The 55,472-nt window shown below is 47.7% G+C and carries 70 protein-coding genes and 1 other annotated feature; of the genes, 2 read left to right on the top strand and 68 right to left on the bottom strand.

The window, feature by feature from the left end:
• Positions 1-134: 134 nt before the first annotated feature.
• The 34 genes from rpsI to rpsJ all read right to left on the bottom strand — a co-directional run bounded on the left by rpsI (position 135) and on the right by rpsJ (position 17,571).
• Positions 135-527 (bottom strand): 30S ribosomal protein S9, encoded by a 393-nt coding sequence (gene rpsI / locus ACESLK_RS21090; RefSeq protein ID WP_373231678.1) that lies wholly within the window; start codon positions 525-527, stop codon positions 135-137.
• An 18-nt stretch (positions 528-545) separates the two neighbouring features.
• On the bottom strand, positions 546-983 hold the full coding sequence (gene rplM, locus ACESLK_RS21085) for a 50S ribosomal protein L13 (RefSeq protein ID WP_373231677.1): 438 nt from the start codon (positions 981-983) through the stop codon (positions 546-548).
• A 230-nt stretch (positions 984-1,213) separates the two neighbouring features.
• A complete protein-coding gene (gene truA / locus ACESLK_RS21080; RefSeq protein WP_373231676.1) occupies positions 1,214-2,071 on the bottom strand; it encodes a tRNA pseudouridine(38-40) synthase TruA in 858 nt (285 codons plus the stop codon).
• A 76-nt stretch (positions 2,072-2,147) separates the two neighbouring features.
• Positions 2,148-2,513, bottom strand: coding sequence for a 50S ribosomal protein L17 (gene rplQ, locus ACESLK_RS21075; RefSeq protein ID WP_373231675.1), 366 nt, complete (start codon positions 2,511-2,513; stop codon positions 2,148-2,150).
• Positions 2,514-2,603: 90 nt separating this feature from the next.
• A complete protein-coding gene (locus ACESLK_RS21070) occupies positions 2,604-3,548 on the bottom strand; it encodes a DNA-directed RNA polymerase subunit alpha (RefSeq protein ID WP_373231674.1) in 945 nt (314 codons plus the stop codon).
• Positions 3,549-3,714: 166 nt separating this feature from the next.
• The gene (rpsK, locus tag ACESLK_RS21065) at positions 3,715-4,113 is read right to left on the bottom strand and encodes a 30S ribosomal protein S11 (protein WP_373231673.1); all 399 of its coding nucleotides are present in this window, start codon (positions 4,111-4,113) and stop codon (positions 3,715-3,717) included.
• Positions 4,114-4,131: 18 nt separating this feature from the next.
• Entirely contained in the window at positions 4,132-4,500 is a 369-nt protein-coding gene (rpsM, locus tag ACESLK_RS21060; RefSeq protein WP_373231672.1) for a 30S ribosomal protein S13, read from the bottom strand.
• 22 nt (positions 4,501-4,522) lie between these two features.
• Complete coding sequence (gene rpmJ, locus ACESLK_RS21055; protein ID WP_003333770.1) at positions 4,523-4,636, bottom strand: 50S ribosomal protein L36; 114 nt, start codon at positions 4,634-4,636, stop codon at positions 4,523-4,525.
• Between the two features lie 135 nt (positions 4,637-4,771).
• Entirely contained in the window at positions 4,772-4,987 is a 216-nt protein-coding gene (infA, locus tag ACESLK_RS21050; RefSeq protein ID WP_116065578.1) for a translation initiation factor IF-1, read from the bottom strand.
• Positions 4,988-4,989: 2 nt separating this feature from the next.
• The gene (locus ACESLK_RS21045) at positions 4,990-5,346 is read right to left on the bottom strand and encodes a hypothetical protein (protein WP_373231671.1); all 357 of its coding nucleotides are present in this window, start codon (positions 5,344-5,346) and stop codon (positions 4,990-4,992) included.
• Between the two features lie 15 nt (positions 5,347-5,361).
• Entirely contained in the window at positions 5,362-6,108 is a 747-nt protein-coding gene (gene map / locus ACESLK_RS21040; RefSeq protein ID WP_373231669.1) for a type I methionyl aminopeptidase, read from the bottom strand.
• Positions 6,109-6,114: 6 nt separating this feature from the next.
• Positions 6,115-6,759: an adenylate kinase gene (locus ACESLK_RS21035; RefSeq protein ID WP_373231668.1), complete on the bottom strand. Its 645-nt coding sequence runs from the start codon at positions 6,757-6,759 to the stop codon at positions 6,115-6,117.
• Between the two features lie 27 nt (positions 6,760-6,786).
• Positions 6,787-8,085, bottom strand: a complete 1,299-nt coding sequence (gene secY / locus ACESLK_RS21030; protein WP_373231667.1) for a preprotein translocase subunit SecY — start codon at positions 8,083-8,085, stop codon at positions 6,787-6,789.
• Positions 8,085-8,528 carry a 50S ribosomal protein L15 gene (gene rplO, locus ACESLK_RS21025; RefSeq protein WP_373231666.1) on the bottom strand — a complete coding sequence of 148 codons (444 nt, stop codon included), beginning with the start codon at positions 8,526-8,528 and terminating at the stop codon, positions 8,085-8,087. The genes secY and rplO overlap by 1 nt, the downstream gene beginning before the upstream one ends.
• Before the next feature lie 38 nt (positions 8,529-8,566).
• Complete coding sequence (gene rpmD, locus ACESLK_RS21020) at positions 8,567-8,746, bottom strand: 50S ribosomal protein L30 (RefSeq protein WP_373231665.1); 180 nt, start codon at positions 8,744-8,746, stop codon at positions 8,567-8,569.
• 12 nt (positions 8,747-8,758) lie between these two features.
• Positions 8,759-9,256 (bottom strand): 30S ribosomal protein S5, encoded by a 498-nt coding sequence (gene rpsE, locus ACESLK_RS21015; RefSeq protein WP_373231664.1) that lies wholly within the window; start codon positions 9,254-9,256, stop codon positions 8,759-8,761.
• 29 nt (positions 9,257-9,285) lie between these two features.
• Positions 9,286-9,651, bottom strand: coding sequence for a 50S ribosomal protein L18 (gene rplR, locus ACESLK_RS21010; RefSeq protein WP_373231663.1), 366 nt, complete (start codon positions 9,649-9,651; stop codon positions 9,286-9,288).
• 63 nt (positions 9,652-9,714) lie between these two features.
• The gene (gene rplF / locus ACESLK_RS21005; RefSeq protein WP_373231662.1) at positions 9,715-10,257 is read right to left on the bottom strand and encodes a 50S ribosomal protein L6; all 543 of its coding nucleotides are present in this window, start codon (positions 10,255-10,257) and stop codon (positions 9,715-9,717) included.
• Positions 10,258-10,287: 30 nt separating this feature from the next.
• Complete coding sequence (gene rpsH, locus ACESLK_RS21000; RefSeq protein ID WP_373231661.1) at positions 10,288-10,686, bottom strand: 30S ribosomal protein S8; 399 nt, start codon at positions 10,684-10,686, stop codon at positions 10,288-10,290.
• 30 nt (positions 10,687-10,716) lie between these two features.
• Positions 10,717-10,902: a type Z 30S ribosomal protein S14 gene (locus ACESLK_RS20995; protein WP_373231660.1), complete on the bottom strand. Its 186-nt coding sequence runs from the start codon at positions 10,900-10,902 to the stop codon at positions 10,717-10,719.
• A gap of 50 nt (positions 10,903-10,952) precedes the next feature.
• Positions 10,953-11,495 carry a 50S ribosomal protein L5 gene (gene rplE / locus ACESLK_RS20990; protein ID WP_373231659.1) on the bottom strand — a complete coding sequence of 181 codons (543 nt, stop codon included), beginning with the start codon at positions 11,493-11,495 and terminating at the stop codon, positions 10,953-10,955.
• A 35-nt stretch (positions 11,496-11,530) separates the two neighbouring features.
• The gene (rplX, locus tag ACESLK_RS20985) at positions 11,531-11,884 is read right to left on the bottom strand and encodes a 50S ribosomal protein L24 (RefSeq protein ID WP_373231658.1); all 354 of its coding nucleotides are present in this window, start codon (positions 11,882-11,884) and stop codon (positions 11,531-11,533) included.
• 45 nt (positions 11,885-11,929) lie between these two features.
• Positions 11,930-12,298, bottom strand: coding sequence for a 50S ribosomal protein L14 (rplN, locus tag ACESLK_RS20980; protein ID WP_373231657.1), 369 nt, complete (start codon positions 12,296-12,298; stop codon positions 11,930-11,932).
• A gap of 34 nt (positions 12,299-12,332) precedes the next feature.
• Positions 12,333-12,599: a 30S ribosomal protein S17 gene (gene rpsQ / locus ACESLK_RS20975; protein WP_373231656.1), complete on the bottom strand. Its 267-nt coding sequence runs from the start codon at positions 12,597-12,599 to the stop codon at positions 12,333-12,335.
• 45 nt (positions 12,600-12,644) lie between these two features.
• The gene (gene rpmC / locus ACESLK_RS20970; protein WP_115995318.1) at positions 12,645-12,842 is read right to left on the bottom strand and encodes a 50S ribosomal protein L29; all 198 of its coding nucleotides are present in this window, start codon (positions 12,840-12,842) and stop codon (positions 12,645-12,647) included.
• Positions 12,829-13,266, bottom strand: a complete 438-nt coding sequence (gene rplP, locus ACESLK_RS20965; RefSeq protein WP_130615174.1) for a 50S ribosomal protein L16 — start codon at positions 13,264-13,266, stop codon at positions 12,829-12,831. Before rplP ends, rpmC begins: the two co-directional genes overlap by 14 nt.
• 2 nt (positions 13,267-13,268) lie before the next feature.
• Positions 13,269-13,934: a 30S ribosomal protein S3 gene (gene rpsC, locus ACESLK_RS20960; RefSeq protein ID WP_373231655.1), complete on the bottom strand. Its 666-nt coding sequence runs from the start codon at positions 13,932-13,934 to the stop codon at positions 13,269-13,271.
• Positions 13,935-13,947: 13 nt separating this feature from the next.
• The gene (rplV, locus tag ACESLK_RS20955) at positions 13,948-14,286 is read right to left on the bottom strand and encodes a 50S ribosomal protein L22 (protein WP_169281348.1); all 339 of its coding nucleotides are present in this window, start codon (positions 14,284-14,286) and stop codon (positions 13,948-13,950) included.
• Between the two features lie 148 nt (positions 14,287-14,434).
• On the bottom strand, positions 14,435-14,716 hold the full coding sequence (gene rpsS / locus ACESLK_RS20950; RefSeq protein WP_373231654.1) for a 30S ribosomal protein S19: 282 nt from the start codon (positions 14,714-14,716) through the stop codon (positions 14,435-14,437).
• 63 nt (positions 14,717-14,779) lie between these two features.
• Complete coding sequence (rplB, locus tag ACESLK_RS20945; protein ID WP_373231653.1) at positions 14,780-15,610, bottom strand: 50S ribosomal protein L2; 831 nt, start codon at positions 15,608-15,610, stop codon at positions 14,780-14,782.
• Between the two features lie 29 nt (positions 15,611-15,639).
• On the bottom strand, positions 15,640-15,933 hold the full coding sequence (gene rplW, locus ACESLK_RS20940; RefSeq protein WP_373231652.1) for a 50S ribosomal protein L23: 294 nt from the start codon (positions 15,931-15,933) through the stop codon (positions 15,640-15,642).
• On the bottom strand, positions 15,933-16,556 hold the full coding sequence (rplD, locus tag ACESLK_RS20935) for a 50S ribosomal protein L4 (RefSeq protein ID WP_373231651.1): 624 nt from the start codon (positions 16,554-16,556) through the stop codon (positions 15,933-15,935). Before rplD ends, rplW begins: the two co-directional genes overlap by 1 nt.
• Before the next feature lie 31 nt (positions 16,557-16,587).
• The gene (gene rplC, locus ACESLK_RS20930; RefSeq protein ID WP_373231650.1) at positions 16,588-17,214 is read right to left on the bottom strand and encodes a 50S ribosomal protein L3; all 627 of its coding nucleotides are present in this window, start codon (positions 17,212-17,214) and stop codon (positions 16,588-16,590) included.
• A gap of 48 nt (positions 17,215-17,262) precedes the next feature.
• On the bottom strand, positions 17,263-17,571 hold the full coding sequence (gene rpsJ / locus ACESLK_RS20925) for a 30S ribosomal protein S10 (RefSeq protein ID WP_130615191.1): 309 nt from the start codon (positions 17,569-17,571) through the stop codon (positions 17,263-17,265).
• Positions 17,572-17,810: 239 nt separating this feature from the next.
• On the opposite strand from rpsJ, the gene ACESLK_RS20920 reads away from it, so the two are divergent.
• Positions 17,811-18,398, top strand: coding sequence for a YitT family protein (locus ACESLK_RS20920; protein WP_373231692.1), 588 nt, complete (start codon positions 17,811-17,813; stop codon positions 18,396-18,398).
• Positions 18,399-18,472: 74 nt separating this feature from the next.
• On the opposite strand, the gene tuf is transcribed toward ACESLK_RS20920, so the two are convergent.
• The 26 genes from tuf to ACESLK_RS20790 all read right to left on the bottom strand — a co-directional run bounded on the left by tuf (position 18,473) and on the right by ACESLK_RS20790 (position 44,973).
• Complete coding sequence (tuf, locus tag ACESLK_RS20915; protein WP_373231649.1) at positions 18,473-19,663, bottom strand: elongation factor Tu; 1,191 nt, start codon at positions 19,661-19,663, stop codon at positions 18,473-18,475.
• 85 nt (positions 19,664-19,748) lie between these two features.
• Entirely contained in the window at positions 19,749-21,833 is a 2,085-nt protein-coding gene (gene fusA / locus ACESLK_RS20910) for an elongation factor G (RefSeq protein ID WP_373231648.1), read from the bottom strand.
• A 38-nt stretch (positions 21,834-21,871) separates the two neighbouring features.
• Positions 21,872-22,342 (bottom strand): 30S ribosomal protein S7, encoded by a 471-nt coding sequence (rpsG, locus tag ACESLK_RS20905; RefSeq protein WP_373231647.1) that lies wholly within the window; start codon positions 22,340-22,342, stop codon positions 21,872-21,874.
• 61 nt (positions 22,343-22,403) lie between these two features.
• Positions 22,404-22,826, bottom strand: coding sequence for a 30S ribosomal protein S12 (gene rpsL / locus ACESLK_RS20900; RefSeq protein WP_373231646.1), 423 nt, complete (start codon positions 22,824-22,826; stop codon positions 22,404-22,406).
• Between the two features lie 174 nt (positions 22,827-23,000).
• A complete protein-coding gene (locus ACESLK_RS20895; protein ID WP_373231645.1) occupies positions 23,001-23,255 on the bottom strand; it encodes a ribosomal L7Ae/L30e/S12e/Gadd45 family protein in 255 nt (84 codons plus the stop codon).
• A 163-nt stretch (positions 23,256-23,418) separates the two neighbouring features.
• On the bottom strand, positions 23,419-27,042 hold the full coding sequence (gene rpoC / locus ACESLK_RS20890) for a DNA-directed RNA polymerase subunit beta' (protein ID WP_373231644.1): 3,624 nt from the start codon (positions 27,040-27,042) through the stop codon (positions 23,419-23,421).
• 207 nt (positions 27,043-27,249) lie between these two features.
• The gene (gene rpoB, locus ACESLK_RS20885; protein WP_373231643.1) at positions 27,250-30,795 is read right to left on the bottom strand and encodes a DNA-directed RNA polymerase subunit beta; all 3,546 of its coding nucleotides are present in this window, start codon (positions 30,793-30,795) and stop codon (positions 27,250-27,252) included.
• Positions 30,796-31,039: 244 nt separating this feature from the next.
• Positions 31,040-31,651 carry a class I SAM-dependent methyltransferase gene (locus tag ACESLK_RS20880; RefSeq protein WP_373231642.1) on the bottom strand — a complete coding sequence of 204 codons (612 nt, stop codon included), beginning with the start codon at positions 31,649-31,651 and terminating at the stop codon, positions 31,040-31,042.
• Between the two features lie 108 nt (positions 31,652-31,759).
• Complete coding sequence (gene rplL / locus ACESLK_RS20875) at positions 31,760-32,122, bottom strand: 50S ribosomal protein L7/L12 (RefSeq protein WP_373231641.1); 363 nt, start codon at positions 32,120-32,122, stop codon at positions 31,760-31,762.
• 57 nt (positions 32,123-32,179) lie between these two features.
• On the bottom strand, positions 32,180-32,680 hold the full coding sequence (gene rplJ, locus ACESLK_RS20870; RefSeq protein ID WP_373231640.1) for a 50S ribosomal protein L10: 501 nt from the start codon (positions 32,678-32,680) through the stop codon (positions 32,180-32,182).
• Positions 32,681-32,735: 55 nt separating this feature from the next.
• Positions 32,736-32,946: a sequence feature (ribosomal protein L10 leader region), on the bottom strand.
• A 107-nt stretch (positions 32,947-33,053) separates the two neighbouring features.
• Positions 33,054-33,746 (bottom strand): 50S ribosomal protein L1, encoded by a 693-nt coding sequence (gene rplA, locus ACESLK_RS20865; RefSeq protein WP_373231639.1) that lies wholly within the window; start codon positions 33,744-33,746, stop codon positions 33,054-33,056.
• A gap of 100 nt (positions 33,747-33,846) precedes the next feature.
• Positions 33,847-34,272, bottom strand: a complete 426-nt coding sequence (gene rplK / locus ACESLK_RS20860) for a 50S ribosomal protein L11 (protein ID WP_373231638.1) — start codon at positions 34,270-34,272, stop codon at positions 33,847-33,849.
• An 89-nt stretch (positions 34,273-34,361) separates the two neighbouring features.
• A complete protein-coding gene (gene nusG / locus ACESLK_RS20855) occupies positions 34,362-34,895 on the bottom strand; it encodes a transcription termination/antitermination protein NusG (RefSeq protein WP_373231636.1) in 534 nt (177 codons plus the stop codon).
• A 25-nt stretch (positions 34,896-34,920) separates the two neighbouring features.
• On the bottom strand, positions 34,921-35,130 hold the full coding sequence (secE, locus tag ACESLK_RS20850; protein WP_373231635.1) for a preprotein translocase subunit SecE: 210 nt from the start codon (positions 35,128-35,130) through the stop codon (positions 34,921-34,923).
• 18 nt (positions 35,131-35,148) lie between these two features.
• Positions 35,149-35,298: a 50S ribosomal protein L33 gene (rpmG, locus tag ACESLK_RS20845; RefSeq protein ID WP_120979940.1), complete on the bottom strand. Its 150-nt coding sequence runs from the start codon at positions 35,296-35,298 to the stop codon at positions 35,149-35,151.
• A 429-nt stretch (positions 35,299-35,727) separates the two neighbouring features.
• Complete coding sequence (gene sigH, locus ACESLK_RS20840; RefSeq protein ID WP_373231634.1) at positions 35,728-36,378, bottom strand: RNA polymerase sporulation sigma factor SigH; 651 nt, start codon at positions 36,376-36,378, stop codon at positions 35,728-35,730.
• Positions 36,379-36,529: 151 nt separating this feature from the next.
• On the bottom strand, positions 36,530-37,060 hold the full coding sequence (locus tag ACESLK_RS20835; RefSeq protein WP_373231633.1) for an NYN domain-containing protein: 531 nt from the start codon (positions 37,058-37,060) through the stop codon (positions 36,530-36,532).
• A complete protein-coding gene (rlmB, locus tag ACESLK_RS20830) occupies positions 37,047-38,000 on the bottom strand; it encodes a 23S rRNA (guanosine(2251)-2'-O)-methyltransferase RlmB (RefSeq protein ID WP_373231632.1) in 954 nt (317 codons plus the stop codon). The genes ACESLK_RS20835 and rlmB overlap by 14 nt, the downstream gene beginning before the upstream one ends.
• 19 nt (positions 38,001-38,019) lie before the next feature.
• Positions 38,020-38,472, bottom strand: a complete 453-nt coding sequence (locus ACESLK_RS20825) for a Mini-ribonuclease 3 (protein ID WP_373231631.1) — start codon at positions 38,470-38,472, stop codon at positions 38,020-38,022.
• The gene (gene cysS / locus ACESLK_RS20820) at positions 38,469-39,881 is read right to left on the bottom strand and encodes a cysteine--tRNA ligase (protein WP_373231630.1); all 1,413 of its coding nucleotides are present in this window, start codon (positions 39,879-39,881) and stop codon (positions 38,469-38,471) included. The genes ACESLK_RS20825 and cysS overlap by 4 nt, the downstream gene beginning before the upstream one ends.
• A complete protein-coding gene (cysE, locus tag ACESLK_RS20815; RefSeq protein ID WP_373231629.1) occupies positions 39,878-40,588 on the bottom strand; it encodes a serine O-acetyltransferase in 711 nt (236 codons plus the stop codon). The genes cysS and cysE overlap by 4 nt, the downstream gene beginning before the upstream one ends.
• Before the next feature lie 172 nt (positions 40,589-40,760).
• On the bottom strand, positions 40,761-40,892 hold the full coding sequence (locus ACESLK_RS20810; protein WP_373231628.1) for a hypothetical protein: 132 nt from the start codon (positions 40,890-40,892) through the stop codon (positions 40,761-40,763).
• A gap of 146 nt (positions 40,893-41,038) precedes the next feature.
• Positions 41,039-42,496, bottom strand: coding sequence for a glutamate--tRNA ligase (gene gltX / locus ACESLK_RS20805; RefSeq protein ID WP_373231627.1), 1,458 nt, complete (start codon positions 42,494-42,496; stop codon positions 41,039-41,041).
• A 69-nt stretch (positions 42,497-42,565) separates the two neighbouring features.
• Positions 42,566-43,057: a 2-C-methyl-D-erythritol 2,4-cyclodiphosphate synthase gene (ispF, locus tag ACESLK_RS20800; RefSeq protein WP_373231626.1), complete on the bottom strand. Its 492-nt coding sequence runs from the start codon at positions 43,055-43,057 to the stop codon at positions 42,566-42,568.
• The gene (gene ispD / locus ACESLK_RS20795; protein WP_373231625.1) at positions 43,054-43,752 is read right to left on the bottom strand and encodes a 2-C-methyl-D-erythritol 4-phosphate cytidylyltransferase; all 699 of its coding nucleotides are present in this window, start codon (positions 43,750-43,752) and stop codon (positions 43,054-43,056) included. Before ispD ends, ispF begins: the two co-directional genes overlap by 4 nt.
• 129 nt (positions 43,753-43,881) lie before the next feature.
• The gene (locus tag ACESLK_RS20790; RefSeq protein ID WP_373231624.1) at positions 43,882-44,973 is read right to left on the bottom strand and encodes a PIN/TRAM domain-containing protein; all 1,092 of its coding nucleotides are present in this window, start codon (positions 44,971-44,973) and stop codon (positions 43,882-43,884) included.
• Between the two features lie 190 nt (positions 44,974-45,163).
• On the opposite strand from ACESLK_RS20790, the gene ACESLK_RS20785 reads away from it, so the two are divergent.
• Complete coding sequence (locus tag ACESLK_RS20785) at positions 45,164-45,559, top strand: nucleoside triphosphate pyrophosphohydrolase family protein (RefSeq protein ID WP_373231691.1); 396 nt, start codon at positions 45,164-45,166, stop codon at positions 45,557-45,559.
• 137 nt (positions 45,560-45,696) lie between these two features.
• Here ACESLK_RS20785 and pssA read toward each other — a convergent pair whose 3' ends face one another.
• From pssA to ACESLK_RS20745, 8 genes are all read right to left on the bottom strand, one after another.
• The gene (pssA, locus tag ACESLK_RS20780; RefSeq protein ID WP_373231623.1) at positions 45,697-46,437 is read right to left on the bottom strand and encodes a CDP-diacylglycerol--serine O-phosphatidyltransferase; all 741 of its coding nucleotides are present in this window, start codon (positions 46,435-46,437) and stop codon (positions 45,697-45,699) included.
• A 90-nt stretch (positions 46,438-46,527) separates the two neighbouring features.
• Complete coding sequence (disA, locus tag ACESLK_RS20775; protein WP_373231622.1) at positions 46,528-47,637, bottom strand: DNA integrity scanning diadenylate cyclase DisA; 1,110 nt, start codon at positions 47,635-47,637, stop codon at positions 46,528-46,530.
• A 13-nt stretch (positions 47,638-47,650) separates the two neighbouring features.
• On the bottom strand, positions 47,651-49,018 hold the full coding sequence (gene radA, locus ACESLK_RS20770) for a DNA repair protein RadA (protein WP_373231621.1): 1,368 nt from the start codon (positions 49,016-49,018) through the stop codon (positions 47,651-47,653).
• A 232-nt stretch (positions 49,019-49,250) separates the two neighbouring features.
• Positions 49,251-51,713: an ATP-dependent Clp protease ATP-binding subunit gene (locus tag ACESLK_RS20765; RefSeq protein WP_373231620.1), complete on the bottom strand. Its 2,463-nt coding sequence runs from the start codon at positions 51,711-51,713 to the stop codon at positions 49,251-49,253.
• A gap of 36 nt (positions 51,714-51,749) precedes the next feature.
• Positions 51,750-52,814, bottom strand: coding sequence for a protein arginine kinase (gene mcsB / locus ACESLK_RS20760; protein WP_373231619.1), 1,065 nt, complete (start codon positions 52,812-52,814; stop codon positions 51,750-51,752).
• A gap of 16 nt (positions 52,815-52,830) precedes the next feature.
• Complete coding sequence (mcsA, locus tag ACESLK_RS20755; protein ID WP_373231618.1) at positions 52,831-53,343, bottom strand: protein-arginine kinase activator protein McsA; 513 nt, start codon at positions 53,341-53,343, stop codon at positions 52,831-52,833.
• A gap of 29 nt (positions 53,344-53,372) precedes the next feature.
• Positions 53,373-53,834, bottom strand: a complete 462-nt coding sequence (locus tag ACESLK_RS20750) for a CtsR family transcriptional regulator (RefSeq protein WP_373231617.1) — start codon at positions 53,832-53,834, stop codon at positions 53,373-53,375.
• 286 nt (positions 53,835-54,120) lie between these two features.
• Positions 54,121-55,026: an NAD-dependent epimerase/dehydratase family protein gene (locus ACESLK_RS20745; protein ID WP_373231616.1), complete on the bottom strand. Its 906-nt coding sequence runs from the start codon at positions 55,024-55,026 to the stop codon at positions 54,121-54,123.
• Positions 55,027-55,472 lie beyond the last annotated feature (446 nt).

Here is a 55,472-nt window from a genome sequence, read left to right as displayed (position 1 = left end):
GCCTACAGATAAGAATGTTCAACGCAAACTTAACTATCCCATTCTATTCCAGAGTACATTTCTACACATAAAAAAGTGCCTTTCCCACCATTATAAAGGAATGGGAGAAAGGCACCGTGTGAAGTTCGATAATATTAACGTTTAGAGAATTGGGGAGCACGGCGAGCCGCTTTCAACCCGTATTTCTTACGTTCCTTCATACGCGGGTCACGAGTAAGGAATCCAGCCTTCTTAAGTGCAGGACGCAATTCAGGGTCTGCTTTAAGAAGTGCACGAGAAATCCCGTGACGGATAGCGCCGGCTTGACCGGAAGTTCCGCCGCCATGAGCCAAAATAAGTATATCGTATTTGCTTACAGTTTCAGTCAGGTTTAAAGGCTGTTTAACAATCAGCTTCAACGTTTCAAGGTCGAAGTAGTCGTTAATTTCACGTTTATTGATCACGATGCGGCCTTCACCCGGCACGAGTCGAACCCGCGCTACGGAGTGCTTGCGGCGACCCGTTCCTAAATATTGCACTTGAGCCATTCGAAAGTCCTCCTTTTATTATCCGCGAAGTTCGTAAACTTCAGGTTGTTGGGCTTGATGTGGATGTTCAGTTCCTGCATAAACTTTCAACTTTCCTTGAAGCGCGCTGCCAAGCTTGTTCTTTGGAAGCATTCCGTATACAGCCAATTCAATAATGCGATGAGGCTTTTTGTTGATCATCTCAGCTGCAGTCGTAGTCTTCAAACCACCTGGGTAGTGAGAATGAGTGTAGTATTTCTTTTGTTGCATTTTCTTACCAGTAAGAACAATCTTCTCCGCATTGATGACAATAACGAAATCACCAGTATCGATATGTGGAGTGAATTCTGGTTTGTGCTTACCGCGAAGCAATGCAGCAGCTTCACTAGCCAAACGACCAAGTGTTTTTCCTTCGGCATCGATCAGGTGCCATTTACGTTCAACTTCAAGCGGCTTAGCCATATAAGTGGTACGCATGAAACATCCTCCTTCGGGGTTACTTCCCTGCTTTTATGTGTTACGTCGATTACCATCTGAAGTAGCTTTTATTTATAAATTAAGGTTGTATCCGTTGGATAATGACTGGTTGAGAATCCCTGTCACTAAACACACAGAAAAAGTGTCATTCTCCACTGGGGCCGTGGGTAGCCGTGAAGAAAGCACAAAATTTATTGTACATGAAATCTAGAATTTATGCAAGTAATTTTTTATTGAGAATGACCACTGCTTATTATTTTTCCATACTCGTCGTCATAATCGACTTGCCATAGGGTAAGTCCTTGCGGGACAGCAGTTGGACCTGCCTTCGCTCGATTCTGAGAGGCAAGTATCGATGTCATATCCGAAGAAGCTATTTTACCCTCACCTACCTGTATAAGCGTACCCGCAATGATGCGCACCATGTTATATAGAAAACCAGATCCGGTTATATAAAGATGGATAACTCCACGCTGTTTTCCGGGATACCAGAGTTGGTCTCTGTCTAGTACAGCTTGTGAATCGGGAAATAGGTGAGCCGTATTGCACTTTGCCTCAATATCCAGCCTGACATCCAGTATCGTGCGAACATGACTCGGCTTCGTTGATTGGGGTGCAGTGAATGAAGAAAAGTCATGCTCTCCGAGCAAATGATTGAGAGCTTTGCGCATAGCATCAAAATCAAGCGGGGTCGGATGATGAAACTCATAACGCCTGCGAAATAAATCTGGATTTCGGTTGCAATTGATCGTATAGCGATACGTTTTACTAATAGCCTTGCGCCGAGCATGAAAGTGATCCGGCATTTCAACCATACCTTGAACTACAATGTCGTTAGGAAGTCTTGTATTCAGTGCCAGCATCCAGCGTTCTATCGGAATTCTCGAGGTGCTGCTGAAGTTAGCAACTTGGCCTCTCGCATGGACACCTGCGTCGGTCCGTCCAGAACCCGTCAGGCGAACGCGTTCACCTGATAACACAAATATCGCATCCTGTATTTTATCCTGAATCGTATTCCCGCTAGGCTGACTCTGAAAACCATAATAATTCGTCCCGTCATAGCTGACAATAAGACCAATATTACGCATCATTTCACCTCCTAAAGGCGTACAAAAAAAGGATGATCCGAATACTGGATTCGGTCCATCCTTCTTTGCTCCGTTCTTACGCGCGATCAACAAGCTCGAGATATACCATCGGAGCTGAATCTCCGCGACGGGGTCCGAGCTTCAAAATGCGTGTATATCCACCAGGACGCTCCGCATAACGCGGTGCCAACTCGGAGAATAGTTTTTGGATGGCATCTTGATCGCCATCAAGGCTCTCACGACGCACGAATGCCGCAACCTGACGACGCGCGTGCAGGTCGCCGCGTTTAGCGAGAGTAATTAACTTCTCGGCAATGGAGCGCACTTCCTTAGCTTTCGCTTCAGTCGTTTGAATGCGCTCGTACAGGAACAGGTCGGTAACCAAATCACGGAAAAGTGCTTTCCGCGAGCTGGAATCGCGACTCAGTTTTTGATAGGCCATCGTATTTCCCTCCTTCTCTTGCGCGACTGTAGCAGTGCCAACAGCAACTGTACTAGATCGTCACAAAGATGCTATAAATCAATTACGATGCTACTCCTCGAACTTCAGACCCAATCCAAGCTCTTCAAGCTTCTCTTGAACTTCTTCTAAAGACTTGCGGCCTAGATTTCGGACCTTCATCATGTCTTCTTCGGATTTCGTAATAAGCTCTTGAACAGTATTGATGCCCGCACGTTTGAGGCAGTTATAGGAGCGAACAGAAAGATCTAGCTCTTCGATAGTCATCTCGAGCACTTTTTCCTTCTTGTCCTCTTCCTTTTCCTTCATCGTTTCGGTATCTTTGGCTTCATCCGTGAGACCCACGAATAAGGATAAGTGATCAGTCAGGATCTTCGCACCCAAGCTAACCGCTTCTTCAGGTCTGATACTGCCATCGGTCCAAACTTCAAGCGTAAGCTTGTCATAGTTCGTTACTTGACCAACGCGGGTATTCTCAACTTGATAATTAACGCGGGTTATAGGTGTATAGATCGAATCGATTGGAATAACACCAATCGGTTGATCATCCTTCTTGTTACGATCTGACGGAACGTAACCACGTCCAATTCTAGCAAAGATACGCATGTGTAAACGCGCACCAGAAGCCAGAGTTGCGATGTGCAAATCCGGGTTAAGGATTTCAACGTCGCTGTCCGCACGGATATCTCCGGCAGTTATGACGCCATCACCTTCCGCATCGATCTCAAGCACTTTCTCCTCATCGGAGTGTATCTTTAGAGAAAGACGTTTCAAGTTAAGGATGATTTGTGTTACATCCTCAATTACACCTGGAATCGTGGAAAATTCATGAAGTACTCCGTCAATTTGTACGGATACAACAGCTGCGCCCGGCAGGGACGACAACAGAATGCGACGAAGCGAGTTACCCAATGTCATCCCGTAGCCGCGCTCAAGCGGTTCTACGACAAACCGGCCATATCTCTTATCATCTTGAATTTCCACAGAATCGATTTTCGGCTTTTCAATCACTATCATAACCAAAACCTCCTTCAAACGTCGCTGACGTTGCCGTTTGTTCACCCAAACTAAATGGTTCAGCCTTTACAAGGCGAAATGTTTATGGGGTAAACCATGTAGTATGCCTAACCGTTACAACCATTATTCTCAAGTTGTTCTTGTTTGATACCACATTACAACGTTGCTATACGCGACGGCGCTTCGGAGGACGGCATCCGTTATGCGGGATTGGAGTAACGTCGCGGATCATGCTGACTTCAAGACCTGCGGCTTGCAACGAACGAATCGCGGCTTCGCGGCCTGCGCCAGGACCTTTAACTGAGACTTCAACCAGACGCATTCCGTGTTCCATCGCAGCGCGAGCTGCAGATTCAGCTGCCATTTGAGCAGCGAAAGGCGTGCTTTTACGGGAGCCTTTAAAGCCAAGGTTACCTGAGCTCGCCCAGGAGATCGCGTTTCCGTGCGGATCTGTAATCGTTACAATTGTATTGTTAAACGTGGAACGGATATGTGCTACACCCGTATCAATGTTTTTCCGATCACGACGCTTGGTGCGGACGACTTTCTTGCCTTTTTGTGCCATGTTTGTTATCCCCCCTTATTACTTCTTCTTGTTCGCTACTGTACGGCGTGGACCTTTGCGCGTACGGGCGTTCGTTTTCGAACGTTGACCGCGAACCGGCAGGCCGCGGCGGTGACGGATGCCTCGATAGCAGCCGATTTCAATCAGCCGTTTGATGTTTAGTGCAATTTCACGACGTAAGTCGCCCTCAACCTTTTGTTCCTTGTCGATCGTTTCACGAAGACGAGCTAACTCATCTTCCGTCAGATCACGAACGCGAGTGTTAGGGTTGATCCCAGTGGACGTTAGAATTCTCTGGGAAGTTGGCTTACCAATCCCGAAGATGTACGTCAGGGCTATTTCCACGCGTTTGTCACGTGGAAGGTCAACACCAGATAAACGTGCCATGTGTAGGAGCACCTCCTCTTATTTAGCCTTGTTTTTGTTTATGTTTCGGATTCTCACAGATAACCATCACGTTGCCTTTGCGGCGAATGACTTTGCATTTCTCGCAAATCGGTTTGACCGAAGGTCTCACCTTCATGATAATACCCTCCTTAAAGTGCGATCGAACTTACTCGGCTTTGGCGTCGCGGTTCGGTCGTCACGAGTGCGAACGAACTTGCGCGTTATTTACTTTGCGGTTCGACCGTCACGCGCTTCGGTAGACCGGACGAGCTTATTTGCGGTAGGTGATACGGCCCCGCGTCAGATCATAAGGTGACAGTTGAATAACAACCTTGTCCCCCGTTAGAATCCGTATGAAATGCATCCGAAGCTTGCCGGAAACATGCGCTAGGATTTGATGTCCATTCTCAAGCTCTACTTTGAACATTGCGTTCGGTAGCGGCTCAACGACCGTTCCTTCCACCTCGATGACGTCCTCTTTGGCCACCGTCATTCTCCTTTCTCTACAGCATGCATTTCGAGTGCAATCGATGGCGCGGAGTTTTGCTCTCGCTCATCGATCGTTACGAGCCGTTGTTCGATTTGTCCGATAGCATACCGGAGTTTCGCGTTGGTCACGCGTCCGGTATCGCGAAGGCTATTCGCGACTTCCTCGCTTCGGGTCCCGATCGGTTCGAGATGCAGCACGTTTTTGCGTTTAGGCCGATCGAACCGGCGTTTATCGCCGTCAGCCACGAGCGCGAATCGCTCATCAACGAGGGCGATTACGATTACTAATTGCCCTTCATCTCTTCCACGCCGGCTTCTCACGATGTCTCCGGGTTCCAACTTAACGTTTACCGTCATAACATTCACCTAGCTTTACGCACGGGTTAGGATTTCAAACCCGTCTTCGGTTACGGCAATCGTATGCTCGAAATGCGCGCACAGCGATCCGTCCACGGTGACGACTGTCCAATTGTCGGACAAAGTCTTCACGTAACGTTCTCCCACGACGACCATCGGTTCGATCGCGAGTGTCATTCCTGGTTTCAACCGCGGTCCGCGGTCGGGAACGCCATAATTCGGAATTTGCGGTTCCTCGTGAAGATCAGCACCTATGCCATGTCCGACATATTCTCTGACCACCGAGAAGCCCGCCTCTTCGATCACTTTCTGAATGCCATGGGATACGGTATACAGCCTCACTTCTGGACCAACTAACTCGAGACCCGCATAAAGCGATGCTTCCGTCACATCCAGCAAGCGTTGTGCTTCATCGGAAATTTTCCCGACACCGTAGGTCCAGGCGGAATCGCCGTGATAACCTTGATACTGTGCGCCAATATCGATGCTGATGATATCGCCTTCTATGAGCTTCCTTGTACCGGGGAACCCATGAACAAGCTCCTCGTTAATGGATGCACATATACTCGACGGAAAACCGTTGTAGCCTTTGAAAGAGGGGACAGCGCCTTGGCTTCGGATGAATTTATCGGCTATCCGATCTAATTCAGCAGTCGTAACACCAGGAACAACCGCCTGTTTCATCAGACGGTGCGTCTCTGCAACGATCCGACCCGCATCACGCATCAAGTTAATTTCATTTTCAGACTTGCATACGATCATGGCTGATTACCCTCTGAGAAGGGAAGCGATATCGGTTGTAACCTCATCGATTTCCTTCTCCCCGTCTACTTCGCGGAGCGATCCTTTGTCGCCGTAATACGTCAGAAGCGGAGCCGTTTTGCTAGTATATTCATCAAGACGGGTTCCCACTTTTTCTTCGGTATCATCGGAACGCTGATACAGCTCTCCCCCGTCTTTATCACAGATACCTTCCTGTTTAGGCGGGTTAAAAATAATATGATACGTTGTGCCGCAAGATTTACATATCCGTCTTCCCGTAAGTCGAGCGAGCAAGAAGCTGCGATCTACTCTCAGATTAACGACATGATCAATCTTACGACCCATTTCGGCTAACATACCGTCAAGTGCTTCAGCTTGTGCGAGCGTCCTTGGAAACCCGTCCAACAGAAACCCGTTGGCGCAATCGGCTTCAGCAAGTCGATCTCTTACAATCCCATTCGTCACTTCGTCTGGAACTAGCAGGCCTTGGTCAACGTACTCCTTGGCCTTGATTCCAAGTGGTGTGCCTTGCTTCATGGCTAAACGAAACGCATCACCGGTTGAGATGTGCGGAATGCCAAACTTCTCGACAATCCGTTCTGCCTGCGTTCCTTTACCGGCGCCAGGAGGCCCCATAAACAAGATGTTCATTGCTGTTCCTCCTGTCCGTCTCATTCATTACTTATTGATGAAACCTTTGTAGTGGCGTTTGATCAACTGGCTCTCGATTTGTTTCATGGTTTCAAGTGCAACCCCGATTACGATCAAGAGAGAAGTACCACCCAGTTGAACGGACTGCGGTAATCCAGCCAATGATCCGAAGAACACAGGAATTACGGAAATGACCGCCAAGAAAATCGCGCCCGCTAATGTAATTCGAGTGATTACCCGCATTAAGAAGCCTTCTGTCGGTTTACCCGGGCGAATGCCTGGAATATAACCGCCGTTTTTCTTCATATTGTCCGCCAATTGCTGCGGATTAAATTGAACGAAAGTGTAGAAGAAAGTAAATCCTATGATCAACAGAATGTACAATACCATGCCTAGAGGCTTGTCATAGTACATATGTTCAATGATCCATTGCGCCCAGGTTTGGTTAGCCCAAAATTGTGCGATCGTGATCGGGAACATCAGTAGTGATACTGCGAAGATTACCGGAATTACGCCTGCACCATTCACTTTAAGAGGAATATGAGTGGATTGGCCTCCATACATTTTTTGCCCAACAACCCGTTTAGCATACTGTACCGGGATTTTACGTACACCTTGCTGGATGAAGATAACACCAATGATAATCAGAATGACTACCACTAGAATGATTACCATCTTAACGACATTAAGGAACAATTGATCCGCGTTAGTGAATTGATCAGCGTAGATATCGCGAGCATGCTTAGGAATGGATGCAACGATCGCTGCGAAGATCAAGATCGAGATACCGTTGCCGATACCCTTTTCATTGATTTGCTCTCCAAGCCACATGAGAAACGCGGTACCAGCTGTCAAAACAATAGCAATCATAAGATATGTTGCTGTACTAGGATCAATGACCATATCGAAATTGTACATCCGGTTAAAGCCGATAGCCGTAGCAAATGCTTGGATAAGCCCCAGAACTATTGTCCCGTAACGTGTTATCTGTGCGAGCTTACGTTTACCATTCTCGCCTTCCTTCTGCCATTCGGAAAACTTCGGAATGACATCCATGGAGAGCAATTGAACGATAATCGAAGCTGTAATGTACGGTGTAATCCCCAGAGCAAAAATGGAGAAGTTGAACAATGCACCGCCAGAGAAGGTGTTCAGAAGGCCGAACAGGTCTGTGCCCTGTTGGTCGGCCATCGTTAGAACGTCCTTATTAATGTTCGGAACCGGAATAAAGGAACCGACCCGATAAACAAACAGGATGAAAAGGGTGAACAGGATCCTCTTGCGAAGGTCCTCGACTTTCCAAATGTTAGTGACGGTCGCGAACATTAAATCACCTCGGTTGAACCGCCGGCGGCCTGAATTTTTTCTGTTGCAGACTGAGAGAACTTATGAGCTTTAACAGTCAGCTTCACGTTCAGATCACCATTGCCCAGAATCTTTATTCCATCTTTAGGGTTTTTGAGAATGCCCTCGTTAAGCAGCAAATCCGGTGTCACTTCTGTACCAGCTTCAAAACGGTTCAGCTGATCCAGATTGACAATCGCGTAGACAGTAGCAAAACGGTCATTGTTAAATCCGCGTTTCGGAACTCGACGGTAAAGTGGGTTTTGTCCACCCTCGAAACCGGGACGAACACCGCCGCCAGAACGAGCATTTTGCCCTTTATGACCGCGACCGGCAGTTTTGCCGAGTCCGCTACCAGCACCGCGTCCTCTCCGCTTAGGGGAGAACGTTGAGCCTTCGTTCGGAGATAGCTCATGCAATTTCATCGTACGTCGCACCTCCTTGAGAGTTATGCTTTATATACTTAAACTTCTTTAACTTCAACCAAATGATTGATCGTGTTAATCATGCCGCGAGTTGCGACATTATCTTCTCTTACTACTGACGAATGCATCTTGCGGAGGCCCAGAGATTTCACCGTTTGGCGTTGATTCTCAGGACGGCCAATCAAGCTGCGAACGAGGGTAATTTGAAGCTGTGCCATTTGTTTCCCTCCTTAACGGAATAGCTCTGCTACGGTTTTACCGCGCAGTTTCGCTACGTCTTCGGCGCGTTTGAGGCGGGATAAACCTTCCAACGTCGCATTGACCATGTTAATGGAGTTGGAGGAACCCAGCGATTTCGTCAAAATATCGCCGACTCCGGCCAGTTCGAGCACCGCGCGGACAGGACCGCCCGCGATAACACCCGTACCTTCAGATGCCGGTTTCAGCAACACTTTGCCGGCGCCGAAATGTCCCGTAACGGCGTGCGGTATGGTTGTGCCAACCAGTGGTACGAAAACGAGATTCTTTTTGGCGTCATCGACGCCCTTACGGATTGCGTCTGGAACTTCTGAAGCTTTACCGATTCCAGCGCCAACCCAGCCTTTGCCGTCACCGACAACGACGAGTGCGCTGAAACTAAAGCGACGTCCGCCTTTGACGACTTTGGAGACTCGATTGATTTGAACCATCTTTTCGGTTAGTTCCAATGTATTCGGATCTACACGCAAGTCGTTTACCTCCTTGTGTCAAAAATGAATTAAAACTGTAAGCCAGCTTCGCGTGCTGCGTCAGCCAGCGCTTGGATACGTCCATGATACAGATAACCGCCACGATCAAACACGACAGCTTCGTATCCTTTCTCTTTTGCGCGTTTAGCGATGAGCTCGCCTACTTTACGTGCAGACTCAACGTTACCGCCATTCCCGACTTCGGTTAGTTCTTTATCAATCGTAGATGCAGCTGCCAGCGTTACGCCTTTAACGTCATCAATCAATTGAGCATAGATATGCTTTGAAGAACGAAACACGGATAGACGAGGACGCTCGTTTGTCCCGGTGATCTTCTTACGTACCCGAAGGTGACGTTTCAGACGGGCTTTGTTCTTGTCGCTCTTTGTAATCATTCGAAAGGTACACTCCCTTCATGTTGCATCTAGGCAGCTTCTAACCACCCGCAACTTACTTCATTACTTCTTCTTACCTGCTTTACCTTCTTTACGGATAATGCGTTCGCCTTCATACTTGATCCCTTTGCCTTTGTAAGGCTCAGGAGGACGAACGGCACGGATCTTGGCAGCAATCTCGCCGACTGCTTCTTTATCGATGCCTTTAACGATGATTTTGTTTTGTGCCGGCACTTCAAATTCAATGCCGCTAGCCGGAACGATTTCAACCGGGTGAGAGTAACCGACGTTAAGTACCAGCTTATCGCTAGACTTACTCGCACGGTATCCGACACCAACTAGATCAAGGTTCTTGATATAACCATCGGTTACACCGATTACCATGTTAGCAACTACGCTGCGGGTTGTACCGTGCAGCGAGCGGTGAAGTTTGTTATCCGAAGGACGTTCCACGGTTATAACGTCGGTTTCAAAAGATACTTTCATATCTTTGTGCAATTCGCGTGACAAAGTGCCTTTCGGCCCTTTAACCGTGATGACGTTGTTATCCAGATTCACGTTAACGCCGTTAGGCACGGGAATCGGTTTGCGTCCAATACGGGACATGGGTACACCTCCAATCGTGTGACAGTTAAATTACCAAACGTAGCAGAGCACTTCTCCGCCGGACTTCCCTTGACGGGCTTCCTTGTCGGTGATGATGCCTTTGGATGTTGAAATGATCGCGATACCGAGGCCACCCAGCACACGCGGAACTTCATTGGATTTCGTATAAACACGCAAACCAGGTTTGCTAATGCGTTTGAGACCCGTGATAACACGCTCATTACTTGGACCATATTTCAAGAAAATACGGATCAAGCCTTGTTTGTTATCTTCTACATATTCAGTGTCGCGGATAAAACCTTCACGCTTCAGGATTTCAGCAATTTGCTTCTTAACCGTAGACGCAGGCATTTCCACCGACTCATGACGCACGAGATTCGCATTACGAATGCGCGTCAGCATATCTGCAATAGGATCAGACATAACCATGGGGTAAACCTCCTTCCCGAACTAGGCTGATTACCAGCTCGCTTTTTTGACGCCAGGAATCTGGCCTTTATGTGCCAATTCACGGAAACATATCCGGCAGATCTTGAATTTTTGCAATACGGAATGCGGACGACCGCAACGCTCGCAACGCGTGTAAGCCTGGACTTTAAACTTCGGCGTACGCTGTTGCTTAATTTTCATCGACGTTTTTGCCACTTGCTTTCACACCTCCATAAGTTACCTTTTGCTAATTGACCGGGTTATCGTCACTTCGCAAACGGCATACCCAATTGGGTGAGCAGCTCACGCGCTTCTTCGTCCGATTGCGCTGTCGTTACGATGACGATATCCATCCCGCGAACTTTATCAATCTTGTCATACTCGATTTCCGGAAAAATCAGTTGTTCTTTCAATCCTAGTGTGTAGTTACCGCGTCCATCGAACGATTTGGTCGATACGCCGCGGAAGTCACGTACACGGGGTAGTGAGATGTTGAACAGTTTATCCAGGAAAAAATACATCCGTTCGCCGCGAAGTGTTACCTTTACGCCGATTGGCAAGTTCTCACGCAAGCGGAAACCAGCAATCGATTTTTTCGAACGAGTGATTACAGGTTTTTGACCTGCGATCTTTTGCATGTCTTCTACAGCAAAGTCCATAATTTTGGAATTAGAGACTGCTTCGCCGACACCCATGTTGATGACGATTTTTTCGATCTTCGGCACTTGCATGACTGACTTGTAGTTGAACTTCTGCATTAGAGCAGGAGTAATCTCATTCAGGAAACGTTCCTTCATTCTTGCTGCCATGAGTCACAGTGACCTCCTTTCCGTTCTTACTGCGATTAGTCGATCATTTCTCCAGAACGCTTAGCGATCCGGACTTTTTTGCCGTTTTCTAACGTTTTGGAGCCAACGCGTGTTGGCTTGCCGCTTTTAGGATCGATATGCATCACGTTCGAAACGTGAATCGGCGCTTCGCGCTCGATGATACCGCCTTGTTGATTCGCAGGGTTAGGACGAGTATGGCGTTTCACCATGTTGACGCCCTCGACAAGCACACGATTCTCGCGCGGATATGCAGCGATAATGCGGCCCTTCTTGCCTTTGTCTTTGCCCGAGATGACGATAATGTTATCGTCCTTTTTAACGTGCAGCTTATTATTGTGCGATTGCAGCACTTTTTTCAGACGGGGCATGGGTACACCTCCTTGAGTGTTTCTCCATCGGTGCGTTCCGGAATATTATAGAACTTCCGGTGCCAGGGAAATGATTTTCATGAAGTCACGTTCGCGAAGTTCACGAGCAACCGGTCCAAAGATCCGGGTACCGCGCGGGCTTCTATCTTCTTTAACAATTACTGCTGCGTTCTCGTCGAACGCGATATAGGATCCGTCTTTACGGCGTACCGAACGTTTTGTACGAACGATAACACATTTTACAACATCGCCTTTTTTGACAACGCCGCCTGGTGTTGCTTGTTTTACGGAACATACGATTAGATCACCGATATGTCCAACGCGGCGTCCAGTACCGCCTAGCACGCGAATACACATCAATTCTTTCGCGCCAGAGTTGTCTGCAACACGCAGACGCGTAAACGGTTGAATCATCGCAAGGTCCTCCTTTCAGTCACAGGTGAGTCGATTAGGCTAGCACGCCTTTTTCGACGATGTCGACCATACGCCAAGTTTTGTCTTTCGACAACGGGCGGGTCTCCATGATTCTCACGGTGTCGCCGATTTTTGCATCATTGTTTTCGTCATGCGCTTTGAATTTCTTCGTGTATTTAATCCGTTTGTGGTAAAGGCTGTGCTTCTTGTATGTTTCAACTGCCACCACAATCGTTTTATCCATTTTGTCGCTGACGACTTTACCAATCTGCACTTTCCGATTGTTATTACGTTCGCTCATGGTAATCCTCCTTCCCGGAATCAATCTTCAGGGTTTAGCCGGGCTTTAGCTAATGCCGAGTTCACGCTCGCGCAAAATGGTTTTGGCCCGAGCAATTTCTTTCCGCAGATCGCCAAGGCGATGCGGGTTATCCAGTTGGCCAGTAGCCAATTGGAAGCGGAGGTTAAACAGCTCATCCTTGAAGCCGGCGACCTTCTGTTCGAGTTCCGCCGAAGTCAGGTTGCGAAATTCACTGGCTTTCATTTGCTTCACCACCCAGTTCTTCACGTTTCACAAACTTCGTCTTGATTGGCAACTTATGTGCCGCCAGACGCATCGCTTCACGCGCTATCTCCTCAGAAACACCTGCAAGCTCGAACAAAATCTTGCCCGGCTTAACAACAGCAACCCATGCTTCTACGTTACCTTTACCGCTACCCATCCGCACTTCTAGAGGCTTTTGAGTAATTGGTTTGGAAGGGAAAATCTTGATCCATACTTTCCCGCCCCGTTTGATATAACGAGTCATAGCAATACGAGCAGCTTCGATTTGACGGTTTGTCACCCAAGAAGGTTCCATGGCCTGCAAACCGAACTCACCGAAATGCACTTCAGTACCGCCTTTAGCACGGCCTTTCATTTTACCGCGATGTTCTTTGCGGTGTTTAACGCGTTTAGGGACCAACATGATCAGTTGCCTCCTTCCTCAGCAGCTCTTTTCTTCGCCGGAAGGACTTCGCCACGGTAGATCCATACTTTTACGCCGATGCGGCCATAAGTAGTATGAGCTTCTGCCGTTCCGTAATCGATATCAGCACGGAGTGTGTGCAGTGGCACAGTTCCTTCGCTGTAGCCTTCTTGACGAGCGATTTCCGCTCCGCCTAGACGACCGCTTACGGCTGTTTTGATACCTTTCGCACCTGCGCGCTGCGTACGTTGCATAGCTTGTTTCATCGCGCGGCGGAAGGATACGCGGCGTTCCAATTGTTGCGCGATGCTCTCGGCAACCAGGATAGCGTCCAATTCCGGATTTTTGATCTCGGAGATGTTAATGTGAACTTTTTTGCCGTCGGAAATTTTCGTGAGTTGTCCACGAAGAACTTCTACTTCAGCTCCGCCTTTACCGATTACGATACCCGGCTTAGCAGTGTGAATCGTTACGTTAACGCGGTTAGCGGCACGTTCGATTTCAATTTTAGAGACAGCAGCGTCTTTAAGTTTCTTTTTAAGGAATTCGCGGATTTTGACATCTTCCATCAGAAGATTACCAAAGTCCTTATTGCCGGCATACCATTTGGATTCCCAATCACGGATGATGCCGATACGAAAACCGACTGGATTTACTTTTTGACCCACACGTTGTCCCTCCTTATTTTTCGGATACGACCAGTGTAATATGGCTGGATCGTTTGAATATGCTGAACGCGCGGCCCTGAGAACGCGGTTGGAATCGTTTCATCGTTGGTCCTTCGTTGACGAAGGCTTCAGACACGACCAATTTGTTCACGTCTAGCTGGTAGTTGTGTTCAGCGTTCGCAATAGCAGAGTTCAGCAGCTTCTCCAAAACCGGAGATGCCGAACGCGGCGTGTGACGTAGAATGGCAACCGCATCGCCGACTTTTTTACCGCGGATCAGGTCTACGACCAGGCGGACTTTACGAGCCGGAATGCGAATGTTATTCACAACAGCTTTCGCTTGTTGAGACATCGGTGTACCTCCTCCCTTACGATTACGTTTGCCAGGCATTTCAGCCGATCAATCCGTGATGCCTGAGCTTCTCGGATCGGTCGCGCTATGACGATCAACCGTTACGCCAGGGGCGCACTGTATTGATCGCACCTCGGCCGTAGGGTTATTATCGTTTGCCCGTTTTCTTATCATCGTCTGTATGGCCTTTGAATGTACGTGTTGGTGCAAATTCACCAAGCTTGTGACCGACCATGTCTTCCGACACGTATACTGGCACATGCTTACGTCCATCATAGACTGCAAACGTTAAACCCACGAATTGTGGGAAAATCGTCGAACGACGAGACCACGTTTTAATGACTGCTTTCTTATTCGTGCCGGACAGTTCTTCCACTTTTTTCAGTAGATAGCCATCCACGAAAGGTCCTTTTTTCAAACTGCGACCCATGGAATGCTCCTCCCTTCAACGCGGCTTGAGAGTTTGCCGTTCACGCCGCTTGACGATATCTCATTATTTACTGCGACGACGAACAATGTACTTGCTCGAAGCTTTTTTCTTCTTGCGAGTTTTGTAACCAAGCGTTGGCTTGCCCCATGGAGACATCGGGGATTTGCGTCCGATTGGCGCGCGGCCTTCGCCACCACCGTGCGGGTGATCGTTCGGGTTCATTACAACACCACGAACTGTCGGGCGTTTGCCTAACCAACGATTGCGACCAGCTTTACCAGCATTGATCAACTCATGATCTTGGTTACCAACTGTACCGATTGTAGCGCGGCAAGTTTTCAAGATGCGACGAATTTCACCAGATGTCAGGCGGATCGTTACGTAAGCTTCTTCTTTACCAAGCAATTGCGCACTTGTACCAGCTGCACGAACCAACTGGCCGCCTTTGCCGGGCTTTAATTCGATGTTGTGGATAACCGAACCGACTGGAATGTTCTCAAGCGCTAGTGCATTACCGACTTTGATGTCAGCAGTTGGACCAGACATGATTACATCTCCAACTTTAAGTCCTTTTGGCGCGATGATATAAGTTTTCTCACCATCTGCATAGTTGATCAGCGCGATGTAAGAAGTACGGTTAGGATCATATTCGATCGTAGCCACGCGGCCGGGTATGCCGTCCTTTGTGCGCTTGAAGTCAATAATCCGGTATTTACGCTTATGACCGCCGCCATGATGACGAACAGTAATTTTACCTTGGTTATTACGTCCAGCATGCTTGAACAACGGAGCTAACAAAGACTTTTCCGGCTCTGTTGCCGTTACTTCTTCAAACGTCGACATCGTCATCTGACGACGACTGGGCGTTGTCGGTTTAAACTTTTGAACTGGCAATTGGATTCCCTCCTTACTTTAGAGACTTATTATACAGAGGATTCAAAGTACTCAAGCGGTTTGCTGTCTGCGGAAAGCTGCACGATCGCTTTTTTCCACTCTGAAGTGTAACCACTATGTTTGCCGTAGCGTTTCGGCTTAGCCGGCATTCTGAGTGTATTAACATTGGTAACCTTCACTTTGAAGATTTGCTCAATGGCTTGCTTGATCTCGGTTTTGTTTGCTTTCAAGTCAACTTCGAACACATATTTGCGCTGTTCCATGAAGTCGCTTGTGCGTTCGGTAATAACCGGCCGTTTGATTAGATCGCGAGGGTTTCTCATTACGCGAACACCTCCTCAACTTTAGCGACTGCATCCTTCGTGATGATCAATTGATCATACTTCATCACGTCGAGCACGTTAATTCCTTCAGCAGCGACGAATTTGACGCCAGGAATATTACGAGCGGAAAGAGCCACATTATTATCAAAGTCTGCCGTTACGACAAGCGCTTTACGCTCAACTTTGAGATTGTTCAAAAGCTTCGCAATGTCCTTCGTTTTCGGTTGGGACAAGCTCAACTGATCGAGAACGATGATTTGATTATCTTGGACTTTGCTGGACAAAGCCGATTTGATCGCCAAACGGCGAACTTTACGAGGTAATTTGAAACCATAGCTGCGTGGTGTTGGTCCGAATACGATACCGCCGCCTTTCCATTGCGGCGAACGAATACTACCCTGACGAGCACGGCCGGTTCCCTTTTGCTTCCACGGCTTACGTCCGCCTCCGCGTACTTCCGAACGACCTTTCGTATCGTGCGTACCCGAACGAAGCGAAGCTTGTTGCAGTAATACAGCGCTGTGCAGAACGTGTACGTTCGGCTCTAGTCCGAATATTCCTTCTGCCAGATCAAGTTCTCCAACTTGCTTGCCGTCTACATTAAAAACAGTAACTTTCGGCATGAGTGGTCCTCCTTTCCTCATACATTGTGAATTATTTCTTCACCGATGTGCGGATTTTGAGATAACTATTGCGTGCGCCCGGTACGGAACCTTTGATCAACAATACATTACGCTCAAGATCAACCTTCACGATTTCGAGGTTTTGTACAGTAATCGTTTCGTTACCTAGACGACCGTGCATTTTCTTGCCTTTTGGCACACGGTTAGCATCACGAATCGTCGCGAGCGAACCATTACCACGGTGGTACTTGGAACCATGCGCCATTGGACCGCGGGACATATTCCAGCGTTTGATCGCACCGGCAGTTCCTTTACCTTTGGAAATACCTGTTACGTCAACAAATTCGCCTGCAGAGAACTGGTCAACTTTCAATTCCTGACCAATTTCCAAGCCAGCAGCCGTTAGACCGCTAACCTCGCGAATGAAGCGCTTGGGCGCCGTGTTGGCTTTTTTTGCATGGCCGATGGCCGGTTTTGTTGCTAGCTTCTCGCGTTTATCCGCGAAACCTAGCTGTACTGCTTCGTAACCGTCGTTGTCCGAGTCTTTCAACTGAAGCACGACGTTCGGAGTTGCTTCTACTACAGTTACGGGCACAACGCTACCGTCTGCTGCGAATAGTTGAGTCATTCCGAGTTTACGTCCCAAGATTCCTGACATGTTGACACCTCTTTTCCTTCATAAATCTAAATGATAGTTGCTGTAAAATTAAAGCTTGATTTCGATGTCAACGCCGGATGGCAGATCAAGACGCATAAGCGCATCTACTGTTTGCGGCGTAGGATTGACAATGTCGATCAAACGCTTGTGCGTACGCATTTCAAACTGCTCACGCGAATCCTTGTATTTGTGCACCGCACGCAAGATCGTGATGATCTGCTTTTCGGTCGGCAACGGAATCGGTCCAGATACACTTGCACCAGTACGTTTTGCCGTTTCTACGATTTTCTCCGCGGATTGATCCAGGATACGGTGGTCGTAGGCTTTCAAACGGATACGGATTTTTTGCTTAGCCATAGAATTCCCTCCTTCATTCGCCCAATTTTGGAATCGGACATACTCCATGAGAATAACCCGACATTCACCTGTGTTTCTCCCCTATGGCAAAGGGGCCGGGTGTGTCGGCAACCTCTCACATCGACGCACAGTCACAGACCAACATTTATTATTATAGCGATCTGCCCAAGCGATTGCAACATATATTTTCAAAACTTTCATATAGATAAGACAGGCTTTGTAGAAGGGACTGGTTCTAGCTGCAATCCATCCATAAAGTAACTGCAGTTATCATAGGAAGTTTACTAATCGCAATTGGAATCGACTTCTTTCTAATGCCTATCAAAGTATTGGATGGAGGTTTCATCGGTATTGCGCTTATTATTAATTACATATTCGGAACTAAGGTAGGTCTTACACTCATTCTGTGCAGCATACCCGTGTTTATATTTGCGTGGTTTAAAGACCGTACCATGTTCTTTCATAGCTTGTTTGGGATGATCCTCTTATCTTATTTTATAGACTTATTGGATCCATTTTATCCGCTTGGAACTCTTAGTGCCGATTATCCTTTTATTATTTCGGTTTGCGGAGGACTTTTCATTGGAATAGGTTTTGGAATCCTCTTGCGTAATGACACAAGCACAGGAGGAATCGATCTTCTTGCAAAGCTGCTAGCAAAAAGATTACATCTAAACGTCGGTGTGTTGATCCTTATCATGGATGCTCTAGTTGTCATTTTAGGAGGTCTGCTATTTTCAGCGGATACGTTCTTCTTATCTATAGCCACGATAAGTTCAGGTGGATTAGCAACTAGTCTATGTACGATCAAGTACTTCTCTTATTGAAGCAATCCACGAAAACTAAAAAGGCTATCCATAGCGTAGTTACGCTTGGACAGCCCTTTTATTAATCAAGTTGCTTATTTCTGGATCGAAGCTACTGCGCCAGCGCCTACAGTACGACCGCCTTCACGAATAGCGAAACGAGTACCGTCTTCAACTGCGATAGGAGCGATTAGAGAAACAGTTACCTCGATGTTGTCACCAGGCATAACCATTTCAGTTCCTTCAGGCAAGTTGATGATACCTGTTACGTCTGTTGTCCGGAAGTAGAACTGTGGACGGTAGCCTGTGAAGAAAGGCTTATGACGGCCACCCTCAGCAGAAGTCAGAACGTAGATTTGAGCAGTGAATTCAGTGTGTGGCTTAACTGAACCTGGTTTCGCGATAACTTGACCGCGCTCAATGTCTTTACGGTCTACACCGCGAAGCAATGCGCCAACGTTGTCGCCGGCTTGTGCGGAATCAAGCAATTTACGGAACATTTCAACGCCCGTTACTACGGATTTGCGAGTTTCTTCTACCAAACCAATGATTTCAACTTCGTCACCGATTTTGATAACTCCACGCTCAACACGGCCTGTAGCAACTGTACCACGACCAGTGATTGTGAATACATCCTCAACCGGCATCAAGAAAGGCTTGTCAGTTGCACGCTCAGGTTGTGGGATATAAGTATCAACCGCTTCGAACAGCTCGATAATTTTATTAGCCCATTCGCCTTCAGGATTTGCCAATGCTTCACGAGCTGCACCACGAATGATCGGAGTGTCGTCGCCCGGGAAATCATATTCGTTAAGAAGGTCGCGAACTTCCATCTCAACGAGCTCAAGCAATTCGTCGTCGTCAACCATGTCGCATTTGTTCAAGAATACGACGATGTAAGGAACGCCTACTTGTTTGGAGAGCAGGATGTGCTCACGCGTTTGCGGCATAGGACCGTCAGCTGCGGATACAACCAGAATAGCTCCGTCCATTTGAGCTGCGCCTGTGATCATGTTTTTAACATAGTCAGCATGTCCTGGGCAGTCAACGTGTGCGTAGTGACGGTTAGGCGTTTCGTACTCAACGTGTGCTGTGGAGATCGTGATTCCACGCTCGCGCTCTTCTGGTGCTTTGTCGATTTGGTCGAAAGCAACTGCTGCTCCGCCATAACGTTTGGAAAGAACGGTAGTGATAGCTGCTGTCAAAGTTGTTTTACCGTGATCGACGTGACCGATAGTACCGATGTTTACGTGAGGTTTATTACGTTCAAACTTAGCTTTTGCCATGGATAATGTTCCTCCTTATTGTTTAAAAGGATTATATTTGTTGGCGGGAGGGGTGCTTATAGCACTTCCCGTATCCGCCCGCTTACTAATTTTCTTTCGCGCCTTTGTATTTCGAGATGATCTCTTCAGAGATCGATTTCGGAACTTCTTCGTAGTGGGAAAGTTCCATCGAGAACACCCCGCGACCTTGCGTACCGGAACGAAGCGTTGTGGAATATCCGAACATCTCAGCGAGTGGAACTTTCGCGCGAACGATTTGCGCGCCGAAGCGTGAATCCGTTCCTTCGATACGACCACGACGAGAGCTCACCATTCCCATTACATCCCCCATGTACTCTTCAGGCACGGTTACTTCTACTTTCATGATAGGCTCTAGCAAGCAAGGGCTACATTTGTCCTTAGCTGCTTTAAGCGCTAACGATCCAGCAATTTTGAACGCCATCTCCGATGAGTCAACATCATGGTACGATCCGTCAACAACAACAGCTTTAATATCAACGAGCGGGAATCCAGCGAGTACGCCGTTTTTCATCGACTCTTCGATACCAGCTTGGATTGGAGCGATAAATTCACGAGGAATCGATCCACCAACCGTTTTGTTTTCGAAAATGAAACCTGTGCCTGGCTCAAGTGGTGTGAATTCAACCCAACAATGTCCGAATTGACCTTTACCACCGGATTGACGAACGAACTTCCCTTCGACCTTCGCAGGAACACGGAATGTTTCGCGGTAAGCAACTTGCGGTTTACCAACATTCGTCTCAACTTTGAATTCGCGAAGCATACGGTCTACGAGAATTTCCAAGTGAAGCTCACCCATACCTGCGATGATTGTTTGTCCGGTCTCTTCATCCGTGTGCGCACGGAAAGTTGGATCTTCCTCGGACAACTTCTGCAGGGCGATACCCATTTTATCTTGATCGGCTTTTGTCTTAGGTTCAACCGCAAGCTGGATTACCGGTTCTGGGAAGTTCATCGATTCAAGGATAACTGGATTCTTCTCGTCACACAGCGTATCGCCCGTAGTTGTATCCTTAAGACCAACTGCCGCTGCAATATCGCCTGCATGAACTTCACTGATTTCCTGACGGCTGTTCGCGTGCATTTGCAGAATCCGGCCGACACGTTCGCGTTTGCCTTTAGTTGCATTTACAACGTATGAGCCTGCGCTCAAAACACCGGAGTATACGCGGAAGAAAGTCAAACGGCCAACATAAGGGTCAGTCATGATTTTGAAAGCCAATGCCGAGAACGGTGCAGTATCAGAAGATTCACGAGTTGTTTCTGAACCATCATCCAACAGGCCTTTGATAGCAGGAACATCAAGTGGAGAAGGAAGGAAATCAACTACAGCATCCAACATCGGTTGAACGCCTTTGTTACGATATGAAGATCCGCATACGACTGGGAAGATTTTCACTTCACATACGCCTTTGCGAAGAGCAGCTTTGATTTCAGGGATGGAGATTTCTTCACCCTCTAGAAATTTCATTGTCAATTCTTCGTCAAGTTCTGCTACCTTCTCTACGAGAATTGCGCGAAGCTCTTCGACTTGTGCCGTATACTCTGCAGGCACTTCAACCTTCTCAGGGTCTTTACCGAGATCGTCCTTGTATTTATAAGCAACCCGTTCAATCAGATCGATCATACCTACAAAAACATCTTCAGCGCCCATAGGCAATTGAATGGCTACAGCGTTTGCGTTCAAACGCAGCTTCATGTCTCTTACGACATTAAGGAAGTCTGCACCGATGATATCCATTTTGTTTACATAAGCAATACGAGGAACGCCGTAACGGTCAGCTTGACGCCATACCGTCTCGGATTGTGGTTCCACGCCTTCTTTGGCGCTAAATACGCCAACGGCCCCATCCAATACGCGCAGGGAGCGCTCGACCTCTACCGTAAAGTCAACGTGACCCGGAGTGTCGATAATATTGATACGGTGTCCATCCCATTGAGCGGTTGTAGCGGCAGACGTAATCGTGATGCCGCGCTCTTGTTCTTGCTCCATCCAGTCCATCGTAGCGGCGCCTTCATGCACTTCGCCGATCTTATGAACACGTCCGGTATAGAACAAAATACGTTCAGTAGTGGTGGTTTTGCCCGCATCAATATGCGCCATAATACCGATATTACGCGTATTTTGCAAGGAGAACTCTCTAGCCATGTAACAGTCTCCCTTCATTAGTCAAACATAAGTGAATTCTACCAACGGTAGTGTGCAAACGCTTTGTTCGCTTCCGCCATTTTGTGTGTATCTTCACGTTTCTTAACAGCTGCTCCAGTGTTATTGGATGCATCCAAGATTTCGGCAGCCAAACGCTCTTCCATCGTCTTCTCTCCGCGGTTGCGAGAGTAGTTAACAAGCCAGCGCAATCCTAGGGACGTGCGGCGTTCAGGCTTTACTTCAATCGGAACTTGATAGTTAGCTCCACCTACACGGCGCGCTTTAACCTCAAGTACTGGCATAATGTTCTTAATTGCGGCTTCAAAGACCTCCATAGCGTCTTTACCCGAGCGCTCTTGAATCAAGGTGAACGCATCGTACAAAAGTTGCTGGGCAACTCCTTTTTTACCGTCAATCATAATACGGTTTACCAGACGTGTAACAAGCTTGCTGTTATACAACGGATCCGGCAATACATCTCTTTTGGGAACTGGTCCTTTACGTGGCATCGAAGTTCCTCCTTTCTTATTCATGTAGCTACGTCAAGCGATCAAATCGCTCAGCAGCCTATTAGGATTTTTTAACTTTCGGTCTTTTCGTACCGTACTTCGAACGAGCTTGTTTACGGTTGTTAACGCCTGCAGTATCAAGAGCACCGCGGACGATATGATAACGAACCCCTGGCAAATCTTTAACCCGGCCTCCACGTACAAGCACAACACTATGCTCTTGAAGGTTATGTCCGATTCCCCCGATATAGGCAGTTACCTCGACACGGTTGGTCAAACGAACCCTCGCGTACTTACGAAGTGCTGAGTTCGGTTTTTTCGGAGTCATTGTTCCTACACGGGTGCAAACCCCACGTTTTTGAGGCGCGCTGATATCAGTTTCAACACGTTTTAGAGCGTTGAATCCTTTTTGCAGAGCAGGTGATTTCGATTTAACGACCTTCGATTGACGGCCTTTACGAACTAGTTGATTAATAGTTGGCATGTTGCCACCCCCTTCCTTAATTCGGTAAAAATGATACATAACGACACAACCGATATTCTCTTGCGAAGTCCACAGATCCAGGCGGTTCATTTTAAGAGACGAGAAAGGGTCCGTTCCACACTTCCGCTAAGGAATGTTAATCCTATTCGAAGTGCAGAATCAAACCCGGTTACTTTATTCCTCAACGACAGCAGCCATAGCTGTGCCGACTCCTATGCCACACGCTTTACCCAGGTTTCGCATCGTATCGACGAGTGTAAGTTTGACATCATGTTGAATACACAATTGAACGATACGGTTCACCATGCGGGGATCTGCATCTTGCGCTACAAACACATGTACGGCTTCGTCTAGCTCCACCGTCTTTGTTGTTTGTTTCGTACCCACTCGCACATGACCACCCTGCAATCTCATGACGCTCGTTGTCATAGTGACTACGACCTCCAATTGACTCAGAATTAATCATGTCTGGCACACACTAGGATATATTATCACTTCGATTTATGCGTGTCAAGATTTTAAATCTATAATTATTGCGTAAAAAAAAGCGGATACCGCTGCCGGTATCCGCGCTTGTTAGATCTATTAGCTCTTACTCAACGCCTACTGGCTCAAGCTCAGCTGCTTCGTCCGTCGGTTCGTCAAAAGGCGACACAACACGAATGTTGCGATAGCGCGCCATACCTGTACCCGCCGGGATCAGCTTACCAATAATAACGTTCTCCTTCAGTCCAAGCAATCTGTCGACTTTGCCTTTGATAGCAGCATCTGTCAGAACGCGAGTCGTTTCTTGGAAAGACGCTGCCGATAGGAAGGAGTCGGTTTCCAGTGAAGCCTTCGTAATTCCGAGCAGGACCGGACGTGCAACAGCCGGTTCTTTGTCAGCAAGAATCGCCTCTCGGTTAGCCGCTTCGTATTCGTGAAGATCCACGAATGCACCAGGCAGAAGAATCGTGTCTCCAGGATCAACGATGCGGATTTTACGTAACATCTGCTTGATCATAACCTCGATGTGTTTGTCGTTAATTTCAACACCTTGGTTCCGATAAACACGCTGCACTTCTTGCAGAATATAGTTCTGCACGCCGCGAATACCTTTGATACGAAGCATTTCCTTAGGATCGATGGAACCATCCGTCAACTCATCTCCAGCTTCAATCTGCTGTCCTTGAGTAACACGAATACGGGAACCGTAGCTGACAGGGTAAACCTTGGATTCTGCTCCGCCCTGCAGTTCAATTTCACGACGATCCTTCGTTTCACGAATTTCTTTAACTACGCCATCCAGCTCGGAGATAATGGCTTGACCTTTCGGATTCCGAGCTTCGAAGAGCTCTTGAATACGCGGCAAACCTTGAGTGATATCGTCTCCGGCAACGCCGCCGGTATGGAAAGTACGCATCGTGAGCTGTGTTCCCGGCTCACCGATAGATTGAGCGGCAATGATACCGACCGCTTCGCCGATTTCAACTTTCTCTCCAGTTGCGAGGTTACGGCCATAACATAGCTTACATACGCCATGACGGGCGCGACAGCTAAGGACGGAACGAATCTGTACCTGCTTGATGCCTATACGAACGATCTCTTCTGCCTTAGGTGTATCAATAAGCTCATTACGGTTAACGATGACCTCTTTGTTCTCAGGATTGCGTATCGTAGCGAAGGCATAACGACCTTCAATACGGTCAAACAAGTCCTCGATAACTTCTTTACCATCTTCGATACGAGATACGGCGATGCCCTTATCTGTTCCGCAATCATCCTCACGAACGATAACGTCTTGTGCGACGTCTACGAGACGACGAGTCAGGTAACCGGAATCCGCTGTCCGAAGTGCTGTATCGGCAAGACCTTTACGCGCTCCGTGAGTGGAGATGAAGTACTCCAATACCGTCAGACCTTCACGGAAGTTCGATTTGATCGGCAACTCAATGATTCGACCGGATGGATTGGCCATCAGACCCCGCATCCCGCCCAATTGGGTGATCTGCGATTTATTACCCCGAGCTTTGGAATCTACCATCAACATAATGTTGTTGTAACGATCCATTGACTTCATCAATACTTCAGTGATCTCATCCTTGGTCTTGCTCCAGATCTCGATGACTCGGTCACGGCGCTCTTCGTTAGTAATCAGACCTCGGCGATACTGCGTAGCGACAACCCCAACGCGCTCTTCTGATCTCTCAAGGATCTGATCCTTCTCTTTAGGAACGATAACGTCTGACACACCGATTGTAATACCGGCACGAGTCGAGTACGTAAATCCAAGCTGTTTAATATTATCGAGAATCATCGATGTTTGGGTTGTGTGGTAAATCCGGAAACATTCACCGATAATATTGCCCAAATATTCTTTACCTACTGCTGGAGGAATTTGCGAATCATTAATAAATTTGTTGATATCCGCGCCTTTTTCGTAGATAAAGTATTTATCTGGCGTTCCTTTAACCAAGTTCTGCTTAGTCGCTTCATTGATATACGGGAACGTATCAGGGAAAATCTCGTTAAATATGATTTTACCGATCGTCGTCACAATAAGAGCCTCTTGCTGCTCCGGTGTGAAAGTCTTTTTCTTCAGCTCTCTAGCCGGGATTACAACGCGAGCATGCAGAGAAATGCCTGTTACTCCGCGTTGATAAGCAGAAACAGCTTCATTGACGTCCGCGAAACGGATACCGGTGCCATATGATTGATTGTTATCCATTGTCAGATAGAAGCAACCAAGAACCATATCCTGTGATGGAGTAACTACCGGCTTACCATCTTTAGGGTTCAAGATGTTACCGGATGCCAGCATCAGAAGACGAGCCTCTGCTTGAGCTTCAGCGGACAAAGGAACGTGAACAGCCATTTGGTCACCGTCGAAGTCGGCATTGTATGCTGTACAAACGAGTGGGTGAAGCTTGATGGCGCGTCCTTCAACCAGAATCGGTTCAAACGCTTGAATACCCAATCTGTGAAGGGTTGGGGCACGGTTCAGAAGTACCGGATGCTCCTTAATAACTTCCTCGAGTACATCCCACACTTCAGGACTTACACGCTCAACCTTACGCTTAGCGCTCTTAATGTTATGAGCAAGACCTTTCAATACCAGCTCTTTCATAACGAACGGCTTGAACAGCTCTAGTGCCATTTCCTTTGGAAGTCCGCATTGATACATTTTTAAGCTTGGTCCTACAACGATAACAGAACGACCGGAATAATCGACGCGTTTACCGAGTAAGTTCTGACGGAAACGACCTTGTTTACCCTTTAGCATATGGCTGAGAGACTTGAGCGGACGATTGCCGGGACCCGTTACCGGGCGGCCGCGACGACCATTATCGATCAATGCATCAACAGCTTCCTGCAGCATCCGCTTCTCATTCTGCACGATGATATCCGGTGCACCAAGATCGAGCAAGCGCTTCAGACGATTGTTCCGATTAATTACGCGACGGTACAAATCGTTCAAATCGCTTGTTGCAAATCGGCCTCCATCGAGTTGAACCATCGGCCGAAGCTCCGGAGGAATGACAGGCAATACATCAAGAATCATCCAATCAGGCAGGTTACCGGAGTTACGGAAGGATTCGACCACTTCAAGACGTTTGATCGCACGGTTACGGCGTTGTCCTTGAGCGGTTTTCAAGTCTTCCTTTAGTGTCTCGAGCTCACGATCAAGATCGATATCTTGAAGGAGTCTCTTCACAGCTTCAGCACCCATACCCGCATGGAATGCATAACCGTACTTCTCCCGGTAGCTGCGGTATTCCTTCTCGGAAAGTAATTGCTTTTTCTCAAGAGGAGTATCGCCTGGATCGGTAACGACATACGAAGCGAAGTAAATAATCTCTTCCAACGAACGCGGGGACATATCAAGCGCAAGTCCCATGCGGCTTGGAATTCCTTTGAAGTACCAAATATGTGAGACCGGAGCGGCTAACTCAATATGCCCCATCCGTTCACGGCGAACTTTCGCACGTGTAACTTCGACGCCGCAGCGATCACAGACGACGCCTTTGTAACGAACGCGCTTATATTTGCCGCAATGACATTCCCAGTCCTTCGTAGGTCCAAAGATCTTCTCGCAGAACAAACCTTCTTTTTCCGGCTTCAATGTCCGGTAGTTGATCGTTTCCGGCTTTTTAACTTCGCCTCTCGACCAAGAACGGATTTTATCCGGGGAAGCCAACCCGATTTTCATAAACTCAAAGTTATTGACGTCTAACAAGGAGCAAGCCCTCCTTCATCGTTGCTAGGATTTCAGATCTTAACGACGGCCCCGAAGGCCCGGCGTCATGCGATTACCGAACGCAGTCACTAAGACTGCTTTCATTCCTCGCACTTGTGACAATCGGAGTTAGGCGCTCCAGAGCGCCCCTCCAATTATTCTAGTGATTCCTGGAATGCGACCCTAGAGCCGTTCTATCCACTAGCACTATTCGACACCGACTTCAGTACCCTCAAGGTTAAGATTCAGCTTATCGCTAGCGGCATCGTCTTCGTCGTCCATTTCCTTCATTTCGATCTCCTGCTCATCACCGGACAAGATCTTAACGTCCATTCCGAGACTTTGGAGCTCTTTGATCAGTACCTTGAACGATTCAGGAACACCTGGCTCCGGCACATTCTCGCCTTTGACAATCGATTCGTAGGTTTTGACACGACCGACGACATCATCGGATTTAACCGTCAGAATTTCCTGCAGGGTATAAGCAGCACCATAGGCTTCCAATGCCCAAACCTCCATCTCACCGAAACGTTGACCACCAAACTGAGCTTTACCGCCCAGAGGCTGTTGAGTAACGAGAGAGTATGGCCCGGTTGAGCGGGCATGGATTTTGTCATCGACCATGTGAGCGAGCTTAATCATGTACATAACGCCAACAGTTACTTCGCGTTCGAACAATTCGCCCGAACGACCGTCGCGCAGCTGCCATTTACCGTTACGGTTCATGCCCGCTTCTTCCATGGCGTCGAAGACGTCGGTTTCACGTGCTCCGTCAAATACAGGCGTTGCCGCATGAATGCCGAGAATTCTGCATGCCATACCCAAGTGAACCTCTAGTACTTGACCGATATTCATCCGTGAAGGTACCCCTAGCGGATTAAGAACGACTTGTACTGGCGTTCCGTCCGGAAGGAATGGCATGTCTTCCTCTGGTAATATTCGGGCAATAACCCCTTTGTTACCATGACGACCAGCCATCTTATCGCCTTCGGAGATTTTCCGTTTTTGCGCAATGTATGCACGAACGAGTTGGTTTACGCCTGGCGGCAGCTCATCGCCATTCTCGCGGGTAAATACTTTCACATCTACAACGATACCATCCGTACCATGCGGAACGCGCAGGGAGGTATCACGTACCTCACGAGCCTTCTCACCAAAGATAGCATGCAGCAAACGCTCTTCCGCGGTAAGCTCAGTAACACCTTTAGGCGTTACCTTACCGACTAGGATATCGCCTGCGCTGATTTCCGCACCTACACGGATGATGCCACGCTCATCAAGATTGCGAAGCGCATCTTCCCCGACGTTCGGAATGTCGCGAGTAATTTCTTCAGGCCCCAGCTTCGTGTCGCGCGCTTCGGATTCATACTCTTCAATATGAATCGAAGTATAGACGTCTTCCCGCACCAGCTTCTCGGAAAGCAGGATGGCATCCTCATAGTTATAACCTTCCCAGGTCATGAAAGCGACGACAACGTTACGGCCTAATGCTAATTCTCCTACTTCTGTAGAAGGTCCGTCCGCCATAATATCGCCTTTCTTAATAACATCTCCGCGACGTACGAGCGGCCGTTGGTTGATGCAGGTTCCTTGGTTGGAACGCATGAACTTCTGGAGCTTGTATTTAACGATGTCGCCTTTCACTTCTTTACCTTCGATCATCTCAACGCGACGTAATTGAATCTCATTGGCGGAAACACGTTCAATGAATCCGTCATATTTGGACACAATACATACCCCGGAGTCTTTAGCAGACTTATGCTCCATACCGGTACCAACAAATGGTGCCTCCGGTATAAGCAGGGGTACCGCTTGACGTTGCATGTTTGATCCCATCAGCGCACGGTTGGAGTCATCGTTCTCTAGGAACGGAATCATCGCTGTCGCGACAGAAACAACCTGCTTAGGGGATACATCCATGTAATCTACCCGATCACTCGCCATCGTCAGAATGTTGTCGGTTTGCTTGTTGTAGCGAACAATGGTCTCCTTCTCTGTAAAGGAGCCATCGGGATTTAACTTCGCATTCGCTTGCGCGATGATATAGTTATCCTCTTCATCTGCGGTCATATATACGATTTCTTCCGTAACCCGATTCGTATATGGATCAACCTTACGATATGGGGCTTCGATAAATCCGTATTCGTTAATCCGCGCAAAGGTGGACAAGGAATTGATCAAACCGATATTCGGTCCCTCAGGAGTCTCGATCGGACACATACGCCCGTAATGGGAGTGATGGACGTCACGGACTTCGAAGCCCGCACGTTCCCGCGTCAACCCGCCGGGTCCGAGAGCGGATAGACGCCGTTTGTGCGTTAATTCCGCAAGCGGATTCGTCTGATCCATAAACTGGGAAAGCTGAGATGATCCGAAAAACTCTTTAATTGCCGCAATAACAGGACGAATGTTGATAAGCGCTTGAGGCGTAATCGCATTCTGATCCTGAATCGACATCCTTTCCCGTACGACTCTTTCCATCCGGGATAAGCCGATTCGGAATTGATTTTGCAGCAATTCGCCAACTGAACGAAGACGACGGTTACCTAGGTGATCGATATCATCCGTGTTACCAACCGTCTGCAACAAGTTCATGAAGTAGTTGATTGACGAGATAATATCCGCAGGCGTAATATTCTTCACCGACTTGTCGATGTTGCCGTTGGCGATAACCTTAACCACTTTACCTTCTTCTAATGGCGAGAAAATGCTGACAGATTGTAACGGAATATCTTCAGCTTCATATACGCCACCGGTTACACGGTAGTTCTTGTAGCCGACGTTTTTCTCTAGCATAGGGAGAATCTGGTCCAACAAGCGACGGTCGATCATTTGCCCGGCTTCAGCGATAATCTCACCCGTGGATGGATCCACAAGCGTCTCCGCTAATCGCTGATTGAACAATCGGTTTTTGATGTGAAGCTTTTTGTTGACCTTATAACGACCAACATTCGCGAGATCATAGCGTTTCGGATCAAAGAAACGTGCGATCAACAAGCTGCGCGCGTTCTCAAGTGTTGGCGGTTCGCCTGGACGAAGACGCTCGTAAATTTCGATGAGCGCTTTCTCCGTAGAGTCGGTATTATCCTTTTCAAGCGTATTGCGAATGTAATCATCTTGTCCTAGCAAATCAAGAATCTCTGCATCGGTTCCAAAACCCAGTGAACGTAGAAGTACCGTAACTGGAATTTTGCGAGTACGGTCAATCCGCACGTAGATGATATCTTTAGCGTCTGTTTCGAGCTCCAGCCATGCTCCACGATTCGGAATGACGGTAGCCGTGTAATTTTTCTTGCCGTTCTTATCTACCTTAGTACTGAAGTAGACACTCGGGGAGCGGACCAACTGGCTGACGATAACCCGTTCCGCACCATTGATTATGAAAGTACCCGTCTCGGTCATGAGTGGGAAATCACCCATAAATACTTCCTGTTCCTTAACTTCGCCTGTTTCTTTATTAAGCAACCGAACTTTTACGCGAAGCGGAGCCGCATAGGTTACATCGCGTTCTTTCGCTTCATCAACTGAATATTTCGGCTCACCCAAGCTGTAGTCGATAAACTCCAGCACTAGATTGCCTGTGAAATCCGAAATTGGCGAAATATCCTGAAAAATCTCACGCAAGCCCTCGTCCAAAAACTTCTGGTACGACTGTTGCTGAATTTCGATCAGGTTCGGGACGTCCAAAACTTCATTAATGCGGGCGTAGCTACGCCTCGTGCGGCGACCATACTGAACAAGATGTCCTGCCAACTTAACCTCACCCCTTAAGTCTGCTTCAACACAAAAATAAAGAAAAGCCCTTATGCGCCGGTTGGCGGCACAATGGCAACTCATCCTGCCTTTACCCCAAAACAAACCAAATATACGCAAACAAAAGTGAGTTTATTCCTGGGTTCAGGATGAACTTAAAGGTATATTGTGTTGAAGACAATTAGCCCATCCTAATACTGACATTTTTCAATAATACCATAACGAAAAAGTCAAGTCAAATAATTTATTCTTGACAACGAATACAGCGATATAGCCGAAACCCCTTATCCTTTCCGACTTCCTGCACATTCTCTTTGCCATACAAATCTTCTAGCTTGGCTCTCGCAGAAGGAGCGCCTTGCTTTTTCTGAATGACAACCCATGTAGTCCCGCCTGGTTTAAGGTATTTCCATGAATCCGTAAACAGATTATGTACGATAACCTTACCTGCTCGAATGGGTGGGTTTGAGAGAATAACGTCGAAGGTTTCTCCTTCTACTGCACTAAACAGATCGCTAGGCGCAAAAGATACATTTTGTATTCCATTCGCCGCCGCATTATCCCTAGCAAGCTCGACCGCTCTTTCATTAATGTCAATCAGCGTGACATGTCCTTGCGGCGCAAGGCGGGCTGCAGTTAAACCAATTGGTCCGTAACCGCATCCGATATCCAGCACCCGAGCACCATTCGGTATTTCCATATGCTCGATGAGCACTCGACTGCCATAGTCCACCCCGTCCCGCGAAAACACGCCAGCATCCGACATCAGCCGAAAGCTAAAGCCACGAAGAACAACATCGAATGACTGCCGCTTACTTGCCGACTGCGGCATATTGGAATAATAATGATCGCTCACGCAAGCTCCTCCATATTAAAGCTTATGCCATCTGTTCTAAGCATAAACAATTTCCTATACGAACAAACCCCTCGAAGAAAATCTTCAAGGGGTTTGACGATCCGCTTCTTACTTAACTTCTACTTTAGCGCCAGCTTCTTCAAGCTTAGCTTTAACAGCATCCGCTTCTTCTTTGGCAACTTTCTCTTTAACTGCTTTAGGTGCATTATCAACAAGATCTTTCGCTTCTTTCAGGCCAAGACCCGTGATTTCGCGAACGGCTTTGATAACGTTGATTTTGGAAGCTCCAGCTTCGAGAAGAACTACGTCGAATTCGGATTGCTCTTCGACTTCAGCAACAGCAACAGCGCCGCCAGCAGCTACTGGTGCAGCAGCAGTTACGCCAAACTCTTCTTCGATTGCTTTAACAAGATCGTTCAACTCAAGAACAGACATTCCTTTAATGGCTTCTAAAATTTGCTCTTTAGACATGTGTATACCCTCCATTATTTGAGATCATAAGATCTGCTTTGTTTGATAAAGTTTGTATTACGCGCTAGCTTCATTCTTCTCCGCGACCGCTTTGACAGCGAGAGCGAAGTTACGAACAGGAGCTTGAAGAACGCTAAGCAACATAGAAAGCAATCCATCGCGAGAAGGCAAGTCAGCAAGAGCTTTAACTTGACCTGCATCGACGAAACGACCTTCTACAATAGCACCCTTCACTTTCAGAGCATCGTTCTTCTTAGCAAAATCACTAATGATTTTGGCAGGAGCAACGACATCTTTACCGAAAGCAATTGCAGTCGGACCCGTTAGAACAGCATCAAGCTCGGTCAATTCCGCGTTTGCAGCTGCACGACTTACCAAAGAGTTTTTCAACACTTGGAATTCGATGCCTGCTTCACGCAACAATTTACGAAGTTGTGTCACTTGCGCCACGTTCAGGCCGCGATAGTCAGCCACAACGGTGCAGTTGCTCTCGCGCAGCTTTGTCGTAATAACATCGACTTCTTGCTGTTTTCCCTGAATGATTTTCGCATTTGCCATTGTGTACACCTCCTAAGTCTTGGCGTTACCGTATATTTTCTCGCAAGATGTCTGTGGAGACATAAGAAATGCCCCCGCAGATATCGCGGAGGCATGACGTGATCTTGCTCTTGTTATCAAAATGCAAAGCACTTTGCTTAAAGAGAAAAGCTCTATCCACACACCTCGGTAGGAAATTAAGCTCACACGACAGATGACACCAGCGATTGTGCTGGATGACGGTTGCGTGCTGCACCTACGGTCTACGGTATCCATATTCATTTTTCAACTTCATCAGCTTACCACTTGGGTTTGCAGATGTCAAAGACAGTTTTTACCGTCCATCGAACTTCCAAGCTGCAGCTCGCGCTACAAGCAAGAAAACCCAATTGGATTAGCGATAAACGGACGCATTAACGCGAGCGCCTGGTCCCATCGTCGAGGAAATCGAGATGTTCTTCAGGTAAACGCCTTTGGAAGATGCAGGTTTCGCGCGGCTCAACGCGTCGATCAGTGCTTTCAGGTTTTCGTCCAATTTCTGAGAATCGAACGACACTTTACCGATCGGAGCGTGAATTTGTCCGGCTTTGTCCAGACGGTATTCGATTTTACCGGCTTTAATCTCAGCGATTGCTTTCGCAACATCATTCGTTACGGTGCCCGCTTTAGGGTTAGGCATCAAACCTTTACCCCCGAGAATACGGCCCAGTTTACCAACTTCACTCATCATGTCCGGAGTAGCGACGCAAACGTCGAACTCGAACCATCCTTGTTGGATTTTAGTGATGAGCTCTTGGTCTCCTACGTAATCCGCTCCGGCAGCTTCAGCTTCCTTCAGCTTATCGCCTTTCGCGAATACGAGAACGCGTTGCGTTTTGCCGGTGCCGTGAGGCAGGACGACTACGCCGCGTACAGCTTGATCTTGTTTTCTCGGATCTACGCCGAGACGGACAGCCGCTTCAACTGTTTCGTCGAATTTAGCTGTGGCCGCTTTCTTCACGAGCTCGATCGCTTCCAAAGATTCGTAGGTAGCGTCGCGGTCGATCAGCTTAACGGATTCTGCATATTTCTTACCTTGTTTAGCCAAGTTGTTCTCCTCCTTTTGTGGTATTAACGGAAGTTTCCTCCCACAAGCGGTTCCGAGGAACCGCAGTCCGCATGTCGCTTAAAATAAGGCAACATTACGATTAGTCTTCGATCGTTACGCCCATGCTGCGGGCAGTACCTTCAATCATGCGCATAGCTGCTTCAACAGATGCCGCGTTTAGATCTTGCATTTTTTGCTCTGCAATATCACGAACTTTAGCACGTTTAACTGTAGCTACTTTTTTCTTGTTCGGTTCGCCGGATCCTTTAGGGATTCCCGCTGCGACGCGAAGCAATACCGCTGCTGGCGGCGTCTTTGTTTCAAACGTAAAGGAGCGATCCTCGAATACGGAAATCACAACCGGAATGATTAATCCCACTTGATCTGCCGTGCGAGCATTAAACTCTTTACAGAATGCCATGATGTTAACGCCAGCTTGACCTAGTGCAGGACCGATCGGCGGCGCAGGGTTAGCTTTACCCGCGTTAACTTGCAGCTTCACTAATTTGATGACCTTTTTTGCCATGATGCACACCTCCTTGCTCCATAATGCGGTCTAGCGGAACTCACGTCCCTCCCGCTCGTACAAGAAACCCTTCGAACATCAAAGATAGCTTATATCTTCTCCACTTGAGTGAAATCCAACTCAAGGGGGGTTTCTCTGCCAAACATGTTCACATGAACCTTCAGCTTGCTCTTGTCAGCTAGAATCTCTTCTATTGATCCGACAAAGTTAGCAAACGGTCCAACTTTAATGCGAACATTCTCTTTAAGATCGAAGTCGATAACTGCCTTCGGCTCGTCCATACCCATATGACGCAGAATTCCTTCCACTTCATCAGGCAGAAGCGCCGTCGGTTTCGAGCCCGACCCCGTAGAGCCAACAAACCCGGTTACGCCTGGCGTGTTGCGAACAACATACCAAGAGTCATCCGTTTGCACCATCTCAACAAGGACATAGCCGGGATATACTTTACGCATAACCGTCTTGCTCTTTCCATCCTTGTTTACGATTTCCTCTTCCATCGGCACAAGCACGCGGAAGATTTTGTCTTGCATACCCATAGATTCTACGCGTTTCTCCAGGTTAGCTTTAACCTTATTCTCGTAACCGGAGTACGTATGAACTACATACCATCTTTTCTCCATGGAAAAGCCACCTTTGGTTCCTGCGTCAGATGATTAAATCGACGAGGGATGAAATACCGATGTCCAGTCCCCAGAAGTAGATCGTCACCAGCAATACGGTCACAATAACGATGATCGTGTAGCTGATAAGTTCTTTCCGGCTGGGCCAGCGGACTTTCTTTAATTCGCCCCAACTATCGTTGAAAAACGAAAAAAAGGACCCAAAGCTTTGTTTCATTTTGGCCAGGAAAGTCACGTTCTTACCTCCTAGGACTTAGCGCGTTTCGCGATGAGGAGTATGTTCATTGCAAAATCTGCAGAACTTCTTCAACTCGATGCGATCGGCGTGCGTCCGTTTGTTCTTACTCGACGTGTAGTTCCGATGCTTGCAGTTCGTGCAAGCCAGAGTGATAATCACCCGCATCCCTTCCACCTCCCGGGATCATAACTTCATAAAAAATACAACCATACAGCGGAAACCCCAGCTTGGCGAACCAAGTCTGAGCTTAAGTTCGATGTCGTAGAAGCACTTGAATACGACAACGATTCCTGGTGTTTCGCCGATGATTTAAAGCCCAGCGCATAAGAAACCACATTAAGGTCACTAAAATAATTTATCACAGGGCTAATTCGATGTCAACGAAAAGTGTCGGGAGCCACTCTCGTAACATCCTAACATCTGCTGAAGAGTACTAGTCCATTCTTGTATCTTAGTCCCATTCTTCCATATTTTCGTGTAGTTTAACCCTAATTTGCAAGATTACATACATGATCTTATGCAAACTGTATTTCGGGCATGAAAAAAGCCGCTTAATTTGCGGCTGCCGTATAATAAGTATAATTACTAGAAGAGTTAATTAGCAATATCGCGAATTTCGAGGTAGCGCTCCAGCTTTCGCTTTACCCGCTGCAATGCGTTATCGATTGATTTCACATGTCTGTCGAGATCAACGGCGATTTCTTGATAAGATCGTCCGTCTAAATAGAGCATGAGCACCTTGCGCTCTAAGTCACTTAGAATCTCTGACATCTTATCCTCAAGCCCCGTAAATTCCTCTTGGTTAATAATCATTTCCTCCGGGTCACAAACCCTAGAGCCGCAAATGACATCAAGCAAAGTTCGGTCGGAGTCTTCATCGTATATAGGCTTGTCTAAGGAGACGTATGAATTCAGCGGTATATGCTTCTGACGGGTAGCAGTCTTAATAGCTGTAATGATCTGCCGGGTTATGCATAACTCCGCGAACGCCTTAAACGAAGCCAGCTTATCCCCCTTAAAGTCGCGAATCGCTTTATAGAGGCCAATCATACCCTCTTGTACAATATCTTCCCGTTCCGCACCGATTAAAAAGTAAGATCGTGCTTTGGCTCTCACAAAGTTGCGATATTTATTAATAAGATACTCCAAAGCTTCGCTATCGCCTATTCGAACGAATTCCACGATGTCCTCGTCAGCCTTGAAGTCATACTCACGTGTTGCCAGCCTCTCCAAGTCGACGCTCACGAACATCCCTCCGGTCTGCAATGGCGTGCTGGAACTTACACTCTAGTAAACTATTATCAATATACTTGATCTGACGCATAGCGTCAATGGATTGCCCAGTTTTTGTTACCTTTTGCCAATGTAAAAAATGTAATTTAAAACCATGATAAACTCAATTCTCGCCGCGTCCTCGCCGCATTTGTTCCAATCGTCGCTGGACCTCTTCGGTAAGAACGCTGCCAAGCGGGTTTCTCTTCAATGGAATATCTTTCTTAATAACTGTTCGGATTTCCGCCCTGCTCTGCAATACCTCCATTCTTAACTCCGGAGCAGGGAGGCGCAGCGCACCGCGTCCGAAAACCACATGCTGTTCAACCATATCTGAGGTTGCCACATAGATATTGCGGCGTACAGAGGTCCACTCCCCCACTAGACGTTCAATACATTCATCAGCCGTCTCGCGTTCTCGAGTAAAGACAACCCGCAAATTTTGGTGACGATACTCCGCGCCCGCTCCAGGTACTCTAAAGGCATCGAATACGACAATTACAATTATACCTGCGTAGCTTTGGTAATCGGACAACAGATCCAATAGCCGATCTCGTGCATCTTCAAGCTTCTGCTTTTTTAGAAGCGTTAGCTCCGGCCAAGCTCCGATCATGTTGTAGCCGTCTACAAGCAGGACGTCCTCACGTTTGAACATCGGCGTCTCCCGCATGGTCCGAAACCGGACTTGCTTGAGGAACGCCAATTTTCTTTTGTACTTGCTGGCGCTGACGCACGACTTCATACAGGATAACTCCTGCCGCTACAGAAGCATTCAAGGAATTAATTTTACCAACCATTGGCAGGGATAAGATAAAGTCACATCTCTCCCGAACCAGCCTTGAAAGGCCTTGGCCTTCATTGCCAATAACAATCGCTAGCGGTCCGGTGAGATTAGTTTCGTAAAACCCATCTTTGGCTCCCGCATCCGCCCCAGCAATCCAAAGACCCGCAGCCTTAAGCTTTTCCATTGTCTGCACGAGGTTAGCAACACGAGCAACACGAACATATTCCACGGCGCCAGCGGATGTCTTCGCGACGACTGCAGTCAATCCTGCACTTCTGCGCTTAGGTACTATTACCCCATGTACGCCAGTACAATCTGCCGTTCGAAGAACAGAGCCTAGATTGTGCGGATCCTCGACTTCATCAAGCAGCACAATTAACGGCGGCTCCCCGCGTTCGGCTGCGAGGGCAAGCAAATCATCCACTTCCGCATAAGCAACGGCCGCCGCTTGCGCTACCACACCCTGATGCTGCAAATCCGGCACGAGCTGATCAAGCTTGCGCTTGTCCACCTGCTGCACAACTATGCCCCGGGCTTTCGCTTCCTCCATGATGGGTTGTACGAGATGTCTTTGCGCTTGATTAGACAAAAATATTTTGTTCAGTGAACGCCCGGCTTTCATAGCCTCTAAAACAGGGTGTTTACCCGCTAAGTATTCTTCTTCGCCTTTTAACGAGCTTTCCTCTTGCCATTGCTCAGCTTCTTGAGCTGATTCCGCGGCTGGCGCAGCTTGATATCTTCTGTCCTGCCTTGGGTTTCCTGTTCGGTTGCCTGAGCGGTCACCAGGCGCTTTAGGAGTACGATTGTTCATGTTCATCTTCCTTTGCTATTTAGTAAGAGCCGTCTATTCCATCCTGCTTGGCAAAAGCTAATCCCATCAATTGCTCCAATCGTTCCTTCGCACCAAGGTAGTAAAGATAACCCACCAAACATTCCAATGCTGTAGCATGTCGATAATCTGCCGGGTCCGCATTTTTCGGCGGCTGGCCGGACTTGGTATTACGTCCGCGGCGGACGATATCCGCTTCTTCCTCGGTCAATAGAGGCATCCATCTCTGCAGGAGCCTGGCTTGCGCAGCCGCGGATACATAACCTGTTGCAGCCCGATGCAGCTCGTTAGGCTTACGGTTAGAACCCGCCACAAGCTGCTGCCTTACATAAATTTCGAATACTGCATCGCCAATATAAGCCAGAACAACGGGGGAAAGCAGATTAACAGGTACATCAGCGGGTACGAGCGGAGAAATGACGGCTTCCATAGTTTTTCTTGAGTTTCCCGTCATTTGCGCCGCCAACGAATACCTTGCGGTGTATCTTCCAATAGAATTCCCATGCCAGCTAATAAATCACGAATTTCATCCGCACGCGCGAAGTTGCGGCTAGCACGCGCCTCAGTCCGCTCAACAATTAAAGCGTCAATTTCCTCATCCAGCAATCCCGCTTCAACAGCAGGCGGCAACAAACCGAGAATATCATCCATTCCCTGTATTTCTGCCAAAATGTGTTGTAAATCCGCTTCGCTAACGCTTTCTCTTTGCAAATAAGCATTGACTTCTGTCACCAGTCCAAACCATGCGGTAATGGCATCCGGCGTGCTGAAGTCATCCTCCATACGCGAATGGAACTCCTTGCGCTGCTCTTCGAGTCGTGCTCTCAGCGACTCATCGCCTGTAAGCGAGAGGGAACCCTTCGCTACGGAAGATAACCGATGCTTTACGTTATCACGGCAATTCGTAAGCCTCTCGACACTGTTCTTCGCTTGGCGTATCGTCTCGTCACTGAAATTGAGCGGGCTCCGATAGTGGGTGGCCAGCATCAGATAGCGAATGGCGAATTTCGTCGTGCCTTTCAGTAATTGACGGACATTCACGCCATTTCCTAGCGACTTCGACATCTTCTCGTTGTTAATATTCACAAAGCCGTTATGCATCCAATAGCGGGACAAAGGCTGACCGGTTAACGACTCGGATTGAGCGATCTCGCACTCATGGTGGGGAAATTGCAAATCATGCCCCCCGCCGTGAATGTCCAGTGTATCTCCAGCATATTTGCGAACCATCGCCGAGCATTCGATATGCCAGCCGGGACGCCCGTCTCCCCAAGGACTAGCCCAGTAAATCTCTCCTGCCTTTGCAGATTTCCACAAGACGAAATCCTGTGGGCTTTCCTTCCGTTCATCAACCTCAATACGAATACCATACTGCAATTCATCGAGATTCTTGTGAGATAATTTACCGTATTCCGGAAAAGAATTCGTGCGGAAATAAACATCTCCGCCGCTTTCATAAGCAGCTCCTCGATCAACTAGTTCTTGAATAAATGCCACGATTTCCGGAATATTCTCCATAACACGCGGCGAGAATGAGGGGGCGCGCGCTCCCAGTGCTTCACGATCTTCCCTGAATGCCTCAATGAACCGTTCGGCCAGCTCAGGCACCGTGCAGCCCAGCTCTGCGGACTTACGGATCATCTTGTCGTCGACATCCGTATAGTTCACAACGTAATTCACTTCTAAGCCAATCGCTTCTAAGTAACGACGAACAACGTCAAAGAAGATAACCGGCCGGGAGTTCCCGATATGGATATAGTCATACACAGTCGGGCCGCATACATACATATTCACTTTGCCTGGCTCCAGCGGGACGAAGAGCTCCTGCATTCGAGTCATGCTGTTATAGATTTTAAGGTTCACGGATGTTTGCTCCTTTTCTTCTCAAAGTCCGGTATGCTTACATGTTCAATACTCGAGGCCGCAGCCTTCTCATTGAGCCGTTCAATTTCTAATTTAAGCTCATTAATTTCCTTCTGCATGAAGCGGAACGTTTCAATGAGCGGATCCGGTATATTCGTATGGTCGAGACGATCACCGATCTTCTGGCCATTACGCTTCACAATACGTCCAGGTATGCCCACTACCGTACTATTGGGTGGAACTTCCCGAAGAACTACGGAATTGGCTCCGATATTCGAATGATCCCCAACTATAAACGATCCGAGTACTTTCGCGCCCGAAGCTATAACCACTCGATTTCCAATCGTTGGATGGCGCTTCCCCTTTTCTTTCCCCGTTCCGCCCAGCGTTACACCTTGATAAATAATAACCTCGTCTCCGATCTCGCAGGTTTCACCGATAACCACACCCATACCATGGTCAATAAACAGCTTGCGACCAATGCGGGCTCCCGGATGAATTTCAATTCCTGTGAAAAATCGGCTGACTTGCGATATGACACGGGCTATAGAGAACAATCGTCTACGGTAAAAGAAATGGGCAATCCGATGAGACCATATGGCGTGTAATCCAGCATAAGTAAAAACAACTTCGAACCAGCTGCGGGCAGCGGGGTCATTCTCGAAAACCGCCTCAATATCGGATTTGACCGTACGCCATAATCCCATTTCCCGTCCCCCCTCACTCTATCTAGATAAACTTATAAAAAATAAAAAAAGCCCCTGCAGCATTCGCTGCAGAGACGTATGATGACGTGGTCCCACTCTGCTTGAGCTCATGCGATACAGCATGGCATCTCAACTAGCTGTTAACGGGGGCTACCCGGCACCGCTTACCCGTTTAAGCCAATGCATTCACGAATACAAACTCGCGGATGCCATCGGTTGTCCAATCAGCGGCGCAGCTCCCAGGTGCAATTCGGTTACGCAAGAATGTGGCGGCTCTCAGCCATGGCTCGCCTTCTCTGGACATTCATTAAACGAAACGTACTTTCCTGTTCGTCGCATATTTTTCGATATGGCTTCAGTATATCTCAACCCTCAATTGGTGACAAGAGACTTGGGCTTTACAGAGATATGTAGGAGATTATGCGTGCCTGTGCACCGAAAGACCTGCAGTTACCTTTGCAGCCGCTTCAGAACCTCATTACGCCCAAGGAGCCAGATCGTACCGTTAAGATCCGGTCCATGCATTTGCCCTGTAAGGGCTACGCGAATCGGCATGAACAAGCCTTTGCCTTTAATGCCAGTCGTTCCTTGCACCGCTTTGATCAGCGTTTTCATGTTGTCTATGGTGAAGCCTTCTTCGCCTGCTGTCTCGATTTCTTTCCGAAATGCTTGCAAAACAGCGGGCACTGTTTCTTCCGCCATCACGATTGTTGCTTCATCGTCCAGCTCAGGCAGGTCTTGGAAAAACAGATCGGACAAAGGTACGATCTCGGCTCCAAACCGGAGATGATCCCGGAATAAGGTAACCAAAGCAGCAGCCCAATGCAGCTCTTGCTCGTTCGGACTCTCCGGTAAACGACCTGCCGCTTTCAAATGCGGTATACATATTTCAATAACCCGCTCCGGCGAAGCTTGTTTCATGTAGTGCTGGTTTAACCAATTCAGCTTAGCGGTATCGAACACGGCGGGGCTCTTCGATAGGCGGTTAGCATTGAAGATCTCGATCAATTGCTCACGCGTATAAATCTCCTCTTCCCCTTCTGGAGACCAACCAAGCAAGGTGATGAAATTAAACATCGCTTCAGGCAAATATCCCAAATCATCGTATTGCTCAATAAATTGCACAATGGATTCATCCCGTTTAGACAGCTTCTTCCTCTGGTCGTTGACGATTAATGTCATATGACCGAATTCGGGGGGTGTCCAATCGAACGCTTCGTATATCATTAATTGACGAGGAGTGTTAGTGATATGGTCTTCACCGCGAAGCACATGCGTGATCGCCATCAGGTGGTCGTCTACGGCGACTGCATAGTTGTAGGTTGGAATACCATCCTTCTTCACGATGACGAAATCACCAAAGTCGTCCGCGCTGAATGAGATCTCTCCTTTGACGGTATCCTTGAACGTATAGGTTTTGTCTGCAGGCACGTTGAAGCGAACGCTCGGAATTCGGCCTTCAGCGGCTAAACCAGCCTGTTCATCAACGCTTAAGTTACGGCATTTACCTGCGTATTTGGGATTTTCGCCACGCGCTGTTTGCTCTTCGCGTTCCTGCTCCAGCTCTTGTTCAGTGCAGTAGCAATGGTAAGCTAGCTTACGATCGAGCAACTCTTCTGTATGGGTGCTGTAAATAGCTAACCGCTCCGTTTGACGGTAAGGTCCGTACTCGCCAATACAGTCAATGCTCTCGTCCCAGTCGACGCCGAGCCACTTCAGGTAAGTGAGCTGGCTTTCTTCGCCGCCGGCTACATTGCGCTTCACATCTGTATCCTCAATACGGATGATGAAATCGCCGCCGTGATGACGGGCAAAAAGATAGTTGAAAATGGCCGTACGTGCGTTGCCGATATGCAGGTGGCCGGTTGGGCTAGGTGCGTAGCGTACTCTCACTTTTGTTGTGGACATTATAGTTCCTCCGTTCATATTAACATGGAGATTGTCGAGGTTATCTCCAAGTATAGTTTCAAGCCAATCTTAGCCAATCAAATCGAACGAGCGGACCAAGAGGACAACCGCTTGGGAGGCAATTCCCTCGCCGCGGCCTGTAAAGCCTAGCTTCTCGGTCGTCGTAGCTTTAACGTTAACTTGCGATTCGTCACATTCCAGGGTTCGAGCGATTACTGTAACCATTTGCGGGATAAAGGGCGCCATTTTCGGAGCTTGGGCAATAATTGTAGCGTCGGCATTACCAAGCCTGTAGCCGCGATCTTTGGCCAATTGCCATACGCGCTCCAAAAGATTGACACTATCGGCATCCTTGAAGCTTGGATCTGTATCGGGAAAGTGCTTGCCGATATCGCCGAGGGCAAGAGCACCGAGAATAGCGTCGCTTATCGTATGTAAGAGTACGTCAGCGTCGGAATGTCCCAGGAGACCTTTCTCATATGGAATGTTAACACCACCGATGATGCAGGGGCGCCCCTCTACTAATTCATGTACATCAAACCCTTGTCCCACTCTAATCATTGTGGACTTTCCTCCCCGGCACGCCTTGCCATGAGCAGCTCTGCTATTGGCAGATCCTCTGGCGTCGTAATTTTTAAATTTCGGTAATCTCCTTCGACAATGGCGATCTTATGTCCCAGCCGCTCCAACAGCATGGCATCATCCGTCGCGGTTGCACCCTCTTCGAATGCCTGCCGGTGGGCTTGCATAAGCTCTAGACGCAAAAAAGCCTGCGGAGTCTGAACACTCCACAGCGTCCGGCGTTCCGGGGTTGCAACGATAAAGCCGCTGCCATCCGAAACCTTAATCGTATCTTTAACGGGAACGGCTAGAGCCGCTGCTCCGTGTTCTTCCGCAGCTCTGCAGCATGCCTCGATCTGCGAGGAGAGGATCAGCGGTCTTGCAGCGTCATGAACAAGCACTCCATCCGTATCGAGAGCTGATAATCCCGCAAAAACGCTGTCTTGCCGCTCTGCTCCACCCGGAACAATCGCCGTAATTTTCCGGTAACCCCCAAGACGAACGACGTCGGCCGCCCTCTTCTCCTCATTCGGTGTGACCACCAGAACGATGGATTTGACGCTTTTACACGATTCGAACGCTTCTAGTGTGTGAGCCAATACCGTTCGACCCGCCAACTGCATATATGGTTTATTATCCGCGCTTTCCATGCGAGTCCCACGCCCCGCAGCAACGACAACGGCTCCCCAATTCATGGACATTATCCCCTTTAGAACGAACGGATGCAACGAGAAGCTTAACTCTTAGCCGCATCTTATCCGTAAAAACAACGAAAGACGGGACATTAGAGCGCGTCCCGCCCGTATTTCTATTATCATACCTTGTTAGAGCGCTTTTTCCAATAGCTTCGGTTTGGCGAAAATCATCCGCCCCGCAGACGTCTGCAGTACACTAGTAACAAGTACCTCCATCGTGGTTCCGATGTATTCCCTGCCGCCTTCCACTACGATCATCGTGCCATCATCCAAGTAAGCGACACCTTGACCATGCTCCTTGCCGTCTTTGATAACCTGCACAACAATTTCTTCGCCAGGAAGCACAACCGGTTTAACTGCATTCGCCAAATCATTGATGTTTAGAACCGAAACGCCTTGCAGCTCACATACTTTATTCAAGTTGAAGTCATTCGTGACTACTTTTCCTTTCATTGCTTTTGCCAGCTTAACGAGCTTGCTATCCACTTCACCGGGTTCTTCGGTAGCATCCTCATAGATGAGTACCCTGACATCTAACTCTTTTTGAATTTTATTCAGGATGTCCAGTCCCCTCCGCCCGCGATTACGCTTGAGCAAATCTGAAGAATCCGCGATATGCTGAAGCTCCTCTAACACAAATTCAGGTATGACCAATGTCCCTTCTATAAAGCCTGTCTTACAAATGTCTGCGATGCGGCCGTCAATAATGACACTTGTGTCGAGAATCTTATGCTCCTCATAACGCGGACCATCATCCTTCTTCGTTGCTTCGGCGGTTCTGCGCGTGCGGAACCAATCCCCCATCTCTTCCTTTTTGTGCATACCGATCCTTAGTCCCGCATAACCGAGCAGAAGCGCCGTTCCGGCCGCCAATACTTGTCCTACCTGCGGAATGTCCGTAATGAAAGGATACAGGAATGAAGAAAGTGCAAGGCCAAAGGTCAAACCAACTAGGCCGGTAAGCAAATCCGATATCGGATACTCAGACAGCCTATCAATCCCACGCTGTAGCCAGCGAGATAGCGGCGCTGCAATTGCAGTTGCTAGCAAGAACCCAGCAAATGCCCCCACGACCGCACTAAACATTCCTCCCGATCCAGTCGAGGCTCCCAACAACGAACTCATCCATAGTGAATTGCCAGACATCTGCACTGTCGACAATTCTTGACCCAGCAACGCTCCTAGTAGAAGGCCGAGGATCTGAATAACCTTTTTCATCATCGTAAATAATCACTCCCTTGCTTTTAGAAAGTCAGAAATATCGTTACTAGTATGTTCCAATTTTCTTGATGCTAACCTTCCCTCTGTATGCTTCTTAAAGTTTCCTCAAAATGACGAACTTCTTTTGAAATCCGAGAAGCCTTGCTCTATAATAAAGGGAGAAATAAATATGGTAATCGAGGTGGAACGGATGAATGCACCTACGCTCCAGGAATTCCAGAGTCAGGTGTCGGAATTGTTGCTCCGTCATCGCAGCTTGCTAGATGTCGTCACGAAGTACAGCCAATCCAATGCATCCGTCAATCGTGCCGTATCCAAATCCATCACAGAATGCGGATGTATCGAGCTGACCGCCAGGAACCAGGGATTCTCAGAGGAGATGCTGCTTGATCAAGCGAATCGCCAATCGAAATCCCACATGGAAGGCAATTTATGCGAGCAGTGCCGCGAAGTCATCCGTAGCGAAATGGGCAAAAATCTGTTTTACATGTCAGCTATGTGCAACCTGCTAGATATCAGCTTAGAGGAAGTCGTCTCCAAGGAAGCTGACAAATGCTCGACGTTGGGCTGGTTTAACTTAACTTAAAAACTTAATGCTACGAACAAGAAAGCAGCCTCCCGGCTCTCGGGGGACTGCTTTCTTGTTCGTTATCGATCAAAAAAAACACCGGAGTCTCTCTGATAAATTAGAGAGAGAGCCGATGCTTCCGGAAGTTCATTAGGTTATGCGCTGTGTTTAGCCTTCTCTTGCTCCTCTGCTGCCAATTTGCGCTTACTTCTGGCACTCTTCGGTAACAGTCGTTTAACGTTTTTTTTTAAGCCCCATAGCGCATAGAGAAGGAGCAACGCCAGGATTACTTTTGGAATAGCTTCTTGGAACATATAGGCCAGTACAGCTGCACCTAATACTACGATGGGAATAGACCATATAGCCGCGCGAGGCAGTCCCAGCTTCTTGAAATTCGGATACTTCATGTTGCTTATCATCAAGAATGACAAAACAACGGTGCTAATGACCAGTAATGAGTAATGTAACTCGTCATGAAATAGCGCCAATGTAGCGAGTACTCCGCCCGCTGCCGGTATGGGTAGTCCGATAAAGTATCCGGGAATACCATCAATCACATTAAACCGAGCAAGTCTTAACGCTCCGCAAATTGGAAAGATTGCGGTTACGATCCATGCCAATGCAGGATTAATATTGGTAAAAGCAACTTGATACATAATAAAAGCCGGTGCTACCCCAAATGAGATAACGTCCGAGAGAGAATCCAATTCTTTACCGAATTCACTTTGCACATTCAAGGCTCTTGCAACACGCCCATCCAATCCATCAAGAAGCATTGCGATAATGACTAAGAGGGCAGCACTGTTCGCGTTACCATCAAAAGCCAAAATAATGGCTATAACGCCCAGAAACAAATTCCCGATGGTGAAAAGGTTCGGTATGGATTTTGCAATCATGTTTGCCACCTCAACTTTACTATACCCTATAGAAACGAATGTTAAGCGCCGCTTGATCTTAATTGCAGAACATTCCCAATTGTAATCCGCTTATATCTGTCTGTCAATAAACACCTGGTCCTGAATCCGTTTCAAACCTTCTTTAATAGCACGAGCTCTAACCTCTCCAATTCCGTCCACCTCATCCAATTCATCAATAGATGCCATGACGATATGGGGTAAAGCGCTAAAGCGATCAACCAAATTATGAATAATGACACTGGGTAATCTAGGGATCTTACTTAGCATCCGATAACCCCGCGGCAGCAAGCCATCCTCAACCACAGTGCTTAAAGAGGGGTATCCCAGTAATCGAATTAGGGTTGCGGAATCCAGCAGTTCCTCCGAGGACAGTCTGCGGATAGAGGACTGAATGTCACGGATCCTATCGTCCCCTTCATCCTTTGCATAATCTTTCAGCAGAAGCCGTGCCTCTTCCTCTGCTGTACCCACCAGTTCTTCCTTCTGCATACTGATTAGCCTTCCTTCATTACCTAGCTCCAACACGTATCTGTTGATTTCATTCTTGATACGCAATACCATTTCTGCACGTTGAATGACATAAGCCACCTCATGCATAGTGACGAGCTCCTCATACTCTAGTGCGGACAAGTTCGTTAACGCCTGAGTGAATACCGCACGATATTTCTCCAAAGTCTGAATCGCCTGATTCGCTTTCGTTAAAATAACTCCCATTTCCTTAAGCGCATACCGCAATTGACCCTGATAAAGTGTGATTACATTACGTCGCTGTGAGATGGATACGACAAGCTTACCTGTCTGTTTAGCGACTCGTTCTGCTGTCCGGTGTCGAATTCCTGTTTCTATAGAAGAAATTGCAGAATCAGGAATGAGTTGTGTATTCGCATATAGTATACGTTTAACATCTTCATTCAGAATGATTGCGCCGTCCATCTTCGCCAATTCGTACAAATAGTTCGGGCTGAAGTCACAATTGATGGAGAATCCGCCGTCCACAACCTCCATCACTTCAGGACTATAACCTACGACAATTAACGCCCCTGTTTTGGCACGCAGTACATTTTCCAGCCCATCACGGAATGGGGTGCCTAATGCAACCATCTGGAGCAACATATTCATCGTTTTCTCTTGCTGAATATGCTCCTTCTCCCGGTTTTCTTTTTCTTTGTTTTCCTTCATTTAGTTATCCCCCCTATTCCAATGCGGCTTTCAAAGCGTCTGCTACTGTCTTCACACCAATAAGCTGAATGTCCTTAGGCGGCTGCCAGCCTTTCATGCTTTGCTCCGGCATAATTACGCGTTTGAACCCCAGCTTCTGCGCTTCTTTCACCCGTTGCTCCGCTCTAGATACAGCACGCACTTCCCCCGTTAATCCGACTTCGCCGAAGATTACGTCGAATGGTCTTGTAGGCTTATCCTTTAAGCTGGACGCAATACTAACGGCTGCAGCTAAATCCGCTGCTGGCTCATCAAGCTTAACACCGCCCGCTACGTTTAAATAAGCATCTTGATTCTGCATAAACATACCCATCCGTTTCTCCAGAACGGCAATAACTAGAGACATCCGATGATGGTCAAAGCCAGAGGCCATCCTTCTAGGCGAAGGGAAATGCGTAGGAGCAATAAGCGCTTGAAGCTCTACAAGAACCGGCCTCGTTCCTTCCATGCTCGCTACAACAGTAGAGCCGGAAACGCCAAGCGGTCTTTCAGATAAGAACAGCTCGGAGGGATTCGTAACCTCCCTTAATCCATCCTCACTCATATCGAAAATTCCTATTTCGTTCGTGGAGCCAAATCGGTTCTTAACCGCTCTTAATATTCGGTAAGTATGATGACGTTCCCCTTCAAAATAAAGCACGCAATCCACCATATGCTCAAGCAGCCGCGGTCCGGCAATTGCTCCCTCCTTCGTAACGTGCCCGACTAATACGGTCGCCACTCCATTAATTTTGGATATACGCATGAAATGAGCGGTACACTCCCTCACCTGGGATACACTTCCCGGTGCGGAAGCGATCTCGGGACGATATACGGTTTGAATGGAGTCAATTACGAGAAAGTCTGGCTCTACTTCCGTTATGGCTTCTTCAATCGTTTCAAGGTTAGTCTCGCACAGAACGTATAATCTGTCGTTCAAGGCCCCAAGCCGATCTGCCCGCAGCTTCGTTTGCCTCACGGATTCTTCTCCGGATACATATAGGACCTTTAAGCCTTGAACGGATAATTTATAGGATGTCTGTAATAGAAGAGTCGATTTGCCGATACCCGGATCCCCGCCAACAAGCAGAAGCGAACCCGGAACGAGTCCTCCGCCGAGCACACGATTCAATTCCGATAGACCTGTCTGTATCCGGGGCTCGCGCCCACTTTCTATATCTATGATAGAACGTGCTTTTTCTTTCGTCCGAGTAAGCTCACTCCGGCCTACAGGTGCTTTTACTTCTGTTTCGGTTTCTTCTACCATCGTATTCCAAGCATGACAGCCAGGACATTTGCCCATCCATTTCGGCGATTCCGTGCCGCATTCGGTACATGCGAATTTCGTCTTAACCTTGGCCATGGTAAATAAAGACTCCTTCTGATCGAGTTAACTCTACTCTTAGAAGTTTACCATGTTAAAGGCTCCCAGAAAACCGACCAACTGCACTTCTCGAAGATTATTAGCGTAACCATCACCACAAAAAAAAGACTCCCCGCATCTTACGCCGTTAAAAGGCGGGACGGAGAGTCTTTCTTCCCGTAGGACGCTTGCTATAAAGTTAAGGCCGGCAGCGTCCAAGGTAACACAAGGATTATGCTTTCGTTGTCACTTCAGGCTCAGCTTCCGCTTGATCCACTTGTCTAACGACTAGACCGCCGTCCTCTTCATCAATGAGGAGATTGTTGCCTTTGGATATCTTGCCCATGAGCAAATCCTCCGACAGCCGATCCTCAATATGCTTCTGAATGGCTCTGCGAAGCGGACGCGCTCCGTATTGGGGATCGAAGCCTTCCTTCGCTAGGAAGCTTTTGGCGGAATCCGTAAGCTTGAAGCCGACGTTATGCTCAACAAGGCGTTTGCGTAATTCATCGGCCATTAAGGTAACGATTTGAGCTATATGCTCCTGATCGAGCGGATGGAATACAATGGACTCATCAATCCGATTCAGGAATTCCGGACGGAATGATTTCTTGAGCTCAGCAAGTACTTTTTCCTTCATATTCTGATAATCACGCCCTGCGTCTTGGGCAGCTGTAAATCCTAGAGTTGAATTTTTCTTGATTTGCTCTGCTCCAACGTTGGATGTCATAATAATCAGCGTATTCCGGAAATCCACCGAACGCCCTTTGGAATCCGTCAGACGACCGTCTTCCAAAACTTGCAGGAGGATATTAAATACTTCAGGATGAGCTTTCTCGATTTCATCGAGCAATACGACAGAGTATGGCTTGCGACGAACTTTCTCCGTCAATTGACCGCCTTCTTCATAGCCCACATATCCCGGAGGTGCTCCAACAAGGCGAGAAGTTGAATGCTTCTCCATATATTCTGACATATCGATACGGATTACCGCATTCTCATCGCCGAACATCGCTTCCGCAATCGCACGAGCAAGCTCGGTCTTACCCACTCCCGTAGGTCCAAGGAAGATAAAGGAGCCCATTGGACGCTTAGGATCCTTCAGACCGGCACGAGCACGACGGATTGCACGAGATACGGATTTAACGGCCTCATCCTGACCGATAACACGGTTGTGCAGGATGCTTTCCATCCGCAGCAGACGCTCTGTCTCTTCCTCTGCAAGCTTGCTTACCGGAATTCCGGTCCAGCTAGCGACCACCTGGGCGATATCCTCAGGCGTCACCTCAGAGTCTGTGCGGCCTTGCTTTTCTTTCCAGAGGTTTTTCGTATGATCTAGTTCCTCACGGATTTTCTGCTCGGTATCGCGCAGAGCAGCCGCTTTTTCGAATTCTTGGCTTTGGACGGCAGCATCCTTCTCCTTACGGATATCCTCCAACCGCGTCTCTAATTGCTTGAGATTTGGCGGAACCGTGTAAGAATTTAACCTTACCTTGGAGCCGGCTTCATCGATGAGATCAATGGCCTTATCTGGTAAGAAACGGTCTGGAATATAACGATCGGACAGCTTAACCGCTGCTTCGATTGCTTCATCCGTTATTTTCACGCGATGATGAGCTTCGTAACGGTCACGCAAGCCATGCAAGATCTGAACCGCTTCTTCCGGTGTTGGTTGATCTACCGTGATCGGCTGGAACCTACGCTCCAAAGCTGCGTCCTTCTCAATATATTTGCGATATTCATCAAGCGTAGTCGCTCCGATACATTGAAGCTCACCGCGCGCCAGAGCAGGCTTCAGGATATTAGAGGCATCGATTGCGCCTTCTGCTCCCCCTGCTCCAATTAGCGTATGCAGCTCATCAATGAAAAGAATAACGTTGCCGGCTTGGCGGATTTCGTCCATGATTTTCTTGAGTCTATCCTCGAACTCTCCCCGATATTTCGTTCCTGCAACGACAGAACCCATATCCAGCGTCATTACGCGCTTATCACGCAGGGTCTCGGGAATTTCGTTATTGACGATTTTCTGAGCGAGGCCTTCGGCAATTGCCGTTTTACCAACGCCAGGTTCACCGATCAGGACTGGATTGTTCTTGGTACGACGGGATAACACCTGAATAACGCGTTCAATTTCCTTCTGCCTGCCGATGACAGGATCAATATTGCCTTCCCTTGCGCTAGCTGTCAGGTCGCGGGCTAAGCCATCTAAGGTTGGCGTGCTTACATTGGATGAAGGGCCATGGCTGGTTGACACACTTTCATTGCTTCCTAGCAGTTGAAGCACTTGCTGGCGTGCTTTGTTCAGGCTAATACCCAGATTGTTAAGTACACGGGCGGCTACGCCTTCACCTTCACGAATAAGGCCAAGCAAGATGTGCTCCGTACCCACATACGTATGACCAAGCTTCCGTGCTTCATCCATGGAAAGCTCGATCACTTTCTTAGCGCGTGGAGTATAGGCGATATTCGTAGGTTGCTCTTGTCCCCGACCGATTAGTGACTCAACTTCATCCTGGATTTTCTCCAAACCAAGTCCCAAGGCAATGAGGGCTTTGGCGGCAATGCTTTCTCCTTCTCGAATCAATCCGAGCAGAATATGCTCTGTGCCGATGTTGTTGTGTCCCAAACGCACTGCTTCTTCCTGAGCTAAGGCCAATACCTTCTGCGCACGTTCTGTGAATCTTCCAAACATCATGAGACACACCTCCGTATAAGTTTAAGAATAAAACATTTAAGAAGTAGTTGCCAGTCTTGAGCGAATTAATTCCGCTCTTGACCTATCCCTCTCCTCCGGACTCATTGCAACACCGAACGTTTGTTGCAGAAATCCGGGTTGGGTAGATACAAGCAATTCATTCAAAGTTTGGTCGTTTAATTCCGGCAGTAAGCCCAGATGGACGCCAAGGCGGATATCCGACAGCCTTTGGGAAGCTTCCTTCGAGTCCATAATAATGGCCTGAGACAGTATGCCGAATGACCTTCGCACCCGATCCTCAACACGAGGCCTTGAATCGGTTAACAGTTTACTCCTTGCAGCCTTCTCATGTTCAATCATTTGACGGGCGACTTGAAATAAGTTTTCGATGATCTCTTGCTCGGATTGCCCAAGTGTAATCTGGTTAGATACTTGGAACAAATTTCCCGTTGCTTCGCTGCCTTCTCCGTACAACCCCCGCACGGCCAATCCGACCTGTGTAACCGCGGATAATATTCGGCTGATTTGTCCGGTCATCACTAATGCAGGCAAATGCATCATCACGGAAACTCGGATTCCTGTTCCAACATTAGTGGGGCAGCTTGTTAAGTAGCCATACTTCTCATCGAAGGCGTAATCCACCTGCTCCTCGAAGATATCATCGATTTTGCTGGCACGATCCCATGCTTCATGAACTTGAAATCCTGAGCTTAAGCATTGAATGCGCAAATGATCTTCTTCATTAACCATCACGCTGATATCTTCATTAGGACTTAGGATTAGCGCCCCATTACGGGATTCATTCGCAAGGTTGGGGCTGATAAGATGCTTCTCCACCAGTACTAACTTCTCAAGCTCTGTCAAATCCGTTAGTCGAATGAGTTCAAGCTTGCCTAAACCATTTAATCTTCCACTCTCCGCAACACCAAGCAGCTGCTCCATGACTGAGAGGGATTGGGAAGGATCTGCCATCATGGGAAAAGGCAAACTGCGAATATTCCGCGCTATACGCACACGACTACTGATTACGACATCAGACTCTGCACCTTCACCATTCATCCAAAGACTGAGCCCTTGTTTGCTGAATTTCCTTTTGGCCATTGCTATTCCCTACCCTTCAGCCGCTCATTTCTTTCTCCAGCTCACGAATTCGATCCCGGATCTGTGCTGCAGATTCGAAATCCTCACGCTCGATTCGCCCTTGCATTTCCTTCTTCAGACGGTCGATTTCTCTCTTTGTCTTGAGACGTCCGCCTGCTCGTTTGGGCACTTTGCCTACATGCACTGTACTACCATGTACCCGTTTCAGGAGAGGATCAAGCCGCTCCGCGAATTGCTTATAACAATTACTGCAACCAAATCGGCCTATCTTGCTGAACTGCGTATAGGTCATGCCGCAGGTGTCGCATTTCACTACTGGTTGTTTGGCCATCGATCCCGGATTCGGAGGATCAAAATCTAGGAGACCTGACAATAAGTTGTGAATGGAAAATCCGCTTGGAGTACCGGGGATAAGCTCTCCCTTCTCCCTTGCACAAGTTTCACAAATGTGCAGCTCCGTCTTCTCCCCGTTAACGATTTTCGTAAAATGCAGCGTAGCAGGGCGTTTGCTACATTCTTGGCACTGCATGGCATCCCCTCCTTGACAGAAGTAATCGACTATTTAGCCAATAAGGCGATTAGCATCGCTTTCAGCAGCTTCGCACGAATCTGATCCCTGAGTGGTAAGGTCAGCGTTAGAGCATCTCGGGAAACGGCAGTTTTTAGCAGGTGGGCTTCACGCTTCGTAACGAATCGCGCTTCCTCTAATTGATAAATTAACCCTTCTGCAGTCAGTTGATCAATCTCTTTGCCTACTGTTTGCTGGATATGGTTCTGAATAGCATCCAATGATGGAAGATCAACTCGCTGAATCCGAATATATCCTCCGCCGCCACGTTTGCTTTCAACGTAATATCCCTTTTCCAGAGTAAATCTTGTACTAATTACATAATTAATTTGTGAAGGGACGCATGAAAATTTGTCAGCCAAATCACTTCTTTGGATTTCGACAGAGCCTTCAGAGCTGCTTTGCAAAATTTGCTTCAGGTATTGCTCGATAAGATCCGTTATGTTGCGCAACTTCCAACCTCCTTTCATCGATGCGGTCCGATTGTAGAGCGCTTAAAGCGTCCCGGGTTGGTCGTTATCCCGCTGCGTACCGATTGAAGCCTGTCTTGGGCATTATACTCGGTCAACATACAGAAGCTTTACTGACTTTGACTTTCTTTGACTTTAGACTTATTATACGCTGTTTTTCCAAAAATGCAAAGTCGGTTCCCACCTGATTGGAACGACTCTGTTAGCCATGATATGAAGTGTAAACAAATAACCCCTAAGCTGGGGTTATTTGTTTTTGTAAGATTTTTTATATTTCTATGTTTGTTAAAGCAAGTTGGTCTTCGGGCAATGCCTTGAGTGTGCCATCATTGTTTAGAGCGATACGCCATGTATAACGTGGTTCATAACCAATGATCTGCCGGGCCTTATCTATTGCCATTAAAGTTTCGTACCCTTGTATGTCCTTCTTTAAAGATACATTTGGAAAATATCTATTTACTAAGTCCTGACTAAGATCGGGCATAATTGTATCTGGGGCAGTTATATGGAAAACTTGATTTCCTAAATCATTCTTTTCTATTGCAAGAAGACAGGCCTTTGCAGCGTCCCTAACATCGCAATAAGCCCATGCATTTTTCTTTTGAATATCCCTTTCTTTATCATTCCAATGCATGATGGGAATTTTTTCATATTCATCGGGCTCATATATATTTGCGAAGCGAAGAGAAACAATCTGATTGTTAGTAAGCTCGTAATACATTCCTGTAAGGTGTTCAGTCAGCAGCTTTGCCATAGCATAGGATGACTTTGCTCTCGTTGGATGCTCTTCGTCTACAGGAAGATAAGTAAGCTGTTCCGGAACAAAAGGATACCCCAAAACAGTTTCACTTGACGCCCACACCAGCTTAGGAATTTTAAAATCTTTACAAGCTTCAAGGATATTGAAATTAACGAGCATATTATTTTCAAATATTGCCTGTGGTGTATTCCTTACATCGGTAGGAATATTCCCAAGATGGACCACAGCATCGCTTCCCATCAATAGCTGACATACCTGACCGTAATCACGTAATTCAGCTTGAATAAAGTTTTGCGATGCAGATTCCTCTCTTAGTATTCTATCTGTAGCTATAACATCATGACCGGCCTCTAAAATTGTTCTTACGGTCCATCGGCCGATTTTTCCTGCCGCTCCTGTCACCACTACTCTCACTATTTCCCGCCCCTTTTCATGTTTTCCACTTTAGGGTAACCCTTCGGGAGTCATTTATTCCTGCTGTTACATCTTTCTTAACTGCTTTAAAGTGGGGGGATTTCCAAGGCTATTTTGTTTATGTAGACGCAATTAATGCCGCTATGGGACATTTAATCATGATGCTGATGCTAAATCTTCCTCTAATTCGATTCCACCATTCGATTACGGTATATTCTGACCGCATTAAAAGTAAATTAGCGGTAGAAATAAAACTAAACTTTCAATAATTACGACTGACCCTTCAGGTCTTACATCGACTGGACTTACACCCGTAAATTGAACCTAGCGTGGCTAGGCGCGCTGATACGCAAAAGAAGCACCCATCGCTGGGTGCTTCTCTCTGTTCTCCGGCCTGGCAACGTCCTACTCTCCCAGGACCCTGCGGTCCAAGTACCATTGGCGCT

This window comes from Cohnella sp. (assembly GCF_041640265.1).
In the GTDB taxonomy this organism is placed as follows: domain Bacteria; phylum Bacillota; class Bacilli; order Paenibacillales; family Paenibacillaceae; genus Cohnella.
Note: the sequence above shows the minus strand (reverse complement) of the source record. Positions and strands in the feature narration are given on the sequence as shown.

Coding starts and splice junctions, on each gene's coding strand:
- ACESLK_RS20810 (WP_373231628.1), bottom strand. CDS start 40,892: ATGTCCAGAGAAGGCGAGCCATGGCTGAGAGCCGCCACATTCTTGCGT.
- rpsG (WP_373231647.1), bottom strand. CDS start 22,342: ATGCCACGTAAAGGACCAGTTCCCAAAAGAGATGTATTGCCGGATCCG.
- rplO (WP_373231666.1), bottom strand. CDS start 8,528: ATGAAATTGCATGAGCTATCTCCGAACGAAGGCTCAACGTTCTCCCCT.
- ispD (WP_373231625.1), bottom strand. CDS start 43,752: ATGAATTGGGGAGCCGTTGTCGTTGCTGCGGGGCGTGGGACTCGCATG.
- rplJ (WP_373231640.1), bottom strand. CDS start 32,680: ATGGCAAATGCGAAAATCATTCAGGGAAAACAGCAAGAAGTCGATGTT.
- disA (WP_373231622.1), bottom strand. CDS start 47,637: ATGAAGGAAAACAAAGAAAAAGAAAACCGGGAGAAGGAGCATATTCAG.
- ACESLK_RS21035 (WP_373231668.1), bottom strand. CDS start 6,759: ATGAACATCTTGTTTATGGGGCCTCCTGGCGCCGGTAAAGGAACGCAG.
- rplM (WP_373231677.1), bottom strand. CDS start 983: ATGCGTACCACTTATATGGCTAAGCCGCTTGAAGTTGAACGTAAATGG.
- rpmC (WP_115995318.1), bottom strand. CDS start 12,842: ATGAAAGCCAGTGAATTTCGCAACCTGACTTCGGCGGAACTCGAACAG.
- ispF (WP_373231626.1), bottom strand. CDS start 43,057: ATGATTAGAGTGGGACAAGGGTTTGATGTACATGAATTAGTAGAGGGG.
- rplK (WP_373231638.1), bottom strand. CDS start 34,272: ATGGCAAAAAAGGTCATCAAATTAGTGAAGCTGCAAGTTAACGCGGGT.
- pssA (WP_373231623.1), bottom strand. CDS start 46,437: ATGATTGCAAAATCCATACCGAACCTTTTCACCATCGGGAATTTGTTT.
- mcsA (WP_373231618.1), bottom strand. CDS start 53,343: ATGCAGTGCCAAGAATGTAGCAAACGCCCTGCTACGCTGCATTTTACG.
- rplX (WP_373231658.1), bottom strand. CDS start 11,884: ATGCCCCGTCTGAAAAAAGTGCTGCAATCGCACAATAATAAGCTGCAC.
- radA (WP_373231621.1), bottom strand. CDS start 49,018: ATGGCCAAGGTTAAGACGAAATTCGCATGTACCGAATGCGGCACGGAA.
- gltX (WP_373231627.1), bottom strand. CDS start 42,496: ATGTCCACAACAAAAGTGAGAGTACGCTACGCACCTAGCCCAACCGGC.
- rpsL (WP_373231646.1), bottom strand. CDS start 22,826: ATGCCAACTATTAATCAACTAGTTCGTAAAGGCCGTCAATCGAAGGTC.
- fusA (WP_373231648.1), bottom strand. CDS start 21,833: ATGGCTAGAGAGTTCTCCTTGCAAAATACGCGTAATATCGGTATTATG.
- rlmB (WP_373231632.1), bottom strand. CDS start 38,000: ATGAACAATCGTACTCCTAAAGCGCCTGGTGACCGCTCAGGCAACCGA.
- rpsQ (WP_373231656.1), bottom strand. CDS start 12,599: ATGAGCGAACGTAATAACAATCGGAAAGTGCAGATTGGTAAAGTCGTC.
- rpsI (WP_373231678.1), bottom strand. CDS start 527: ATGGCTCAAGTGCAATATTTAGGAACGGGTCGCCGCAAGCACTCCGTA.
- rplE (WP_373231659.1), bottom strand. CDS start 11,495: ATGGCAGCAAGAATGAAGGAACGTTTCCTGAATGAGATTACTCCTGCT.
- rplN (WP_373231657.1), bottom strand. CDS start 12,298: ATGATTCAACCGTTTACGCGTCTGCGTGTTGCAGACAACTCTGGCGCG.
- rplD (WP_373231651.1), bottom strand. CDS start 16,556: ATGCCGAAAGTTACTGTTTTTAATGTAGACGGCAAGCAAGTTGGAGAA.
- rpsJ (WP_130615191.1), bottom strand. CDS start 17,571: ATGGCTAAGCAAAAAATCCGTATCCGTTTGAAAGCCTACGACCACCGT.
- ACESLK_RS21045 (WP_373231671.1), bottom strand. CDS start 5,346: ATGACGGTAAACGTTAAGTTGGAACCCGGAGACATCGTGAGAAGCCGG.
- nusG (WP_373231636.1), bottom strand. CDS start 34,895: ATGGAGAAAAGATGGTATGTAGTTCATACGTACTCCGGTTACGAGAAT.
- ACESLK_RS20825 (WP_373231631.1), bottom strand. CDS start 38,472: ATGACGGGAAACTCAAGAAAAACTATGGAAGCCGTCATTTCTCCGCTC.
- ACESLK_RS20790 (WP_373231624.1), bottom strand. CDS start 44,973: ATGATGAAAAAGGTTATTCAGATCCTCGGCCTTCTACTAGGAGCGTTG.
- rplQ (WP_373231675.1), bottom strand. CDS start 2,513: ATGGCCTATCAAAAACTGAGTCGCGATTCCAGCTCGCGGAAAGCACTT.
- rpmG (WP_120979940.1), bottom strand. CDS start 35,298: ATGCGGGTGATTATCACTCTGGCTTGCACGAACTGCAAGCATCGGAAC.
- rpmD (WP_373231665.1), bottom strand. CDS start 8,746: ATGGCACAGCTTCAAATTACCCTCGTTCGCAGCTTGATTGGCCGTCCT.
- truA (WP_373231676.1), bottom strand. CDS start 2,071: ATGCGTAATATTGGTCTTATTGTCAGCTATGACGGGACGAATTATTAT.
- secY (WP_373231667.1), bottom strand. CDS start 8,085: ATGTTCGCGACCGTCACTAACATTTGGAAAGTCGAGGACCTTCGCAAG.
- rpsH (WP_373231661.1), bottom strand. CDS start 10,686: ATGGTTATGTCTGATCCTATTGCAGATATGCTGACGCGCATTCGTAAT.
- rplF (WP_373231662.1), bottom strand. CDS start 10,257: ATGTCCCGTATTGGACGCAAACCGATTCCCGTGCCTAACGGCGTTAAC.
- ACESLK_RS21070 (WP_373231674.1), bottom strand. CDS start 3,548: ATGATAGTGATTGAAAAGCCGAAAATCGATTCTGTGGAAATTCAAGAT.
- ACESLK_RS20895 (WP_373231645.1), bottom strand. CDS start 23,255: ATGACAACGAGCGTCATGAGATTGCAGGGTGGTCATGTGCGAGTGGGT.
- rpsS (WP_373231654.1), bottom strand. CDS start 14,716: ATGGGTCGCAGTTTGAAAAAAGGACCTTTCGTGGATGGCTATCTACTG.
- tuf (WP_373231649.1), bottom strand. CDS start 19,663: ATGGCAAAAGCTAAGTTTGAACGTAATAAACCTCACGTAAACATCGGT.
- map (WP_373231669.1), bottom strand. CDS start 6,108: ATGATCGTATGCAAGTCTGAAAATGAAATTAACTTGATGCGTGATGCG.
- mcsB (WP_373231619.1), bottom strand. CDS start 52,814: ATGGCCAAAAGGAAATTCAGCAAACAAGGGCTCAGTCTTTGGATGAAT.
- rpmJ (WP_003333770.1), bottom strand. CDS start 4,636: ATGAAGGTGAGACCTTCGGTCAAACCGATTTGCGAGAAATGCAAAGTC.
- rplW (WP_373231652.1), bottom strand. CDS start 15,933: ATGAGAAACCCTCGCGATCTAATCAAACGGCCGGTTATTACCGAACGC.
- rplV (WP_169281348.1), bottom strand. CDS start 14,286: ATGTCTCAACAAGCGAAAGCTGTTGTGAATAACATTCGCATTCCGGCT.
- ACESLK_RS20835 (WP_373231633.1), bottom strand. CDS start 37,060: ATGTTCAAACGTGAGGACGTCCTGCTTGTAGACGGCTACAACATGATC.
- cysE (WP_373231629.1), bottom strand. CDS start 40,588: ATGGGATTATGGCGTACGGTCAAATCCGATATTGAGGCGGTTTTCGAG.
- ACESLK_RS20765 (WP_373231620.1), bottom strand. CDS start 51,713: ATGATGTTTGGAAGATTCACAGAACGTGCGCAGAAGGTATTGGCCTTA.
- rpsM (WP_373231672.1), bottom strand. CDS start 4,500: ATGGCACGTTTATCTGGTGTTGACCTTCCACGTGACAAACGCGTGGAA.
- rplL (WP_373231641.1), bottom strand. CDS start 32,122: ATGTCTAAAGAGCAAATTTTAGAAGCCATTAAAGGAATGTCTGTTCTT.
- rpsK (WP_373231673.1), bottom strand. CDS start 4,113: ATGGCACAAAAAGGCAAGAAAGTCGTCCGCACCAAGCGTCGTGATCGG.
- ACESLK_RS20785 (WP_373231691.1), top strand. CDS start 45,164: ATGAATGCACCTACGCTCCAGGAATTCCAGAGTCAGGTGTCGGAATTG.
- rplC (WP_373231650.1), bottom strand. CDS start 17,214: ATGTCAGGAATCTTGGGACGTAAACTCGGAATGACTCAACTATTCGCA.
- rplP (WP_130615174.1), bottom strand. CDS start 13,266: ATGTTGGTCCCTAAACGCGTTAAACACCGCAAAGAACATCGCGGTAAA.
- rplR (WP_373231663.1), bottom strand. CDS start 9,651: ATGATTACAAAGAGCGACAAGAACAAAGCCCGTCTGAAACGTCACCTT.